This is a genomic window from Streptomyces sp. ATexAB-D23 (assembly GCF_000373645.1).
In the GTDB taxonomy this organism is placed as follows: Bacteria; Actinomycetota; Actinomycetes; order Streptomycetales; family Streptomycetaceae; genus Streptomyces; species Streptomyces castrisilvae.
In genome coordinates this window covers 56665-114335 of sequence record NZ_KB892014.1, presented here as the reverse complement: position 1 = coordinate 114335, position 57671 = coordinate 56665, and the positions used below count along the sequence as shown (strand labels likewise).

Here is a 57671-nt window from a genome sequence, read left to right as displayed (position 1 = left end):
GTACGCGGGCGACGACGCGAAGGCCCTGGACCGGGCGGCGGACCGGCTGCGGGACGCGTTCACCGTGATGCGCGAGGCCCCGGGCGAGCTGGCGGCGACGGCCGGCGGGCGGCTGGGCGAGGAAGTGCGGCCCTGGACCGCGCAGTTGTCCCGCTACGGCCGGGCCGGCGAGCTGGCCGTCGATCAGCTCCGGGCCCAGGCGCGCGGGGACGGCGCGGCCGCCTGGCAGGCTTCGCTGGCGCTGGAGCCGGTGCGGGGGGACATCGCGGCGGGCGGGGCGACGGTCGGTGAGGGCGTGCTCGGCCCGTTCCTGGACCGGACGCGGGAGGAGGCGGCCTCCTGGACCGGCACGGACCGGGCGGGCGGCAAGGTGACCGAGGCCCGGGGCGGCTACACGGTGCGCCTGGACCGGGCCAGGGAGCTGGAGGCCGTCACCGCGACGACCCTGCCGGGTGCCGGGACCTCGGGCGCCACGCTCCAGGCCCATGTGCCGGGCGAGGGCTGGCGCGCGCTCGGCCCGCTGTCGGAGAGCGGCTGGACCCAGGCGGCGGGCAAGGGGCTGCGGGCCGACGCGGTCCGGATCAGCTGGCCGGCCGCCACCCCCGTGGTCGCCGGGGAGCCGCCCCTGATCATCCCGCCCCTGGCGGTCGCGTCCGTCGGTGCGGGGACGGCCCCGGACGTGCGGTCGCTGGTTCCGTGGTTCGGTGACGAGCCCGCCGCCCGGCTCGACCTCGCACGCGGCGAGACGGACGCGGTGATCGGCGGCGGGCCGCAGGAGGTGCGGGCCCGGCTGTCCGGCCGCCGCCCGGCCGAGGTGCGGGGCAGGCTGACCGCGAAGGCCCCCGCGGGCATCGAGGTCCGGGTGCCGAAGCGGACGACCGTGCCGCGCGGGACCCGGACCGAGGTCCCGGTGGAGATCGAGGTGCCGGCGGACACCCCGGCGGGCGAGTACCAGGTGCCGTTCAGCTTCGGCGGTGAGCGGACCACCCTGACCGTCCGGGCCTACCCGCGCACCGCCGGACCCGACCTGCTGCGCGGGGCCGCCGCCTCCGCCTCGGGCGAGGAGACCGCGGACTTCCCGGCGTCCGCCGCCTCGGACGGCGACCCGGAGACCCGCTGGTCCTCACCGCCCGATGACGCGGCCTGGTGGCAGGCGGAACTGCCCGCCCCGGTCCGGCTCGGCCGGGTGGTGCTCGACTGGCAGGACGCGTACGCCGCGCGCTACCGCGTCCAGGTCTCGTCCGACGGCCGCACCTGGCGCACCGCGGCGACCGTCCGGGAGGGCGCGGGCGGGCAGGAGTCGGTGCGGATGGACGCGAAGGACACGCGCTTCATCCGTATCCAGGGCGACGCACGGGCCACCGAGTACGGCTACTCGTTCTGGTCCGTACGGGCGTACGCGGTGGCCGGGCACGGCTGACCGGGCCCTGTCGCCGGCCGGTGACAGGGCCAGAAGACGACGCGGGCCCGGGTTCTCAGGCTGAGATGCCGTCGATCCGGGCCATCGCGTCGTCCGCGCCGAAGGGTTGCAAGTAGGGCAGCCAGCGCGGGTCGCGATGCCCGGTGCCGATGATCCGCCAGGCGAGCCCGGTGGGCGGGGCGGGCTGCTGGTGCAGCCGCCAGCCGAGCTCGGGCAGATGGCGGTCGGCCTTGACGTGGTTGCAGCGGCGGCAGGCCGCCACCACGTTGTCCCAGGCGTGCTGTCCGCCGCGGCTGCGCGGAATGACGTGGTCGACGCTGGTCGCGGCGGCGCCGCAGTACATGCAGCGCCCTCCGTCCCTGGCGAACAGCGCCCGCCGGGTCAGCGGCACCGGCCCCCGGTAGGGGACGCGGACGAACCGTTTGAGACGGACGACGCTGGGGGCCGGGACGGCACGGGTGGCGCTGTGCATGAAGGCGCCGGATTCCTCCAGGCAGATGGCCTTGTTCTCCAGGACGAGAACGAGCGCGCGGCGGAGCGGTACGACGCCGAGCGGCTCGTACGACGCGTTGAGAACCAGGACATGCGGCACGGGTGATGCCTCCTTGTACGCCGGCGGCGCGTGGCTCGCGCCGGGACGATCCGATCTCAGTTTCCCCTCCTGCCTGGTCGAAGCGCCACCACGTACGGGCAACGGGCCGGAAGGTTTTCCGTCCGCACGGGGGTCCCCGGGCCGTGCGGACACCCCGGAACAGGCGCTTGTGACCCCGTCCGGCGCCCCTCCCGCGCCCGGTGTGCGCTTCGCCACACGCACCGCTTCCGACCGGTTTCCTTATGCGTTCCGTATCCCCGGGTGAGTCGTGTCTCTCCCCCCGGTCACGGCAACGGAGCACGGACGATGCCCCGTTAGTGTGGTTGTTCAGCGCTCCCCCGCCCAGCGCTCCCCCTGGAGGTCTCACCGTGTCCCTGTCCGCCCTGTTGGCCGCAGCCCCGTCACCGGAGCCCGGAGGCTCGCTGGGCGAAGCCGCCGAGCAGGCGGGCAACGCCGCGGGCTGGGTGGAGGAGAACTGGTCCACCTGGCTGAACACCGGACTGCGGATCATCCTCATCGCGGCCGTCGCGGTCGTGCTGCGCCATCTGGTCCGCCGCGCCCTGAGCAAGTTCATAGAACGGATGAACCGCAGCGCCCAGGCGGTCCAGGGCACCGCGCTCGGCAGCCTGCTGGTCAACGCGGAGCGCCGCCGCCAGCGCTCGGAGGCGATCGGCTCGGTACTCCGTTCGGTGGCCTCGTTCCTGATCCTGGGCACCGCGGCGCTGATGATCCTCGGCGCCTTCCAGATCAACCTGGCGCCGCTGCTCGCCTCCGCCGGGGTCGCCGGGGTCGCGCTCGGCTTCGGCGCCCGCAACCTGGTCACCGACTTCCTGTCCGGGGTCTTCATGATCCTGGAGGACCAGTACGGCGTCGGCGACACGATCGACGCGGGCGTGGCCTCCGGCGAGGTCGTCGAGGTCGGCCTGCGCGTCACCAAGCTGCGCGGCGAGAACGGCGCGATCTGGTACGTCCGCAACGGCGAGGTCAAGCGGATCGGCAACCTCAGCCAGGGCTGGTCCACGGCCAATGTCGACGTGCAGGTGCGGCCCACGGAGGACCTGGAGCGGATCCGTACGGTGATCACCGAGGCCGCCCAGGCGATGGCCAAGGAGGACCCGTGGACCGAGCGCCTGTGGGGCCCGGTGGAGATCCTCGGCCTGGACACCGTGCTGCTGGAGTCGATGACGGTCCGGGTGAGCGCCAAGACGATGCCGGGGCAGGCCGTGGGCGTGGAGCGCGAGCTGCGCTGGCGCATCAAGACGGCCCTGGACGAGGCGGGCATCACCATGGTGGCCGCCGCCCCGGACGAGGACGCGGCCGGCGACCCCACGGCCGGGATGGCCGCCCCTTCGGCGTACGCGTCGGCCACCTCGCCTCAGTCGCTCGCGGCCACCCCGATCCCGCCGCCGAACATCGCGAAGTGACACTCCCCGGCCGGGGCCCGCACAGGTCCCGGCCGGTTCCGTCGCCGCTCGGATAACGCTTTGGTTGCCACCGGGGTGCCGCCCATTGACGCCGCGGTGGCGGGCGCCCTACGGTCCTCTCACCGAATAGGAAACTTTCCTAACAGAGGGCAGGTGGCAGAGATCATGGCCGGAACCACGCCGGGCACCCCCCGCGTTCTGCGCGCCATGAACGACCGGGCCGCCCTCGATCTGCTGCTGGAGCACGGCCCCCTCTCGCGGACCAGGATCGGGAAGCTCACCGGCCTCTCCAAGCCCACCGCCTCCCAGCTCCTGGCCCGCCTCGAAGCCGCCGGGCTCGTCGTCGCCACCGGGACCGCCGCCGGGCGCCCCGGACCCAACGCCCAGCTGTACGCCGTCAACGCCTCGGCCGCCCATGTGGCCGGGCTCGATGTGAACGCCCACCGGATCGTCGCCGCCGTCGCCGATGTGACCGGCGAGACGGTGGGCAGGTTCGAGCTGCGCACCCCCGGGCGGCGCGCCGACAGTGTGGTGCGGCAGGTGACCGGGGCGCTGGACGGGGCGGTCAAGGACGCCGGACTGACCCGGTCCGACGTGCACCGGGTGGTCATCGGCACCCCCGGCGCCTTCGACCCGGGCACGGGCCGGCTGCGCTACGCCTCGCACCTGCCCGGCTGGCACTCCCCCACCCTGCTGGACGAGCTGGCGGCCGTGCTGCCGATGCCGGTGGAGTACGAGAACGACGTGAACCTCGTCGCGGTGGCCGAACAGCGGCTCGGCGCGGCCCGGGGCCACGACGACTTCGTCCTGCTGTGGAACGAGGAGGGGCTGGGCGCCGCACTCGTCATCAACGGCCGGCTGCACCGCGGCTTCACCGGCGGCGCCGGCGAGGTCGGCTTCCTGCCGGTGCCGGGGGCGCCGCTGGTCCGCCAGGTCACCAAGGCCAACGCGGGCGGCTTCCAGGAGCTGGCCGGCGCCCAGGTGCTCGCCAGGCTGGCCCGGGAACTCGGCATCGAGGACGAGGCGGTGCGCGGCAGCGGCACCCATCACGAGATCGCCGCCGCGCTGGTCGGCCGGGCCGCCGGGGCCGTGGCGGACGGCGAGGAGGAGGGCGGGCCGTACGGCCGGCTGCTCGACCAGTTCGCCACCGGCCTGGCGACCGGTCTCGCCTCCATGGTCGCCGTGCTCGACCCGGAGATCGTGGTCCTGTCCGGCGAGCTGTTCTCGGCCGGCGCCGAGCCGCTGCGCGCCCGGGTCGCCGCGGAGCTGGCCCAGCTCGCGGCGTCCAGGCCCCGGCTGATCGCCGGAGACGTCACCGACCGGCCCGTTCTGCGCGGCGCGCTGGAGAGCGCGCTCGCCACCACCCGCGACGAAGTGTTCGACACCTCGCGCTGACCCCTCACGCCCCCCGCTTCCCCGTACACGTTCCGTCCTTCCTGCCCACCCCTTCACCGGGAGACACCACCATGTCCGGAAACCGCCGGAAGCCGGCCGCCGCACTCGCCGCGACCGCCGCGATAGCCCTGTTCGCCTCCGCCTGTACCGGGCAGAGCAGCTCCGGTGCCAGCGATGACGCGTCCAAGGACACGACCATCACCTTCTGGCACGGCTGGAGCGCGCCGGGCGAGGTGAAGGGGATCGAGGCGACGATCGCCGCCTTCGAGAAGGCGCACCCCAACATCCATGTGAAGGTCGTCGGCAACATGACCGACGACAAGATCAACCAGGCGCTGCGCACCGGTGGTTCCAAGGCGCCGGACGTGGTGTCCTCGTTCACCACGAACAACGTGGGCAAGTTCTGCTCCTCGAAGGCGTTCGTGGACCTCAACCCGTTCCTGAAGAAGGACGGCATCGACCCGGACACCACCTTCCCGAAGGCGATGAACGAGTACACCCAGTTCGACGGGGTGCGCTGCACGGTGCCGCTGCTGGGTGACGCGTACGGGCTGTACTACAACAAGGACGCGTTCGAGGCGGCCGGCATCGCGAACCCGCCGAAGACCTGGTCGGAGTTCGCGGCCGACGCGAAGAAGCTGACGAAGACCAAGGGCGACTCGTACGAGCAGCTGGGCTTCATGCCGAACTACCACGGCTACGAGTCCACCACCGAGCACTACCTCGGCGGCTGGAACCCGGAGTACTTCGACGCGGACGGCAAGTCGAACATCGCCGAGGACCCGGCGTTCGCCTCGATGCTGACGAACCAGAAGAAGCTGGTCGACTCGCTCGGCGGCTACGAGAAGCTGGAGAAGTTCCGGACCGGCTTCGGTGACGAGTGGGGCGCCAAGCACCCCTTCCACACCGGCCAGGTTGCCATGCAGCTGGACGGCGAGTGGCGGCTCGGCATGGCCGAGGAGACCAAGCCGGAGTTCGAGATCGGCGTGGCCCCGATGCCCGTCGCCGACGACGAGGCCGACACCTACGGCAAGGGCTATCTGACCGGCACCATCGCCGGGATCGCGGCGACGTCCGGCAAGCAGAACGCCGCGTGGGAGCTGGTGAAGTTCATGACGACCGACACCGACGCGGTGGTGGACTTCGCCAACGCGATCAACAACGTGCCCTCCACGCTGGAGGCGCTGAAGTCGCCGAGGCTGAAGTACGACCCCCGCTTCAAGACCTTCCTGGACATCGCGGCGAACCCGAAGTCCACGACCACCCCGCCCTCGGTGAACGGTGGCGCCTACCTGGTCTCCCTCCAGAACCTCGGCTTCGACGTCGAGAAGGGCAAGCAGAAGGACATCGCGGCCGGCCTGGAGAAGACCGCGAAGGAAATCGACGCGGCGATCGCCCAGGCGAAGTAGAGCCGCCACGATGAGCACGTACACACTCCGTTCGAAGCGCCGCAGGTCGGCGCTTCGGACGGCGGCCTTCATGTCGCCGTGGCTGATCGGGTTCTGCGTCTTCTTCGCCTACCCGCTGGTCTCCACGCTCTACTTCTCCTTCACCAGCTACGACGGGTTCGCCGCCCCCGAGTTCAGCGGCCTGAAGAACTGGTCGTTCGTCTTCAACGAATACCCGCTGTTCTGGCCGGCACTGCGCAACACGCTGTGGCTGGTCGTGGTCATGGTCGCCTGCCGGGTGGTCTTCGGGCTCGGTGTCGGGCTGCTGATCACCAAGATCAAGACGGGTACGGGAGTTTTCCGGACGCTGTTCTACCTGCCGTACCTGGCGCCTCCGGTCGCCGCCACGCTGGGCTTCGTCTTCCTGCTCAACCCCGGCACCGGGCCGGTCAACTCGATCCTCGGTGACCTCGGGATGGGAACCCCGGGCTGGTTCACCGACGCGACCTGGTCCAAGCCGGCGCTGACCGCCCTCGCGGTGTGGGGGGTGGGCGACCTGATGGTGATCTTCATGGCCGCGCTGCTCGACGTACCCAAGGAGCAGTACGAGGCGGCGGAGCTGGACGGGGCGACCGCATACCACCGGTTCCGCTACGTCACGCTGCCGAACATCTCGCCGATCATCATGTTCGCCGTGGTCACCGGCATCATCCAGACGATGCAGTACTACACCCAGCCCCTGGTGGCCGGGAAGGTCGCGTCGGGGGTGATGGGCGGCTCGGGCCAGCAGTTCGAACCGGGCTATCCCGACAAGTCGACACTGACGCTTCCGCAGCTCGTCTACAACCTCGGTTTCCAGCGCTTCGACTACGGCTCCGCCTGTGTGGTCGCGCTCGTTCTCTTCGTCCTCGCCATGGCGTTCACCGCACTGCTGATGCGGCGCCGCAGCGGACTGATCCAGGCAGGTGAGTGACGTGGCGCAGGTTCTCGACATCCCGAAGACCGCGGGCCCGGCGAACGACCCCGACACCCCGGCCCGGCGCGTCGCACGCCGCAAGGCGCTGCTGCACTGGATCGCCGTGCACGCGCTGGGCGTGGCGGCCGCCCTCTTCTTCGTGCTGCCGTTCGTCTTCCTCCTGCTCACCTCGCTGATGAGCGACCAGCAGGCACTCACCCGTGACCTGTGGCCGCACCCCTTCGAGTGGGCCAACTACAAGAAGGTGTTCGACACCCCGGGCTTTCTGACCTGGTGGAAGAACACCCTGCTGTACGCGGGCGCGGGCACCGTCCTGACGGTGGTCTCCTCGCTGCCGGTGGCGTACGCGCTCGCCAAGTTCCGCTTCCGCGGGCGGCATCTGTCGCTGATGCTCGTCATCTCGATGATGATGCTGCCGCCGCAGGTGGTGGTCATCCCGATGTACCTGTTCTGGGCCAAGCAGCTGGACCTGTCCGGCACGCTGTGGCCGCTGATCATCCCGATGGCCTTCGGTGACGCGTTCTCCATCTTCCTGCTGCGGCAGTTCCTGCTGACCATCCCCGACGAGTACCTCGACGCGGCGAAGGTCGACGGCTGCGGCGAACTGCGCACCCTGCTGCGCGTCGTGGTGCCGATGGCCAAGCCGGGCATCGCCGCGGTCGCCCTCTTCCAGTTCTTCTACGCCTGGAACGACTACTTCGGCCCGCAGATCTACGCCTCCGAGAACCCGGCGGCCTGGACCCTGAGTTACGGACTGGAGTCCTTCAAGGGCGCACACCACACCGACTGGAACCTGACCATGGCCGCGACCGTTCTGGTCATGGCCCCTGTGATCGTCGTCTTCTTCTTCGCACAGAAGGCCTTTGTCGAGGGCGTCACACTGACCGGAGTAAAGGGCTGATTCATGAAGCTCGCAGTAGTGGGTGGCGGGTCCACCTACACCCCTGAACTGATCGACGGATTCGCCCGGCTGCGTGACACGCTGCCGGTCGAGGAGCTGGTCCTCGTCGACCCGGCCGCCGACCGGCTCGAACTCGTGGGCGGCCTCGCCCGGCGGATCTTCGCCAGGCAGGGCCACCCGGGGCGCATCGTCACCACATCGGACGTCGACGCGGGAGTCGCCGGCGCCGACGCCGTCCTGCTCCAGCTGCGCGTCGGCGGCCAGGCCGCCCGCAACCGGGACGAGACCTGGCCGCTGGAGTGCGGCTGCGTCGGCCAGGAGACCACCGGGGCCGGCGGCCTCGCCAAGGCCCTGCGCACCGTCCCGGTCGTCCTGGACATCGCCGAACGGGTCCGGCGCACCAACCCGGACGCCTGGATCATCGACTTCACCAACCCGGTGGGCATCGTCACCCGCGCGCTGCTCCAGGCCGGCCACAAGGCCGTCGGCCTGTGCAACGTGGCGATCGGCTTCCAGCGCAAGTTCGCCGCGCTCCTCGACGTGACCCCCGGCGAGGTGCACCTCGACCACGTCGGGCTCAACCACCTGACGTGGGAGCTGGGGGTGCGCCTCGGCGGCCCCGAGGGCGAGGACGTCCTGCCGCGGCTGATCGCCGAACACGGCGACGCCATCGCGGACGACCTGCACATGCCGCGCGCGATCGTGGACCGCCTCGGCGTCGTCCCCTCGTACTACCTGCGCTACTTCTACGCGCACGACCAGGTCGTGCGCGAGATGGGCACCAAGCCCTCGCGGGCGGCCGAGGTCGCCGCCATGGAGAAGGAACTCCTGGCGATGTACGGCGATCCGGAGCTGGCCGAGAAGCCCGCGCTGCTCGCCAAGCGCGGCGGCGCCTTCTACTCGGAGGCCGCCGTGGACCTCGCAGCCGGCCTGCTCGGCGGCAGCGGCTCCTCGCACCAGGTGGTGAACACGTACAACAACGGCACCCTGCCGTTCCTGCCGGACGACGCGGTGATCGAGGTGCAGGCGAAGGTCGACGCCTCGGGCGCGACGCCGCTCGCCGTGCCGGCCCTGGACCCGATGTACGCGGGGCTGATCGCCAACGTCACGGCGTACGAGCACCTGGCGCTCCAGGCCGCGCTGCACGGCGGCCGGGACCGGGTGTTCAAGGCGCTGCTCGCGCACCCCCTGATCGGCCAGTTCGAGTACGCCGAGGCGCTCACCGACAAGCTGATCGCGCACAACCGGGAGCACCTCCCGTGGGCGTGAACGGTTCGGTCCTCGCGATCGACGCGGGGAACAGCAAGACCGATGTGGCACTCATCGGTGCGGACGGCACGGTGCTGTCCACGGCCAGGGGCGGCGGCTTCCAGCCGCCCGTGGTCGGTATCGGTACGGCGGTGGATGTGCTCGGCGCGGCGGTGGAGCGGGTGCTGGCCTCGGCCGGCGTGGACACCGGGGAGGTCGCCCATGTGTCCGCCTGCCTCGCCAACGCCGATCTGCCGGTCGAGGAGGAGCAGCTGACCGAGGCGCTCGGCGCGCGCGGCTGGGGCCGCACGGTCGAGGTGCGCAACGACACCTTCGCGATCCTGCGGGCCGGGGTGGACGAGCCGCGCGGGGTGGCCGTGGTGTGCGGCGCGGGGATCAACTGCGTCGGCATGGTGCCGGACGGGCGGACCGCGCGCTTCCCCGCGATAGGCCGGATCTCCGGTGACTGGGGCGGCGGTTCGGGTCTGTCCGAGGAGGCGATGTGGTTCGCCTCGCGGGCCGAGGACGGGCGCGGCGAGCCGACCGAGCTGGCCCGCGCGCTCCCCGCGCACTTCGGGCTCGGTTCGATGTACGCGCTGATCGAGGCGCTGCACCTGGGCCGCATCGCGCCGGAGCGCCGGCACGAGCTGACGCCGGTGCTCTTCGCGACGAGCGCGGCCGGCGACCCGGTGGCGCGGGCCCTGGTGGACCGGCTGGCCGAGGAGGTCGTGGCGCTGGCCTCGGTCGCGCTGTCCCGCCTGGGGCTGCTCGGTGAGGAGGCCCCGGTGGTCCTGGGCGGCAGCGTACTGGCGGCCCGGCACCCGCGGTTGGACGCCCGGATCGCCGAACTCCTCGCGGAGCGGGCCCCGAAGGCGGTGGTGCGGGTGGTGCGGGAGTCCCCCGTGCTGGGCGCCGGTCTGCTGGGCCTGGACCACACGCGTGCGGAGCCCGAGGTGCACACCAGGCTGCGTGCGCAGTACGCCTGACGGATGGGCGGCAGGGGCGTCCCGTAGCCTTCGGGTTGTGGGGCGCCCTCGCGCGTACGGGAACCGATCGGTCGGCCCGGACGTGTTGAAGGGTGGGGAGGACGGCCCGGTGGGGGATCGTGCCGTTCGCCTTGATCAACGGCTCAGCTCTTGATCGAATTGCTGTTGACCGCGGCCGGCCACGGCCGGCCGCGCCACGGGCCCGGTGCTCGATCCAGGCGTTCTGGATGTGTGTACCGGTCCCTGCGGCCATACTTCTGGCCGGGTACCAGTCCCCCGATCGGCCGGGGGGCGGGCCGCCGTCAGTGACCGAGGGGGAGGTCGAGTGACACACCCGCCGAGTGTGCGCCGGGCGCCGCACAGCGCGCCGGAGCAGCCACCCGCGCCGGCGGCCGTACCCGTGCCGCCGCAGCACGGCGGCCGGGCGGTCGCGGTCGAGCGGCTGCGTGCCGCGGCGACCACCGAACCGGGCAGGCTCCGGATCATCGGGGCCGTACTGGCGCTCCTGGTCCTGGCGTTCGGGGCGGTGGCCGCGGTCGAGATCAACGACCGCGCGGCCTCGGCCAACGACGTGGTGGAGCGCAGCCAGCCCCTCAGCGCGGACGCGGCGGGCATCTACCGCTCGCTGGCGGACGCGGACGCGGCGGCGGCGAGCGGCTTCCTGGCCGGTCCGCGGGAGCCGCGCGCGGTGCACGACCAGTACGTGAAGGACATCGAGGAGGCGTCCCGGCTGCTGGTGAAGGCCGCGGCGCACACGGACACCTCCTCGGCGTCCGGCCGCGAGATCACCACGCTCAACGAGGGACTGCCGCGCTACACGGGTCTGATCGAGCGCGCCCGCGCCACCAACCGGCAGGGTCTGCCGCTGGGCGGCGCCTACCTGCGGTACGCGAACCAGCAGATGTCCGGCCAGCTGCTGCCGGCCGCCGAGCGGCTGTACGAGGCGGAGACCGGCCGGCTCGACCGGGACCAGCACTCCGCGCGGGCCTGGCCGTTCTTCTCGCTGGGCATCGGAATCGTCGCGCTGGCGGTGCTGTTCTGGGCGCAGCGGCGCAACTACCGCCGCACGAACCGGGTGTTCAACCACGGTCTGCTGGCCGCGACGGCCGCGGCGACGGTGCTGCTGCTGTGGCTGGCGGTGGGCCACACCGTGGCCCGCTCCGATCTGGCCCAGGCCGATTCGCACGGGCAGCGGTCCATGGACGTGCTGAACCGGGCGCGCATCGACTCGCTGAAGGCGCGCGCCGACGAGAACCTCACGGTGGTCGCCCGGGGCGCGGTGCTCACCGCCGACGGCAAGAGCGACAAGTACGAGACGGACTACAACGCGGGCATGAAGGCGCTCGGCGAGGAACTGGCCGAGGCGGCGAAGCTCGCCGAGGACACCGGTGACACCGAGGGCGGCAAGCCGGTGGCCGCGGCCGCCAAGGCGGTCACCGAGTGGCAGGGCCGCCACCGGACCGCCCGCAAGGCCGACGACAGCGGCGACTACGACACCGCCCTGGAGCAGATCATCGGGCAGAAGAACTCCACGGGCGAGTCCTTCACGAAGGTGGACGAGGCCCTGCGCACGGCGCTCGACCACGAACAGAGCGACTTCACCCGGGCCGCGGAGGACGGGCGCGGCGCCCTGGGCGGCCTGCCGGTCGGCGCGGCGGTCCTGGCCGTGCTGGGCGCGGTCGCGGCCATCGTCGGGGTCAACCGCAGGCTCTCGGAGTTCCGGTGACAGGGGAAGCGATGACAGCGAAGGACCCGAGGACGGGCCGCGGCCCGCTGCGCCGGCTGCGCGGCTGGGGCGGGGTGAGCGCCATGGCCGCCGCCTGTGCGGTGACGGCGTCGCTGACCCTGCTGCCGCTCTCCCACGACGGCGACGACGTGTTCGGCCCCCAGGCCACGGGGCCCGGCGCGCTGAACGCCCTTCAGACGCGGGCCGATTCCTGCAAGGACCCGCTGGCCAGCGTCCCGCCGTCCGAGGTGGACGGCGAGGCGGTCAGGCGGATCAAGGAGCGCGGCAAGCTCATCGCGGGCGTCGACCAGAACAGCTTCCAGTGGGGTTTCCGCGACCCGGAGACCGGGAAGCTGGAGGGCTTCGACATCGACCTGGTGCGGGCCATCGCCAAGGCCGTCCTCGGCGACGAGAACAAGGTGATCTTCCGGGCGATCCCGACCAACCAGCGCATCGAGGCGCTGGAGAACGACAAGGTCGACGTCGTCGTGCGGACGATGACGATCAACTGCGCCCGGCTGCGCGACGTCTCGTTCTCCACCCCCTACTTCCTGGCCGGTCAGCAGGTCCTCGCCGCCAAGGAGGACCACTCGATCACCGGCTACAACTCCACGCTGGCCGGCAAGCGGATCTGCACCGCCGAGGGCTCCACGGCGTATGACGAGCTGAAGAAGAAGTCGTACGGCGCCGTCTTCGAGGACGAGCACGACGGCACCCCGGCCGACGAGGACCAGCTGACCGTTCCCAACCAGCTGGACTGCCTGGTGCGGCTCCAGCTGGGCGAGGTGGACGCGATCGTCACGGACAACGCGCTGGCCGCCGGCCAGGCCGCCCAGGATCCGGCCGTGCAGCTCAAGGGCACCCCGTTCACCGAGGAGTACTACGGCGTGGCCACGAAGCTGGGCGCCGACGACCTGGTGGCCCGGGTCAACAAGGTGCTGCTCGACTACACCTCCGGCGGCGCGGACAGCCCCTGGATGACGTCGTACAAGAAGTGGCTGGCGAACGGCCTGCCGGGAATCGAAGGGCCGCCGAAACCGCAGTAGGCGGGACAGAGCCCGCGGGCCCGGCACGATCCAGAGACAAGGCCCTGGGCCGTCCGGCCGGCGGTGGCGGCACTGATCCTGCCGGGCCCCCCGCCCGGCAGGGAGAGCGAAGAGGTGATCGATGGGCGTCGCTGGTCCCTTCCCCGGCTACGCGGCCCGGCCCCCCGGTCCTGTCATGGACCGGGACGAGGCCGACCGCGCGCTGGCCCGGCTCGGCGCGGAGCACGAGGCGATCGAGACCTCTCTCCTGGCCCTCCAGGACCACGCCGGCCGCCGGCTCCTGGAGGGCGCCGAGCTGACCGGTGTCACCCGGGAGCGGTGGACCGTCACCGAGCAGTCGATCACGCTGCTGTGGAGCTACTTCGACGCGTACGCGGGTGTGCTGAACGAGGCGCGCGAGGTGCGGGCCAGGCGCCGCCACCCCAACCGGGAGGACCTGGCGACCCTGACCGAGCTGCTGCGCGGCCAGGGGGTCACGGTGGCGCACGCGGCGGCCGGGCACGACCCGTCGGTCAGCGGCCCGGCCCGGCTCTCCGAGCGGTTCACGCTGGAGGAGCTGGTCTCCCGGATGAACGGTCTGTACGCGCGCGCCCTCGACATGGTCGTCGCGTCCGACGCCGTGTGGTCGGCGATGCCCGCCCGCATAGATCTCCTCGCCGCCGAGCTGCGCCGTACCCACTCGCTGGCGCACTCGGTGGGCGTGCGGCCCGGGGAACACCCCGCGGGCGACGACCTGGAGTCGATCACCCAGGAGCTGACGACGCTGCGGGCGCAGGTGATCTCGGACCCGCTGGCGTTCTGGCTGCCGGGGCCCGGGAGCGCGGCGCCCGGCGGCGGGCGTCCGGACACCACGCGCTACGACCGGGCGGCGCGGGCGCTGGAGGAGGTGCGGCGCGAGGTCGAGGCGGTGCTCGCCGTCCGGCAGGACGCCGAACAGCGCCTCGTGCACCTGCGCGACGTGCTCTCCCGGGCCGACCGCACACTGGCCGAGGCCCGCACGGCGCGCGGCGAGGTGCTGGCCAAGATCGCCGCGTCCGAGGTGCCCGTGGTCAACGGCCCGCCGACCGTGCTCCAGGAGCGCCTGGCGGCCGCCTCGGAGTACCGCAGGCACGCCCGCTGGCACCGGCTCTCGCCGCTCCTGGAGACCCTGGAGCGGGAGGCCGAGGAGGAGTTGCTGCGGGCCCGGGAGCAGCTGACGGCGGTCACCGCGCCGCTGGCCGTCCGGGCGGAGCTGCGCGGCCGGCTCGACGCGTACAAGGCGAAGGTGGCCCGGCACGGCCTGGCGGAGGACCCGGTCCTCATCGAGCGCTACGACGCGGCGCGCCGGATGCTGTGGAGCGCCCCGTGCGACCTGCGGGTGGCCGCGCAGGCGGTGCAGCGCTATCAGGACGCGGCGCTGGACCAGCTGGGCGGCCGGGGCGGGTCCGGCCCGCAGGACCGGCGGGGGCACCCGTGAGACGGACCGGGCCCGGGGAGCGCGCAGCGGGCATGAGCAGGAGTGACGGACCGTCGAGGCCGCCGAGGCGGCGGGGCGAAGAGGGGGAACGAACATGAGTACGCAGTGCCAGCGCCCCGCGTGCGAGGGCAGTTACGAGGACATGGGCGGCGGTGAGCTGTACTGCGACACCTGCGGTCTGGCGCCCGTCGTCGCGCCGGCGGGGTCTCCCCCGTCCGGGCGAGGCCGAGAACCCGGGGACGGCTCGCTGAACTCGCCGGCCACGGGGATCACGGGCGGCGGGCGGGCGAGCAGCCGGAGCAGCGACAGCTCCTCCGCCCGCAGCAGTTCGCAGTCCTCGTCGCGGGCGTCGTCCCGGGCCTCGTCGCGTTCGTCGACCTCGCGGCGTTCGGTCTCGGGGCGGCTGTCGCGTTCGCTGTCCGGCCGGACCGGCTCGCACTCGGTCTCGGTGCGCTCGTCGGCCAAGTCGACCAACGCCTCGGGCCGCAACCGGCTGGGCGCGGGTCTGGTGCAGGTCCCGGACGTGCCGCGCCCCGATCCGCGTACCGCCGTGATGGAGAACCCGGAGGTGCCCGAGCGCAAACGGTTCTGTTCGCGTTCGGACTGCGGGGCTCCGGTGGGCCGGTCGCGGGGCGAGCGGACGGGCCGCACCGAGGGGTTCTGCACCAAGTGCGGCCACCCGTACTCCTTCGTGCCCAAGCTCCAGGGCGGCGATGTCGTCCACGGGCAGTACGAGGTGGCGGGCTGTCTGGCGCACGGCGGGCTCGGCTGGGTCTATCTCGCGGTGGACCGCGCGGTCTCCGACCGGTGGGTGGTCCTCAAGGGCCTGCTCGACACGGGCGACCAGGACGCCATGGCGGCGGCCATCTCGGAGCGCCGGTTCCTCGCCGAGATCGAGCACTCGAACATCGTGCGCATCTACAACTTCGTCGAGCACCTGGACCAGCGGACCGGTTCGCTGGACGGCTACATCGTCATGGAGTACGTCGGCGGCAAGTCGCTCAAGGAGATCGCCAACGAGCGCCGCACGCCGGCCGGGAAGCGGGACCCGCTGCCGGTCGAGCAGGCGTGCGCGTTCGGCATCGAGGCCCTGGAGGCGCTGGGCCACCTGCACAGCCGCAACCTGCTGTACTGCGACTTCAAGGTCGACAACGCGATCCAGACCGAGGACCAGCTGAAGCTCATCGACATGGGCGCGGTCCGCCGGATGGACGACGACGAGTCGGCGATCTACGGCACGGTCGGCTACCAGGCGCCGGAGGTCGCGGACCTGGGCCCGTCGGTCGCCTCCGACCTGTACACGGTGGCGCGCACGCTCGCGGTGCTCACCTTCGACTTCCAGGGGTACACGAACGTCTTCGTGGACTCGCTGCCGGACCCGGACAACATCGAGGTGTTCCGGACCTACGAGTCGTTCTACCGGCTCCTGGTGCGGGCCACCGACCCCGATCCGGCCCGCCGGTTCGCCTCGGCGGCGGAGATGGCCGAGCAGCTGACGGGTGTGCTGCGGGAGGTGGTGTCGCTCCAGACGGGGCGCCCGCGTCCGGCGCTGTCGACGCTGTTCGGCGCGGAGCTGCGGGTCACCGACACGGAGCTGTTCGCCGCCCCGACGGGCGAGGTGTCGCGGCTGGGTGTCCGCAGGGTCGAGCCCGGCGGCTCCGGGTTCCTGGGGCGCCGGCGGGGCGGGGCGGCGAGATCGGCACTGCCGCCCGCCGCGGTGACCCCGCCCGGGGGTGTTCCGGGGGCGCTGCCCGCCGGGCCGCCGCCCGCCTCCGCGACGGGCGCCGCCCCGGTGCCCTCCGTCGCCACCCATGTCCGTGCCCCCGGCGGGCCCGGCACCGGCTCCGGCCCCCTGCCGCACGCGCCGGCCACGGTGAGCGTGCCCGCCCCCCGCAGTCCGGTGCCCGCGCCGGCCGCCCCGCAGACGCCGCCCGGTGCTTCGGCGCCCCGGCTGGCCGGGCTGGACGTGCGCGGGACCTCGCTGGCGCTGCCGGTGCCCCGGGTCGACGCGAACGACCCCAACGCGGGTTTCCTGGCCGGGGTGATGGCGTCGGCGCCCGCCGAGCTGATCGCCGCGTTGCAGGCGGTTCCGGCGGCGTCGCTGGAGACCCGGCTGCGTGAGCTGCGGGCGTATCTGGAGATGGGCGACCTCGACGCGGCCGGGAAGACCCTGACGGAGCTGGAGAGCCGGCACCCGGACGACTGGCGGGTGGTCTGGTACCGGGGCCTCACCTCCCTGGTGACCGGCGACAGGGAGAACGCGGCGCTGGCGTTCGACGCGGTGTACGACGCGTTTCCCGGGGAGCCGGCGCCGAAGCTGGCCCTCGGTATCTGCGCGGAGGTGCTGGGTCAGCTGGACAACGCCGCCGAGTACTACCGGCTGGTGTGGCTGACCGATCCGAGCTTCGTGAGCGCCGCGTTCGGCCTGGCCCGGGTGCAGCTCGCCGCCGGGGACCGGAACGCCGCCGTCCGGTCGCTGGAGTCGGTGCCCGAGGCGTCGATCCACTTCACGGCGGCCCGGGTCGCCTCGGTCCGGGCGCGGCTGCGCGAACGGGCCCCGGGCGAACCGCTGATGACGGACCTGACGGCCGCTTCGGCGCAGGTGTCGGGGCTCGCCGGTCTCGGGCTCGACGCGGTGCGGCGGGAGCAGTTGTCGACCGAGGTGCTGGGCACCGCGCTCGACTGGGTACTCTCCGGTAGCCCTTCGGGCCCGCAGCAGTCCGTGCACGGCGGGCCGCAGGGCCCGGGGACGCTGCTCGGCAGCGAGCTGGACGAGCGCGGGCTGCGTTTCGGTCTTGAGCGCGCGTACCGGATGCTCGCCCGGCTCGCGGAGCCCGGCGCCGAGAGGATCGAACTGGTGGAGCGGGCCAACCGCTTCCGCCCCCGAACGTGGGTGTGAACATGTCGCAGAACCGCCAGGAGTCGGCGTTGCCGAGGTGCCCCGGCTGCGAGGAGCCGTTGGAGCAGGGCGACCTGTTCTGCGGTGCGTGCGGGTACGACCTGTCCGCCGTGCCGGAGCCGCCGCCGGACCGCCCGACGGTCGCCATCGTCACGCCGGACGCGGGTGCGGGCGCGCCGCCGTCCGGTGCGCCCGGCGCGGGTGCGCCGCGCGCTGCCGCGCCTTCCGGGGCGCGCCTCGACGGCCCGGCCCGCTCCGGGGACTTCGAGCTGGCCGCCCCGGGGGCGGCCGCGCCCGACCCCCGGCTGTCCCCGAAGCCGGCGCAGGCCGTCGCGGCGGCCCCCTCGGCCGGGGCCAAGCTGTGCGTGGCCTGCCGGGCCGGCCGGGTCGACGGCGACGGCTACTGCGAGAACTGCGGCCACGCGCAGCCGCGCGAGCGCGACCACATGGAGCAGGAGCTCGGTTCGGTCGCCGCGGTCAGTGACCGGGGGCTGCGCCACCACCGCAACGAGGACTCGTTCGCGGTGTCCACGACCGCCCTGCCGGACGGCTCGGCGGCCGTGGTGGCGATCGTGTGCGACGGGGTGTCGTCGGCCAGCCGGCCCGACGAGGCCTCGGCCGCGGCGGCGAGCACGGCCAACGAGTCCCTGCTGGAGGCGCTGCCGCGCGGCACGCATCCGCAGCAGGCGATGCACGAGGCGATCGTGGCGGCCTCGGAGTCGGTCAACCGGCTGGCCCAGGAGCCGGACCGGGAGCGCGAACCGCACCGCCATCAGAACGCCCCGGCGTGCACGCTGGTCGGCGCGGTGATGGCGAGCGGTCTGCTGGTCGTCGGCTGGGTCGGCGACAGCCGCGTGTACTGGGTGCCCGAGGACCGCTCCACGGCGCCCGCCCGGCTGACCGAGGACGACTCCTGGGCCGCGCAGATGGTCGCGACGGGCCTGATGAACGAGGCGGAGGCGTACGCGGACGAGCGTGCCCACGCCATCACGGGCTGGCTCGGCGCCGACGCCTACGAACTGGAGCCGCACACGGTCTCGTTCAAACCGGACCGGCCCGGCCTCGTGGTGGTCTGCACGGACGGCCTGTGGAACTACGCGGAGTCCGCGGCCGAGATGGCCGCCGCGGTCCCCGAGGACGCGTACGAACGACCGCTGCACGGCGCGCGGGTGCTGGTGGGTCACGCCCTCGACGGCGGGGGCCACGACAACGTAACAGTGGCCCTGCTGCCGTTCGCCGTGTCACCGCAGGGGGCAGGCTCCGCCTGAACCGGGCGGTTCACCCTGCCCACCTTTGATGCCTTTGTCCGTACATCTGTCTTCATCTGACACGTGGAGCCTCAAGGAGCCGATCAGATGGCCAACTTCTCCAAGTCGAACGTGCCGCAGTTCTCCGTCGAGGTGTATCAGAACGAATTCCTGCCCGAGGGCGGCCGTGAGGTCAACGGCATCATCACGGTCACCTCGACCGGGGGCGGCACCACCGGGGGCGTACCCCTGGCGGGCGCGTCCGGGCCGGGGCGGGCCACCGGCGCCGCCGTGGTGATCATGGTGGACTGTTCGGGTTCGATGGACTACCCGCCGACGAAGATGCGCAACGCCCGCGACGCGACGGCGGCGGCGATCGACACCCTGCGCGACGGCACCTCGTTCGCCGTGGTCGACGGCACGCACGTGGCCAGGGAGGTCTACCCGGGCAACGGCCGGCTCGCCGTCGCCGACGCCCGGACCCGGGCCCAGGCCAAGGAGGCCCTGCGCCGGCTGAGCGCGGGCGGCGGTACGGCGATCGGGACCTGGCTGCGGCTGGCGGACCGGCTGCTCGGCTCCGCCGACGTGGACATCCGGCACGGCATCCTGCTGACGGACGGGCGCAACGAGCACGAGTCGCCCGAGGACCTGCGCGCGGCGCTGGACGCCTGCGCGGGGCGGTTCACCTGTGACGCCCGCGGGGTCGGCACCGACTGGGAAGTGAAAGAAGTCACAGCCATCGCCTCGGCGCTGCTCGGCACGGCCGACATCGTCGCCGACCCGGCGGGGCTCGCGGCGGACTTCACGCAGATGATGGAGAACGCCATGGGCAAGGAGGTCGCGGACGTCGCGCTGCGCCTGTGGACCCCGGTCGGCGTGGAGATCCAGTACGTGAAGCAGGTCGCGCCGACGGTCGCCGACCTGACCGACCGCCGCACCGAGGCGGGCCCCAGGGCCGGGGACTACCCCACGGGTTCCTGGGGCGACGAGTCCCGCGACTACCACGTCTGCGTCCGGGTCCCGGAGGCCGGAATCGGTCAGGAGATGCTCGCGGCCCGGGTCTCCCTGATCCTTCCCGACCCGGCCGGCGGGGCGCCGCAGACGCTTTCGCAGGGTCTGGTGCGGGCGGTGTGGACGGACGACATGGTGGCGTCCACCTCGATCAATCCGCAGGTGGCGCACTACACGGGTCAGGCCGAACTGGCACAAGTCATCCAGCAGGGTCTTGATGCCCGCAAGTCGGGAGACTTCGACGGCGCCACGGCCAAACTGGGTCGTGCGGTGCAGCTGGCATCCGCGTCCGGGAACGAGGACACTGCGAAACTGCTTTCGAAGGTGGTAGACGTCGTCGACGCGGCGACGGGTACTGTGCGACTGAAGGCGAAGGTCGCGGAAGCGGACGAGATGACCCTCGAAACCCGCTCCACGAAGACGGTACGCGTCAAGAAATAGCCACATATCCACACCGATCAGCAGCCCGCCGGTTCAGGTCCGCCGGGCCGCGGAGCAAGACGAATAACGGCCTGTGGGCCGGACAAGGAGAGGGGGAAGCGCCGACATGCCGACCTGCCCGAACGGACACCAGTCGGGTTCCGAGGACTGGTGCGAGGTCTGCGGCCACCGCATGACCGGGCCGGGCGCGCCCGCGGGTGCGGTTCCCCCGCCGCCTCCTCCGCCGCCCGCGCGGGGTTACGGATATCCGCAGCCCCACGACCCGAACGCGACGGCCCAGGCCGAGCTGTGCCCGCAGTGCCGCACGCCGAGGGAGGCGATGGCGCCGTTCTGCGAGGAGTGCCGCTGGAACTTCCTCACGAGCACCGCGACCTCGTACACACCGCTGGCCCCGCAGCACGGCGGCCCCGGCCCCGGTCCCGGGCACAATCCGCCGCCGGGCTTCCCCTCCCAGCAGCAGCAACCGCCGCAGCAGCAGCAGCGCGACCCGTTCGACTACCAGGGCTCGCGGCCCTCGCAGATGAACCGCTCGGCCGAGCCGCTGTCCGCGGGGCCCGGCCAGTCCGGCCCTCCCGGACCGTTCGGGCAGGGCCCGCAGGGCACCCCGCCGCCGTACCAGCAGGGACCGCCCGGCCAGCCCGGACAGCAGGGCCGGCAGGGTCCGCCGCCTCCGCCCCCGTACCAGCAGGGACCTCAGGGCGGCCAGCAGGGCGGACCCCCGCCGTCGCCGTTCCAGCAGCAGGGCCAGCAGCAGGCGCCGCACGCCTTCCAGCAGACGGCTCCCCCGCAGGCCCCGTCGCGCTCCGACGGGGACGACTGGCTGCTCTCCCCACCGTCCCAGACCGCCCAGGGCCCGCAGACGCCGATGCAGCAGCCGCCCTTCCCGGGCCAGCAGCACGGCCCGGGGCAGCAGCACGGACCCGGCCAGGGACAGGGACAGGGACAGGGACAGGGACAGGCTCCGCTGTCCAACAACTGGACGGCGTTCATCGCCCCGGACCGTGACTACTTCCTGGCGATGATGCAGCGCAGCGGCCCCGAGGCCACCGGGCTCAACCTGCCCGCGTACTCCCCGGAGCAGCAGCTCGCGCTCACCGGCAGCCAGATCACGATCGGCCGCCGCCGGCACAGCACGGGCGAGTCCCCGGACATCGACCTGTCGGTGCCGCCGGAGGACCCGGGCGTCTCCCACCAGCACGCCGTGCTCGTCCAGCAGCCCGACAGCAGCTGGGCCGTGGTCGACCAGAACTCCACCAACGGCACCACGGTCAACGGCGCCGAGGATCCGATCCAGCCCTACGTCCCCGTTCCGCTCCAGGACGGCGACCGGGTGCACGTCGGGGCGTGGACGACGATCACGATCCGCCGGGACTGACGCCGCCAGACACAGAGCGGCCGGTGAGAGGCTTTGCGTCTCTCACCGGCCGCTTTGCCTTGCGGATAGTTCGCGCCACGAATGTCCGCCCCGGGCGGGGCCGTACCGTCACCACCTGCCGTATTCTGGGCGAATGCGAAAGGCCGAAGGCGAACAGATGGGGATCGCCACCGCATTGGTGCGCTCCGCATTTCTGGTGAACGCCGTGTACGCCGATTCCGGCCGCGAGCACGGCATCACCGCCCAGCAGGGCCAGCTGCTCTGCGTCCTGATGCTCAAGCCGTACGGCATGCGCGAGCTGGGCACCGTGCTGGGTCTGGCCAAGTCCAGCCTCACCGGACTGGTGGACCGGAGCGTGCAGCGCGGCCTGGTGTGCCGCGAGGCAGATCCGGAGGACGGGCGTGCCGTGCGGGTGGCGCTGACCGGGGCGGGAAGCGAGCTGGCCGAGGTGTTCCACGAGGAGACCAGCCGACGGGTGGAAGCACTGGCGGACGGCGTCGACGCCCCCGACCGCGAACTGCTGGCCGCCCTCCTCGGCCGCCTGGTGCTGGACAACAAGGTGCCGGTGGTCTTCCGCGGCCCCTGCGAGAACGCGCCCACGGCCACCCCCGGCTGTTAGGCCGTGCCCTCGTCGCGGGTGATTCCGAAGAGTTCGGCGAAGCGGCCGGTGAACAGGTCCTTTCCCTTGTACGCGCTGACCTGCGCGGCCGGCAGCACGGCCGGGCCGTCCGGGGTGGGCACCTGCCCCACCCCGCCGCCGGGGCCGAGCGGCAGCAGCGCCGAGGGCGGCGACGGCCGGTAGGTGCCCGCCGGAACCTCGCCGCGCACCTGGGCCAGGACGTTGCCCGCCACCACCTCGGCGTGCTTCATGGCGTACCCGGCCATCTTGGCCTCGGCCAGGCCGGTGAGGTCGCCGAGGGCGTAGATGTGGTCGTGCCCCACGACGTTGAGGCGTTCGGTGACCGGGACGCGGCCCTGCGCGTCGCGGTCGGCGACCCGGCCGTCGGCGAGGTAGCCGCCGTTGGAGCGCACGCCGTAGCAGCGGAACCAGAGGTCGGCCTCGATCGCGTCGCCGCCCGTCGTGGTCACCGTGAACGGCTTCAGGCGCCCCGGCTCGGCCGGCGGTTCCCCGGCGAGCGCGGTACCGAGCCGCAGCTCGACGCCGATCCCGGCCAGCTGGCGCAGCAGTTCCTCGCGGAACTCCGGCAGGAAGCCCGGCATCAGCTCATCGGCCGGGTCGGTGACGATCACGTGCTTGTCGGGCCAGACCGCCTTGATCTCGCCGGAGAGTTCGAGGCCGACCGGTCCGGCGCCGGCGATCAGCACCCGCCCGGCGGCGGCGAGTTCCGCGTGGGCTTCGCGTATCCGGGCCAGCGCGTCGCCGGAGAGGTCGGTGTCCGTCTTGGCCGGGAACGGGTAGTCGGAGCCGGACGCGAGCACCAGGTAGTCGGCGGCGATCCGCTCGCCGGAGGCCAGGGTGACGCCGCCCGGGTCGACGGCGACGGCCCGTTCGCGGCGGAAGGTGCCGCGCTTCAGGAGGGTGTCGTACGGGAAGAAGATGTTCTCCGCCCAGTCGGGCCTGACCAGGGCCCGAAGTGATCCCGCCGCGTGGACGAACGCGTCCTTGGGGTCGATGAGCACCACATCGGTTTCCTCGTCGAGCGCTTTGGCGACCGCCGATCCGCCGTATCCCCCACCGATGACCACAACCGTGCGACGGGCCGTTCCGTTTTCCATGCCGATCCCCATCCCTGAATGAGCACGCACACATACGCGCATCATGTAGTTCGTCACACGAACATAATGGTTCGTGTCACGAACTGTAAAGCGCTCATACCGCTGCCCCGGCGGAATCACCCGGGGCCCCTCCTCGCGGACGGCGCGTCTGCGACCATGGACGGGTGACTGAGAATCCGCGCGACACGGTGCAGGAGCTGACCTTCTACGAGCAGGTCGGCGGCGAGGAGACCTTCAGGCGCCTGGTCCACCGCTTCTACCAGGGCGTCGCCGACGACCCGCTGCTGCGGCCGATGTATCCGGAGGAGGATCTCGGGCCCGCCGAGGAGCGGTTCGCGCTCTTCCTCATGCAGTACTGGGGCGGCCCGCGCACCTACAGCGACCGGCGCGGGCACCCCCGGCTGCGGATGCGGCACGCGCCGTTCCGGGTGGACCGCGCGGCGCACGACGCCTGGCTGGGCCACATGCGCGTGGCCCTGGACGAACTGGGCCTGGCACCCGAGCACGAGCGGCAGCTGTGGGACTACCTCACCTATGCGGCCGCCTCGATGGTGAACACGGACGGCTGACAAGCGGTCACAGGGCGAACATGTACGTGCGGAATCCGGTGCTCCGCGGCCGGATACCGGTCACAATCCCATCAAGTTGTACCCGTAAGCGGTTTCCACACGCAGCGGCCGTCTGACAGCATCCAGGCAGCGCAGGGGGCGGGCGTTGCGTGAGTGGTGACTAGGGGGCCAGGTGTGACGGGGTTCGTCTTTCTGCGGGTGAGGGCGCACCGGCTCCTTCTCGCCGCGGCCGTGCTGGCCGTGCTCCTGACCACCTCGGTACTGGCCGCGCTCACCGCGTTCTCCGGTTCCATCGGGGACGCCGCGCTGCGCCACACCCTCACCCACCGCTCGGCCGTCCCCGCCGCGCTCCTGGTCTCCGCGCAACTGGAGCCCGGCGAGCGGGAGTCCGCCGACGCCGCGGCACGCGAGGCCGCCCGGGAGACCTTCGACGGCCTGCCGGTGACCGTACGGAAGCTGGAGGCCTCCGGTCCGTACGCGCTGCCGCGTGGCCTCCAGGCCCCGGCCGCCCGGCGCGGTGACCCGGACCTCACCCACTTCGCCTCGCTGGACCGCAGCCGCGTCCGCCTCACCGCCGGCCGCATGCCCGTCGCCGGGGCGGGGAAGAGCGGCGGCCCCGTCGAGGTCGCCCTCCCCTCGACCGCAGCCGACGCCCTGTCGCTGAAGCCCGGGGCGCGGCTGAAGGTCACCGACCGGCTGGGCGGCAAGCCGGTGCGCGTCGTGATCACCGGGCTCTACAAGGCCGCCGACCAGGCCGACCCGTACTGGCAGTTGGACGCGCTCGGCGGTCGCGGCGTCCGCAAGGTCGTCTTCACGACCTACGGCCCGCTGCTCACCGACCCGGCCGTGCTCGGCTCGGGGCGGATCAGCTCGGGCGAGGTGTCCTGGCTGGCCTCCGCCGACTTCCGGACCGTCACCACCGGCCGTATGGAGGCCCTGCACGACGCGGCGACCACAGGCCCGAAGAAGCTGCTGGCCCTGCCCGGGTTCAAGGACGGGGCGAGCGCGCAGACGTCCCTGCCCACCGTGCTCGACCAGGTCGACCGCGCGCTGTTGGTCTCCCGCTCGACGCTGACGATCGTGGCCGTGCAGCTGGTCCTGCTCGCCGGGTACGCCCTGCTGCTCGTGGCCCGGCTGCTCAGCAGCGAACGCGCCGGGGAGACCGAACTGCTGCGGGCACGCGGCGGATCGCGTGCCCGGATCACCTCGCTCGCGGCCGTCGAGGCGCTGCTGCTCGCGCTGCCCGCCGCCGTCGTCGCGCCGCTGCTCGCCGGCCCGCTGACCCGGCTCCTCGCCGACCGAGGCGAACTCTCCCGGATCGGTCTGCGCCTGGACACCGGGGCCACGGGGCAGGTGTGGCTGATCGCCGCCGTCACCGCGCTGGCCTGCGCGCTCGCCGTGGTGGCACCCGCGCTGGCCGCCAGCTCCGGGGGCAGGCGCTCGACGCGTTCGGCCGCGCTGCCCGCACCGGTCCGGGCGGGCGCGGACCTGGCGCTGCTGCTGATCGCGGCCGTCGCTTACTGGCAGCTGGACCGGCAGACCAAGGGCTCGGGCAGCGGCGCGCTCAGCGGCGACCGCTCGGGCGGGCTCGGAATCGACCCGCTGCTCGTGGCCGCGCCCGCGCTGGCCCTGCTCGCCGGGACCGTGCTGACCCTGCGGCTGCTGCCGCCCGCCGCACGCCTCGCGGAGCGCCGGGCGGCGGGCGGCCGGGGGCTCGCGACCGCCCTGGCCGGCTGGCAGTTCAGCCGCCGGCCCCTGCGGGGTGCCGGGCCGGTCCTGCTGCTGGTCCTCTCGGTGGCGATGGGCATGCTGGCGATCGGGCAGAGCGCCTCGTGGAACCGTTCGCAGAGCGACCAGGCCGACTTCAGGTCCGGCGCCTCGGTGCGCATGACCGGCGGCGTCAGCGCGGACCCGGCCAAGTCCGGTGCGTACGAGGGGCTGCCGGGCGTACGCGAGGTGGCGCCCGCCTTCCGGACGACGGTGGACCTCTCCGACGAGCGCACCGCCGACATCCTCGCGCTGGACACCGCGCACGCCGACGAGCGGATGCTGATGCGCGACGACCTCGCCGGCGGCTCCAGCGCCCGGCTGTTCGACTCGCTGGCTCCGGAGAAGACCGCGCGCACCGGGCTGCCGCTGCCCGACGGCAGCACCCGGCTCCGCTTCGACCTGGCGATCTCCGTACCGGCCGCCGCCCACCAGACCTCGCCCTCCGGCATGGCCCCGCAGCTCACCGTGTTGCTGGAGGACCGCTACGGCCTCCCGTACCAGGTGGCCGCCGGGGCCGTGCCGGCCGACGGGAAGGTCCGCCCGTTCGAGATCAAGGTGGCCGCCGCCGGCGGGCTGGCCGTCACCGGCTTCGAGCTGGACGACAAGCAGCCCGTCGCTCACGGCGAGTCGCACCGGCTCGCCGTCACCCAGCTGCGCACGGTCAGCGAGGACGGCGCCGAACGGCCGGTCCCGCTGCCTTCCGGTTTCCGCTGGCAGGCCGCCGTGAGCGCCGACTCGTTCGGCGACGTGCAGCCCGGCGCGGCCGCCTTCCCCACCGCGTCGGCCGCCACCCCGCTGGGCGTCGACTACCTCACCGGCTCGGTCACCGACGAGGACGCGGTGTACTCGGTGCCCGCCCTCAACGTGCGGATCACCGCGGAGCGGCCCAAGGCCCCGGCCATGATCCAGGCGGTCGCCACGGACGCCTATCTCAAGGCCACCGGGGCGACGACCGGGCAGGCCGTCGACGTCACGCTGGCCGGCGAACGGGTCCGGGTGAAGATCGCGCGGACCGTGCACCGGCTGCCGACGACCGGCCCCGGCGGCTCCGCCGAGGCGACCACGGAGTACCGGCGGGCCAGGGACGGCGGGGCGCTGCTGCTCGACCTCAGGTCCCTGGGCCAGGTCTTCGCCCAGCGGCCGAGCGCCCGGCTCACCGCCACCGAGTGGTGGCTGAGCACCGCCCCCGGCCGCACCGCCGAAGCAGCCGCCGCGCTGCGCGCCCTGCCCGACACCGACCCCGCGCAGGTGCTGGTCCGCGACGAGGTCGCCGACGAACTGGTCAGCGATCCGCTGGGGGCGGGCCCGCAGTCGGCGCTGCTCGCGGTGGCGGTCGTCGCGGCGGCCCTGGCCGCGGTCGGCTTCGCGGTGGCGGCGACCGGCTCGCAGCGGGAGCGTTCCGCCGAGTTCGCCGTGCTGCGCGCGCTGGGCACCCCGCGCCGCCAGCTGGCGCGGATGACCGCGGCCGAGCAGGGCGTGCTGATCGCCATCGCCCTGCTGGTCGGTGGCGCGCTGGGGGCGCTGCTCACCCGGGCGGTGGTGCCGCTGATCGTGCTGACCGGACAGGCGGCCCAGCCGGTGCCGTCGGTGCTGGTGCGGCTGCCGGCCGGACAGGTCGCGCTGCTGCTGGCCGGGGTCGCGGCCCTGCCGCTGCTCATCGTCGCGGCCCTCGCCCTGCGCCGCGCCGACCCCGCGATTTCGCTGCGCCACCAGGGGGACCACTGACATGAGCCCGCGTTCGAGAACCCCCCGCACGGCGGCCGCCTCCGCCCCCTGGGTACGGACCCGGCTGCGGACCGCGCCCGGCGCCGCCTGCGCGTTCTTCCTGCTGGTGCTGGTGACGGCGTTCCTCGCCGCCGCCTTCCCCCGCTCCGTCGACCGCTACGAGGGCCAGGGGCTGCGCCACGACCTCGACGTCGTCGAACCGAGGCGCAGCGTCCTGGAGGTGAGCGGCCCGCAGCCGGGACTGGAACTGCCGGCCGCCGCGCGCGAGGAGGCGGTGCGCGGGGCCACGATGGCCGCCGCGCAGCGCCGCATCCTGGACGCGCTGCCCGACCCGGTGCGGGCCGACGCCGCCCAGTCCGCCTACGGGGTCCGCACCTCGGACCCGGTCGCGGCGAAGGAGACCTGGCTCCCCCGCCCGTACGGCATCGACCCGGCCCTGACCTACGTCACGCAGTCCGCGCTGCCCGACCACGCCACCCTGCGCACGGGGTCGTGGCCGAAGGCGCGCGGCCAGGTGACGATGGAGACCCGCGAGGTCGAGGCGGCCGTGACCGAGGCGACCGCGAAGGCGCTGCGGATCGAGGCCGGCGCGACGGTCGCCGTCCCGACCAGGGGCGGCGGGAAGGTGACCGTACGCGTCACCGGCATCGTCGCCCCGAAGCACCCGAAGGCCTCCTACTGGTCGGCCGAGCAGCTGCTGCGCACCCCGTCGCTGGTCCCCATCCCCAGCAAGGACAGCCCGCGCTACTACTGGACGGCCGCGCTCCTGCTGCCCCCGGACGCCGGCCCGGCCCTGCTCGCCACGACGGGGCAGCCCGAGCTGTACTGGCGGCTCGCGCCGGACAGCTCCCGCCTGAACTCCCGCGACGTGGACCGGCTGCGTACGGCGGTCGCCTCGCTGGAGGGCGGCCCCGGACTGCTCACGATGCGCCAACTGGCCGGGGAAACGGTCACCGTCACCACCGACCTGGACGAGATCCTGGCCTCCTACGACGGCATGCGCGCGGCGATCGAGCCGGTCGTCACGGTGGCCGCCGTCGGCATCGGGGCCGTCGCCGCCGTCGTGCTGCTGATGACGGGCGGCCTGATCGCGGGCCGCCGGCACGCCGAACTGGCCCTGCTGCGGGCCCGCGGCGGGTCCCTGGCCGGCATCGGGGGCCGGCTGCTCGCCGAGACCGCGGTGACGGCCGTGCCGGCGGGTGCGCTGGGGCTGCTGCTCGCGGTCCTTGCCGTGGGCGAGGCCAGGATGCTGCCCGCCGTGGCCGGGGCCGGCGCGGTCGTCGTGCTGGTCTGCGCGGCCCTCCCGCTGCACACGGCCCTCCTGCACCGCAAGCACCAGCTGCACGGCGCCCGGGACGACCTGGCGACCGCCCGCCCGTCCCGGCGGCGTACGGTCGCCGAGCTGACCCTGCTGGTGCTGGCCGTCGGCGCCGTCGCGGCGCTGCGCCGGCGCGGCACGGACAGCGCGGGCGGCACCGACCTGCTGGTCAGCGCCGCGCCCGTGCTGGTCGCGCTGATCGCTGCCGTGGTCCTGGTCCGGCTCTACCCGCTGCCGCTGCGGCTCGCGCTGCGGTCCGTGGCCCGGATGCGCGGTGCGGTCGGCTTCCTGTCGCTGGCGCGGGCGGGCCGCTCCTCGGCCTCCGGCACCCTGCCGCTGCTCGCGCTGCTGGTCGCGCTGACGACGGCGGCGTTCGGCGGCTCGGTCCTCGCGGGGGTCGCGGACGCCCGTGACGACGCGGCCGTGCTCGCCACCGGGGCCGACGCCCGGATCAGCGGTCCGGGCGATTCCGCACCGCTGCCCGCCGCCCTGATCCGCGCGGCCGGCGCGGCGGACGGCGTACGCGAGGTGGTGCGGGTCCAGATCGAGTACGGGGTCTCGCTGCCGCCCGCGGCCGGCGGGTTCGAGGACGCGAAGGGCGCGACGCTGATCGGCGTAGACCCGGAGGCGTACGCCCGGCTGGCCCGCGACGTCGGCCTCGGCTCCTTCCCGGCCGGCCGGCTGAAGGCCACCGACGCGCGGCCGGAGAAGGGGCGGCCCGCGTCGAAGGACCGGGTCCTGCCGGTGATCGCCTCACCCTCGGTCGCCGAGCGGCTCGGGGACGGGGCGCGCGACCTCCAGTCGCTGGCCGGTGACTTCAAGGTACGGGTGGCCGGCACGGTCACCCGCACGCCCGCCGTCTCCGACACCTCCTTCATGATCGTCGACGCCTCCGCCCTCACCCACCGGCAGACCACCGCGCTCCTCCTCACCGGCGACCGCCCGGACGCCGCCGGGCTGCGCGAGGCCGCCGCCGACGCGGGCAAGGGATTCTCCGTACAGCTGCGCTCCGAGCAGCGCGCCTCGTACGTCGACACCCCGATGCAGAACGGCGCCGAGCGGATCTACCTGGCGGCCATCGCGGCCGGTGCCGGGTACGCCCTGCTCGCCGTGCTCCTCTCGCTGCTGCGGACCGCCCCGGAACGCACCACGCTGCTGGCCCGGCTGCGCACCATGGGTCTCACCTCCCGGCAGGGCGGGCGCCTCCTCGGCTTCGAGGCCATGCCGCAGGCCCTGCTCGCCGCCGTGGGCGGGCTGCTCGTCGGCCGGGCCACCATCGCACTGCTCGCACCGGGCATCGACCTGGTGCACCTCGCGCTCTCGACCGGTCCCGGCTCCAGCCTGCTGGACACCGCGCCGCTGCGCACCGACCCGTGGTCCCTGGTCCTGCCGGCGCTGGGCGTGATCGTCCTCGCCGCCGCGGTGGCCGGGGCGCAGGCCTGGTGGGCGGGCCGCCGCGGATCGATCACCGAACTCAGGGCAGGAGACTCCCGATGACGACGCCGTCGACCGATTCCACGCTGGCGGAGCTCGAACAGCGGGCCACCGCCCGGCGCGACCGGCCCTCCTACGGGCACGACGCGCTGATCGCCTGCGACCGCCTGGTGCGCATCTTCACCACGGACGGCGTGGAGGTGCAGGCGCTCCAGGGCCTCGACCTGCTGGTGGAAGAGGGCGAACTGCTCGCGCTGGTCGGGGCGTCCGGCAGCGGCAAGTCGACGCTGATGAACATCCTGGCGGGGCTGGACGAGCCCACGGCGGGGGCGGCGAAGGTGGCGGGCTGCGACCTGCTGTCCATGGGGCAGAAGGAACGGCTCCGCTACCGCCGGGACGTCGTCGGCTTCGTCTGGCAGCAGACCGCCCGCAACCTCCTGCCGTATCTGACGGCCATCCAGAACGTCACGCTGCCGATGCAGCTGCGCGGCCGTGTCCGTGGCCGCGAACGGGCCGCGCGCGCGGAGGCGTTGCTGCGGATGCTGGAGGTCGAGGACTGCCGCGACCGGCGCCCGCAGCAGATGTCCGGCGGCCAGCAGCAGCGGGTGGCGATCGCGGTCTCGCTCGCCAACTCCCCCTCGGTGCTGCTCGCCGACGAGCCGACCGGCGAACTCGACTCGGCCACCGGCGAGCAGGTCTTCGCCGCATTCCGCCGCGCCAACGAGGAGCTGGGCACGACGATCGTGATCGTCACCCACGACCAGGCGGTCGCGAACGAGGTACGCCGTACGGTCGCCATCCGGGACGGCCGTACCTCCTTCGAGGTGCTGCGCCGCACCGAGGTCGACGCGGCGACCGGCCAGGAGTCCCAGGTGGCCCGCGAGTACGCGATGCTGGACCGCGCCGGCCGGCTGCAACTGCCCGCCGACTACACCGAGGCGCTGGGCATGGAGCACCGGGTGATGCTGGAACTGGAGCAGGACCACATCGGCGTGTGGCCGGACGGCCCGAAGCAGGAGAGCGCGAAGCCGGAGAGCGCCGGCCCCGAGTAGCGGCCGCGGGGTGACCGCCGTCGAGGCAGGCCGGTGAACGGCCGTTAGGATCCGGCCATGACGACGTTCGAACGCGAGATCACCGAGCCGGTCGACCTGTGTCTGCCCGACGGCACGCTCAATCAGGCGGCGGTCGGCTGGTCGCGGGTGCCGCTGCACCGCGCCAATCTGCGCGGCTGGGGCCGGACGAAGCGCTGGGAGTACTGGTGCGTGACGACACCCACGCATCTGGTGGCGCTGACCGTCAGCGACCTGGACTTCCTCGCCCTGAACACCGTCTACCTGCTCGAATACGCGCCGGGCGGCCTGGAGTTGGAGCGGACCGCGATCATCCCGGCGGGCCGCGGAGTCCAGCTCCCCGACACCGTGGCCGGCGCCCCCGGCTCCCCGGACGTGGTGACCGGCCCGGCGCGCCCCACGGGCGGCAAGGTGCGCGTCGAGATCCGCGACGAGCCCGGCGGCACCCGGCTGCGGGCGCGCTGCCTGACCCAGGAGCGGCTGCCGCTCGAAGTGGACCTCCTGGTGGCCCGGCCGCCGGGCCACGAATCGCTCTCCGTGGTCGTGCCCTGGGACAGCCGGCGCTTCCAGTACACCTCGAAGCAGACCGCGCTGCCCGCGTCCGGCCGGGTCCGGATCGGCAGCGAGTTCCTGGAGTTCGACGGGGACGACACCTGGGCCGTCCTGGACCACGGCCGGGGCCGCTGGCCGCGTACGGTCGACTGGAACTGGGGCGCCGCCTCCGGGCGCACCGACGGGCACACCGTGGGCCTCCAGTTCGGCGGGCGCTGGACCCTGGGCAGCGGCTCCACGGAGAACGGGCTCTGTGTGGACGGCCGGCTCAGCAAGATCGGCGAGGAGCTGGCCTGGCGCTGGTCACCGGCCGATCCGCTCGCCCCGTGGACCATCCGCACCCCGCTGACCGGCCAGGTGGACCTGACGTTCACCCCGTTCCACAACCGCAGGGCCCGTACCGAGACCGGTCTGATCGCCAACCGCACCGACCAGTGCTTCGGCCACTACGACGGCCGCGTCCGCACCGACGACGGCGAGGAGATCGCGGTGGACCGCCTGCTGGGCTGGGCGGAGGACGTGCACATGCGCTGGTGACCGGGGCGGCGGGTCAGCCGCGTACGGAGACCGCGAGGTTCCCGAGGCCGCCGGCCGCGCCCGCCCGGCGCAGCGCGATGGAACCGTACGGGGTGCGCAGCCTCAGCCAGCCACCGGCCGCCAGCAGGGCGACGGGGAAGCCGGGGGCGGCGCGCAGGAAGCCGAGAGCCTGCGCGGCGTGCACGGCGCGCAGCGGGAGTTCCGTGGCGGCGACGGTGCGCGACCAGATGTCGTGCCCGATGCGGTCCCGCTCGGCCCGGGTGCGCCGCTCCTCGGGCAGGGCCTCGTCGCGGGTCCTGAACTCGGTGACCGCGGCGTTCAGCGCGGCGCGCAGGGAGGCGGGGTCGGGCAGCCCGGGACGCTCGGCCCAGCCGCCGCGCGGCGGGAGGACACCGGCCCAGGGCGGCCCGGTCACCGGGGCGGGCAGGACGCCGGTTCCGGCGTCCGGGCCTTCGGCGGAGAGGGACTCCAGGAGTTCCCCGGCCGAGACCGTGACGTCGAAGTCGCGCGCGTCCGCCAGCCGCGCCGCCCGGATCGCCAGCACGTCGAACGACGGCGGCCTGCCGAACACGGCGAGCGCGCCGCCGCCCGACTGGAGGCGTACGGCCGCGGCCCGGTCGTAGTGGAGCAGCCGGCCGAGGAAGGCCGCGAGATCCGCGGCCTCCCTCGCGTCGGCGAACCGCAGCGACTGCAGGGACACCGTCATACCGCGGCGGGCTCCTCGGCCAGGTACTCCTGGAGGAACAGCTTCTCCTCCGCGGAGATCCGCCGGGGGCGCTCCTCGGCCAGGTTGTACGGCACGACGACGGTCGAGGCCCGTACGTAGACCTGCTCCGGGTCCTTGACCTCGTAGGCGATCGTCAGCGACGCGGCGCCTATCTTCGTGACCCAGGACTCGACGGTCACCGGACGGTGCCGGTGGACCAGGGGCCGCAGGTAGTCGATCTCGTGCCGCGCCACGACGGAGCCGCCGGCGAAGGACGGCGAGCCGTCCCCCGGCGCCAGCCGGAACATGAAGTCGATGCGCGCCTCCTCCAGGTAGCGGAGGAAGACCACGTTGTTGACGTGGCCGAAGGCGTCCATGTCCGACCAGCGCAGCGGGCAGCTGTAGATGTGACGAGCCAAGACGATCAGCCTCGCGTGAGCTTCTTGTACGTGGCGCGGTGCGGGCGGGCCGCGTCCGCACCGAGCCGCTCGACCTTGTTCTTCTCGTACGACTCGAAGTTGCCCTCGAACCAGTACCACTTGGAGTCGCCCTCGTACGCCAGGATGTGCGTGGCGACGCGGTCCAGGAACCAGCGGTCGTGGGAGATGACCACGGCCGCGCCCGGGAACTCCAGGAGGGCGTTCTCCAGCGAGGACAGGGTCTCGACGTCGAGGTCGTTGGTGGGCTCGTCGAGGAGCAGCAGGTTGCCGCCCTCCTTGAGCGTCAGCGCCAGGTTCAGGCGGTTGCGCTCACCACCGGAGAGGACACCGGCCGGCTTCTGCTGGTCCGGGCCCTTGAAGCCGAACGCGGAGACGTACGCCCGCGAGGGCATCTCGACCTGGCCGACGTTGATGTAGTCCAGCTCGTCCGAGACGACGGCCCAGAGGGTCTTCTTCGGGTCGATGTTGGCGCGGGACTGGTCGACGTAGGAGATCTTGACCGTGTCGCCGACCTTGATGGAGCCGCTGTCGGGCGTCTCCAGGCCCTGGATCATCTTGAACAGCGTGGTCTTGCCCGCGCCGTTCGGACCGATGACGCCGACGATGCCGTTGCGCGGCAGCGTGAACGACAGGTCGTCGATGAGGACCTTGTCGCCGAAGGCCTTCGAGAGGTTCTCGACCTCGACGACGATGGAACCGAGCCGCGGCCCCGGCGGGATCTGGATCTCCTCGAAGTCCAGCTTCCGCATCTTGTCCGCCTCGGCCGCCATCTCCTCGTACCGGGCGAGACGGGCCTTGGACTTGGTCTGGCGCCCCTTGGCGTTCGACCGCACCCACTCCAGCTCTTCCTTGAGCCGCTTCTGCCGCTTCTCGTCCTTGCGGCCCTCGACCTTGAGGCGGGTGGCCTTCTTGTCGAGGTACGTGGAGTAGTTGCCCTCGTAGGGGAGCGCGCGGCCGCGGTCCAGTTCGAGGATCCACTCGGCGACGTTGTTCAGGAAGTAGCGGTCGTGGGTGACGGCGACCACGGCGCCCGCGTACTTCGAGAGGTGCTGCTCCAGCCAGTTCACCGACTCGGCGTCGAGGTGGTTGGTGGGCTCGTCGAGCAGCAGGAGGTCGGGGGCCTCGATGAGGAGCTTGCAGAGCGCGACGCGGCGCTTCTCGCCACCGGAGAGGTTGGTGACGGGCCAGTCGCCGGGCGGGCAGCCCAGGGCGTCCATGGCCTGCTCCAGCTGGGCGTCCAGGTCCCACGCGTTGGCGTGGTCCAGGTCCTCCTGGAGCTTGCCCATCTCGTCCATGAGCGCGTCGGAGTAGTCGGTCGCCATGAGCTCGGCGACCTCGTTGAAGCGCTTGAGCTTGCCCATGGTCTCGGCGGCGCCGTCCTGGACGTTCTCCAGGACCGTCTTCGCCTCGTCGAGCTTCGGCTCCTGCATGAGGATGCCGACGCTGAACCCGGGCGACAGGAACGCGTCACCGTTGGACGGCTGCTCCAAGCCCGCCATGATCTTCAGCACCGTGGACTTACCGGCACCGTTGGGCCCCACGACACCGATCTTCGCGCCGGGCAGGAAGTTCAGGTTGACGTCATCGAGAATCACCTTGTCGCCGTGCGCTTTGCGCGTCTTGCGCATGGTGTAGATGTACTCAGCCAAGAGAAACCGTCCGGCAATCGATGTGTGGGCAGATACACCCCATCTTGCCTGACGGCCGCCTCTTGACGGAAACCGGTCCGGTGCGCGATACGCGGAATCCCGGCCCGCGGTACGCCCGACACCGACCCGCGGCAGGCGCGAGACCGGCCCGCGGTACGCGCGAGACCGGCCCGCGGTACGCGCGAGACCGGCCCGCGGTACGCGCGAGACCGGCTCGCGGTATGCGAAGGCCCCGGTGGGCCGGAGCCTCGCCGGGGCCTTCATCAGCGGGTGTGACGGTGTGCTACCGCCGTTCACTCACCGGTGGACTGTCCCTTGCGCCGGCGGAGGAGGAAGACCGCGCCGCCGCCGATGACGACGAAGGCGATGGCGACGCCCGCGATGACCGGGGTGGCGTTGGAGCTGCCGGTCTCGGCGAGGTTGCCCCCGGGGCCCGCCGTGCCGCCGCCGGCCGTGGCGGTGGTCGTGGTGGGCTGGTCGAGGGTCTGGGTGTCGACGCCGCCCGTGGTGGTGCTGCCGCTGGTCCGGCAGTCCAGGACGCCCTTGAACGTCTTGGCGAACCCACCGGGTCCGGTGACCGTGACGTCGTACGCCTGGTCCTCGGAGACCGGCACGGTGACGGTCAGGGACTTGCCGGCCTCGACGAGGTGCTCGGTGCCGTCGAGTTCGAAGGTGTACGGCTCGTCGCCCTTGTTGCCGACGGTGATGTCGACGCCGCCGCTCTCGCAGTTCTTCCTGGCGGTGGCCGCAGGGACCGCGCCCTTCTCGGCCCAGGACGCGGTGGCGCTCGCGGAGACCGTGGACTCGCTGGAGCCGGCCAGGATCTGGGTCTGGCTCCGGGTGACCCCGGCGAAGGCCCGCCCGACCGGGACGGAGGTGGTGGCCTGGACGGTCAGCGCGGCGGAGCCGTCCGGGGAGTCGGCGGGCACGTCGAAGTAGAGCCGGTCGCCGTCGGCGGCCGTGGTGACGGGCTTGCCCTTCTTGTCGGTGATCCCGATGCCGCTGGCCGAGTCGGCGGGCGGGGCCACCGAGACCTGGCCGGCGTTGGTGCGGACGGTGACCGGGCCGATCCGCTCGCCGGAGCGCCCGGACACCGCGACCGGGTCGAGCGCGAGGGACGCCTTGGGCTCGGCGCTGTTGGCGGCGTTCTTCTCCAGCCAGTCGGCGAGCTTCTCCGCCTGCTTGTCGGAGGCGGTCACCTCCGCCTTGTCGGAGAAGCGCCAGATGGCTACCTGGGTGCCGGCCGCCGCGGTCTTCTCGGTGAGCGGCCCGGTGCCGGCCTTCTCGGCGAGGTCCGAGAGGTCGTCGATCTGCGGGTAGGAGTGCTCCAGGATCCAGCGGATCCGGCCGGCGTCCTTGTTGCTGCCCAGCGAGGTCTGGTCCCAGGGGGTCTCCAGGTACTTCGCCTGGTCCTGGGTGGGGTTGTGGATGTCGATGCAGTACGTCTTGAGCTTGCCGCCGCCGTCGACGGTCATCTCGAACAGCCCGGCGGGCAGCTTCTGCTTCCTGCCGTCCACGCGCAGGACTGCGGTGTCGTAGGTCTTCAGCCCGTCCAGCACGGCGGTCGCCCCGCCCTGGTGCGGGGGCGCCTCGTCGGCCGCCGCACCGCCCGCGCCGACGAGAACCCCGGCCACGGCGAGGCCGGACGCCACCACCGAAGCGGTCAGCCGGGCTATGCGCCGGCCCCGCCCGGAGCGGGCCGTCGCCGTGGATGACGAGGCGGTCGCTGAAGAAGCAGAAAACACAGATTTCCCCTCCGGGCGAGACCCTCGCGCCCGGTACGCGTGTGGGGAATGTCCCGCCTGCCTACTCAAGTGCCCTGTGAGTACGGGGAAATCCTATGGAGCGAGTCATGCCCGGTCCCCCGTCATACCGTCGGACAACCATTCCGACTCGGAATCGTTATCCCTGGTAACCCCAGGTCTCGGAGGGTCACCGTCCGTCCCGCACGCTTCGTCATGACGCGGTCACCAGATCGGACTCGGCCCGCCGAGGCGCGGCGTCCGTCTTCTGACGCGCCGTCCGCCGCCGCGCCGCCGGCCGCGCCACCGGGCGCTCGGGCCGCTCCTGCGGCGGCTCGTCGGACCCGCCCGGCTCCGCGCCCGCCACCGGCTCCTCCCGCTCCCCCGGCCCCTCCCGCACCGCCCACGGATCGGCCCCGGGGGCGGAAGCCGGACCGGACCGGGCGGCCGGTACCGGCTCACCCCTCACCACCCGGCGGAACGCCGCCGTGCCCCGCGTCAGGTCGTGCCCCACCGCCATCGCCTCGATGTCCACGAACGTCCGGCGCTGCCCGTCCTTTTCCTCCTCACGCACCTTCAGCCTGCCGTGCACCACCAGGGGCTCCCCCACCGCGACCGAACCCGACAGATTCATCGCCAGCGTGCGCCACGCCCACACGGTGTAGAAGCTGGTGTGTCCGTCGGCCCAGAGCTCCTTCACCCGGTCCCACCGTCGCGGCGTCACCGCGAACCTGAACCGGGCCATCCCCCCGGTCGCCGTGTCCCGGAACTCCACGGCCGTCGCCGCGTTGCCCACCAGCGTCACCAAGGTCTCGTTCATGACTCCGCCTCCCCTTCGCCCGGTCTCCTTGACCGCCGTGTGCGCGGTCACTGATCCCATGCTGGAGGGGAGGCGGAAATCCCGCTGGGGGCTGTGGACTAACGGCCCGTTGTGGAAAACTCCGTCACCGCCACGTACCTTTCGCGCACTTCGCGGTAGCGCACCAGCTCGGCCGACACCGGGTCGAGCACCCGGGCCCGCCCACAGGCCGCCGCCGCCTCGCGCAGCCGCCGTTCGGCCTCCTGGCCGTACCGCCGCGCGGGCCCCCTGGCCGCCGCCGCGCACGACCACTCCACCAGCGGGCCGCCGATGATCCCCGCCAGCATCACCAGCGCGGGCGTCAGCAGCCCCGGCTCCAACACCCCGATGATCTGACCGGCCAGCCACAGGCCGCCGAAGATCTGCAACAGCGTCATGGCCACCTGCGCCAGGACGGCCGCCGGCCACCAGGCGGGACGCGGCGGCCGCCCGGCCCCGCGCCCGCTTCCCGCCCCCGGCACCGCCCCGGCGCTGCCGCCCGGGTCCTCGGTTCCCGCCGCGCCCGCGTCCGCCTCCCGGCCCTCCACGGCCCCGGCCCGTCCGGCCAGTTCGTCCAGCGCGTCCGGCAGTCCCTGTGCTCCGTGCACCGCCGCCTCGCGCACTGCCTGCGCCCAGGGTCCCGGCAGTCCGGCCGCGGCGTCGTCGGCCACCGTGCGCACGGCCTGCTCGACCCGCTGACGTGCGGTGAGCCGTTCCTCGGGCGGGGCGGCCAGGGGCGCGCGGTCCCGGCTTCCGGGCTGCCGCGCGGCCTCGTACCAGCGCCACAGCCGCAGCCACGGCGTGCCGCAGGCCCGTCCGGCGTTGCGGCGCCACTCGCGCTCGGCCGCCTGTCCGGCCGCCGCCGCGCCCACGGCCTCCGCGAGGCGGTCGGCGAACTCCTCGCGGGCCTGCTCGCCGAGCCCCGGCCGTCCCTCGGCGACGTACACCGGGCGCAGCCTGGCCGCCGCCGCGTCCACGTCGGCGGAGAGCCGCCGGGTGGCCGCCGTGCGGTCCTGGACGAACCGGCCGAGCAGCTCTCGCAGCTCGCCCACGCCGTCGCCGGTCAGCGCGGACAGGGGAAGCACGGTCGCCCCGGGATCTCCGTGTTCGCCGAGGGCCATGCCGTCCTCGTCCAGCAGCCGGCGCAGGTCGTCCAGGACCTGGTCGGCGGCGTCCCCGGGAAGCCGGTCGATCTGGTTGAGGACGACGAAGGTGACCTCCGCGTGGCCGGCGAGCGGCCGCAGGTAGCGCTCGTGCAGGGCCGCGTCCGCGTACTTCTCCGGGTCCACCACCCAGATCACCGCGTCGACCAGCGCCAGCACCCGGTCCACCTGGTCGCGATGGCCCCGCGCCGCCGAGTCGTGGTCGGGCAGGTCGACCAGGACCAGGCCCTGGAGCGCCTCGTCCGCCGCCGCACCGCCCGGCTGCGGCCTGCGCCGGAGCCGTCCGGGCACGGCCAGCCTGTCGAGCAGACCGGCGGCCCCGTCCGTCCAGGAGCAGGCCAGGGGCTGGGAGGTGGTGGGCCTGCGCAGGCCGGTCTCGGAGAGCTGGGCGCCGGCGAGCGCGTTGAAAAGGGTCGACTTGCCGCTGCCGCTCGCCCCGGCGATGGCGACGACGGTGTGCCGGGAGGAGAGCCGCTGCCGGGCGGCCGCCTCGTCGAGCACCCGGCCCGCCTCCGCGAGGGCGGAACGGTCGAGGCGGGCCCTGGAGAGTCCGACGAGTTCGCGCAGGGCGTCCAGGCGGTGCCGGAGCGGGCTGCCGGACGACACGTACGCCTCGACCTGGGGCCGGCCGTCGTCCTCCGCCGCTGCCACGGCTTCGGGGGTGTCCTCGGGGGTGGCCTCCTCTCGGGCGGCCTGAGCCCGGCGGGCGATGAGCCCGTCGTCCCAGCCCGTCCCGGCGCCGTGGCCCGCCTCGGGTCCGGCCGCCTCGCGCGGGTGCCCCGTCGTCTCGGCGCGGCGGCCGCGGCTGCGGGTCCTGCCCCGGCCCTGTCCCGGATTTTCGTCAGTGACGGCAGTCATCGCTGCCACCTCTCCTTCTGCAGTAGGGACAGTGCGGCGATCAGTTCGGCCTGCGGTTCGGGGGCCACGTCGAGAGCGTCCAGGGGCGCGAGCCGCCGGTCGCGTTCACCGTTCAGCACATGGTCGAGATAGGTGGTGAGCAGCGCGCCGCCCTTGTCGCGCAGCCGCAGCGCGCCCTGCGCCCCGATCCGTTCGGCGAGCTGCTCACCCGCGGTTCGGGCCCGGCGTCCGCCGAGCAGGGCGGCGGCCAGCAGGGTGGCGACGGTCTCGGGGTCCGGGGCGGTGTTGCGCTCCATCAGGCGCAGCTCTTCCTCGGCCAGTTCCTCCAGAATCCGGCGCCAGCGCCGTACGGTCATGGCGATCCGGCCCCGGATGTCCTCGGCCGGCCCCCATCCGCCTTCCTCCCGGCCCGCCGCCTCGAACGCGAACGCCGCCGCGGCCGGTTCCCGCCGCCAGGTGGTGCGGATCTGCTCGTCGGCTGCGGCGACGGCGCACTCCAGGAGCGCGGCCAGGCTCTCCACCAGCGCGTCGAGCACTTCCTCCGAGGTGCTGTACAGCGGGTAGCCGCGCCACCGGGTGCGGGCGTCACCGGCGAGCGCGCCGCCGTTCTTCACCCTGCGCCGTACCCGGGCGCCCTCCTTCCCGTACGCGTCCTCCACCACCCCGGTCAGCCGCACGGCTGCCGCGTACTGGGCGGCGACGGCGCCGGCGAGTGCGGGCATCCGGACGTCCAGGGAGTCGATGACCCCGGCGGCGGTCCGGCCGACCGCCTGCTGACGGGCGGCCGGGTCCTGGGCCCGGTGGGCGAGCCAGGCGCGCAGCGGGGCGACGGCGGTGGTGGGCAGCAGTCCGCTGCCGCCGCCGGCCGATTCGGGCAGTTCGGGGATGGTGAAGCGCGGCACCTCGCCGAGGCCGGCCTTGGTGAGCAGGGCGCCGTACTGCCGGGAGACCTCGGCGATCACCTGGTGCGGGACCCGGTCCAGGACGGTGACGAGGGAGGCGTTGTACTCCTTGGCCGTGCGCAGCAGGTGCCAGGGGACGGCGTCGGCGTACCGGGACGCTGTGGTGACCATCACCCAGATGTCGGCCGCGCAGATCAGTTCGGCGGCCAGGACGCGGTTGCGTACGACGAGGGAGTCGATGTCGGGGGCGTCCAGCAGGGCGAGGCCGCGCGGCAGCCCCATGGCCGTCTCGACGCGCAGCGCGGTGCCCCTCTCGGCGGCGTGCCCGTCGGGTCCGTCGAGGTCGTCGCACTGGCCGGGGTCGGCGTACTCGTCGGGCGACAGCCAGACCCGGGTGAGCTGCGGCAGCACCCGTACGCCCGCGAACCAGTGCTGGTCGTCGGGGTGGCAGACGAGGACGGGGGTACGCGTGGTCGGGCGCAGCACTCCCGCCTCGCTGACCCGGCGCCCCACGAGGGAGTTGACGAGCGTCGACTTGCCGGCGCCGGTCGATCCGCCGATGACGGCGAGCAGGGGCGCCTCGGGATCCTTCAGTCTGGGCAGCAGGTAGTCGTCGAGCTGGGCGAGCAGCTCGGTCCTGGTCTGCCTGGCGCGGGGGGCCCCGGGGAGCGGAAGTGGGAGACGCACGGCAGCGACACGGTCGCGCAGGGCGGAGAGTGCGTCGATGAGCTGAGGCCGTACGTCCAAGGTCACCACATGCGAAGAATGCCCAATTTTGGCGCCTTTTTGAAGCGTATAGCCACCTCTGCGCGCCGGTTCCTCCGTCCGGACAGAGGGGATGAGTGGGGCGCAGGCATAACGAGTGCACAACACCCGGGGCGCGAGGCGTCAAAAGCGGTGCACGGCTCGCACCTACCTGCGATTATCGTCTCGCTTCACTGAACCTCCACATCGTGCCACGCAGGTGAAGCAACCGGGTCGAGCCATTCGGAGCCCTATCCTTGTCCCGGCAAGGTCACGGACCGCCCGGGTCCCGGGGCTCCAGACCACCGCAGCCACCACCGGCCCCCGTAGCTCAGTGGATAGAGCAGGTGCCTTCTAAGCACTTGGCCGCAGGTTCGAGTCCTGCCGGGGGCGCCTCTGCCCAGCCCGTGCCAGGCCCTCCCCCGGGAGGGCCTCCGTCTTGTGCGGCGGCGCGTCTGTGCGCGGCGGGTCCGAGCACGGTAGCGAGGACCGCGTAGTGACGGCGTAAACCTGCCTCCCCCGCCCGCCCGTTTCAGGCCGCGGCGACCGCCAGCAGGACGAACGCCAGGAGCGAGAGCGCGGTCCGGACGTGGTGCAGGGTGTTCCAGCGGGATTCGAACGCCGTGCGGGCCGCGGTGTCGTCGCCGCCCTCGGAGCCGGCGAGCGCGTTGTTCAGCGGGATGTTGCCGGCGATCGTGACCAGGTGGGAGGCGACGGCGCAGGCCGAAGCGCCGATCAGCGGCCACCGGGATTCCTCGCCGGCCTGTGTGAACACCGCGACCACCGGGAACGCGACCGCGCCGAGGAAGAGCAGGAGGAAGGCGGGTCCGGGGACCTTCTCGTTGATACGGCGCATCGCCGCGGTGAAACCCTCGTCCGGGAGTGCGCCCAGGCCGGGCATCACCGCGATGAGGAACGTGAGCAGAAAGCCCGCGTAGAGGCCGTTCGTGAGCACGGCGAGGGTCAGGAACAGAGAGGCCATGGCACCCATCATGGCCTGCGGGAAGCGGCCGCACAGCCGGATTTCGCTGATGCGTGCGAGCCGCTTCCCGGGGCCGCGCTCAGTCCATCTCGCCCTCCTGGACCGTGCTCCCGTCGTCACGGTCGCCGCTCTTGAGCCGGTCCGCCTGGGTGATCGCGGTGGCCAGCTTCGTCACCGAGGCGTCCTCCGTGGCCGTGGCCAGCTTCCGTGCGCGGGAGGCGAGTTCGGCGAGGGTGGGGGTGCCGGGCAGGCTGGTGCCGCGCAGGGTGTCCGCGAAGTAGGCGGCGACCGCCGTCACCTGGAGCCGGGTGCTCCTGCCGCCCCACAGCTTCCCGCCGATCGCGCCGGTCTCCACGGCGGCGGACTTCTCGTGCGGGGTGCGGGTCTTCGGGTCGAGCCAGCGCACGGTCGCGGTGGCCACATGCCCGGACGCGCCGTCCCGCAGGCGCACCGCGTACAGGGCGGTGACCGTGTGGCCGGGGCCGACCTCGCCGCCGTCCACGCTGTCGTCGCGGAAGTCCTCGTCGGCGACCTTGCGGTCTTCGTAGCCGACCAGCCTGAACTTCTCGACGGTCTTCGGGTCGAAGGCGACCTGTGCCTTGGCGTCGCGGGCCGTCAGTTCGAGGTGGGCGGGGAGCTGGTCGACGAAGACCTTGCGGGCCTGTTCCTCGTCGGCGATGTACGTGGTGTGGCCGTCGCCCTTGTTGGTCAGCCGCTCCATGAACGCGTCGCCGTAGTCGCTGCCGACGCCGACGCCGAACAGGGTGATGCCGTAGTCGCGGCGGGCCGAGTCGATCCGTTCGAGGATGGTGTCGGCGTCGGTCTCACCGGTGTTGGCCAGCGCGTCGGAGAGCAGGACGACCCGGTTGTTGGCGCCCTTGCGACGGCCCTCCACCGCTTCCTCGTAGCCGCGCTCGATGCCCGCCCCCACGTTGGTGGAGTTGGCGGATTCCAGCGAGTCGACGGCGTCGTGAATCTTGCCGCGCCGGCCGCTCAGCCGGGTCATGGGCAGGACGGTCGTCGCCTCGTCGCTGAAGGTGACCAGGGAGACCGAATCGTCGTCCCGCAGCTCGTCGGTGAGGATGCCCAGCGAGCTCTTCACCAGCCCGAGGCGGTCCGGGGAGTTCATCGAGCCGGAGATGTCGACGACGAAGGTGAGGGCGGCCGGGGCCCGTTCGGCGGTGGCGGGAGCCGCCTTGGTGGCCAGGCCGACCCGGACCAGCGACCAGTTGCCGTCATCGCCGCCGGCCCGCGCCCCGTCGACGGAGACCGAGAAGCCGTTGTCCGACGGGCGGTGGTAGCCCTGGCGGAAGCTGTTGACGAACTCCTCCGGCCGCACGGTCTCCGGGCCCGGCAGCCGGCCTTCGCCCAGGGTGCGGCGCGCGTAGCCGTACGAGGCGGTGTCCACGTCCAGGGCGAAGGTGGAGAGGTAGTCCGGCGGGGCGGTCTCCTTCAGCCCGTCCGCCTTGTCCGCCTTGCCCGCCTCCTCCTTGCCCTTCGCGCCGTCCTCGGCCGTCCCGCCGGTACGGGCGGGTGCGGGTGCGGGCGCTCCGCCGCGCCGCTGGGACGAAGCCGCGTCCCGTTGGCCCGTCTCCCCCGAGCAGCCGGTGAGCAGCACGCCGGCCGCGAGCAGCAGCCCCAGCGCACCTCGGTATGTGCGTGTGCGGCGTTCCATGCCGTACCCCCCTGTGTCGTCATGTCAGCACTGGTGAATGTGACGTGCGAACGGGGTCCGCGGACCGGTCGAAAGCGTTGCGGAACGGTTTCGATGCGGCAACGGCGGGCGGTCGGCGGGCGGAATGTCAACCTCAGGACACGATGTCCTTACGACTGAATCCCCGGAAGGCGAGAGCGAACAGGATCAGGGCATAGGTCACCGATACGGCCGCGCCCTTCAGCATGCCGCCCCACTCGATGCCGGGCTGGAGCGCGTCCGCCCAGGCGAACTGCCAGTGGGCGGGCAGGAACTCGCGCCAGGAGCCGAGCGCGGTGACCGCGTCCAGGACGTTGCCGACGATGGTCAGCCCGACCGCTCCGCCGACCGCGCCGAGCGGGGCGTCGGTCTTCGTCGACAGCCAGAACGCCAGACCCGCGGTCACCAGTTGGGACACGAAGACGAACGCGACGACGAGCGCGAGGCGCGGCACCGCGTCCCCGGCCGCCAGCGCGCCCCCGGTGGGCAGTTCCAGGGGCCCCCAGCCGTACGCGGCCGCCCCGGCGGCGAGGGCGACGAGCGGCAGCAGCACCATCGCGGCGAGGCTGAAGCCGAGCGCGACGACGAGCTTGCTCCACAGCAGCCTGGCCCGGGGCACAGGCGCGGCCAGCAGGTAGCGCAGCGAGGACCAGCTCGCCTCGGAGGCCACGGTGTCGCCGCAGAACAGCGCGACCGGGATCACGAGCAGGAAGCCCGCCGAGACGAAGAGGCAGGTCGCGGCGAAGTTCGCGGCGGACGCGGTCGCGGTGTCCATCAGCGTGATGCGCGCGCTGCCCCCGGGTCCGCCGTCGGGGGTGCCGCCGATGGCGAAGGCGGTGATCAGGATGAACGGCAGCGCGGCCAGCACCCCGCCCATGAGCAGGGTGCGTCGTCTGCGCAGCTGCCGGACGGCCTCGACGCGCAGCGGGAGCGTGCGGCGGGCGTGGTAGCCGGGGGCCTCGGGGGCCGCGGCGAGGTCGGCTGCGGTACTCATGCGGAGCCTCCGGAGATCAGGGTGAGGAAGGCGTCCTCCAGGCGGCGGTGCGGTCCGACCCCGGTGAGCGGCACGTCGAGGCGTACCAGTTCGGCGATCAGCTGCGGCGAGGTCGCCCCGTCGAGCCGGACCAGCAGCCCGTGCGCGTCGTCGGTGCGGACGGCGGAGGCGATGCCCGGCAGGGCGGCGATCTTCTCCACGAGGGGTTCGGTGAACGGGTCGGCCGCGGTCACCAGGAGCATGTCGCCGGAGCCGGTGATCTCGGCGACCGGTCCCGCCTGGACGAGCCGGCCGCGGTCCATGACGACCAGGTGGGTGCAGGACTGCTCGACCTCGGAGAGGAGGTGGCTGGAGACGATGACGGTGCGGCCGCCGGCCGCGTAACGGATCATCACGTCCCGCATCTCGCGGATCTGCGGCGGGTCGAGCCCGTTGGTCGGCTCGTCCAGGATGAGCAGGTCCGGCATGCCGAGCATGGCCTGGGCGATGGCCAGGCGCTGCCGCATGCCCTGGGAGTACGTGCGCACGGCACGGGCCAGGGCGTCGCCGAGGCCGGCGATCTCCAGGGCCTCGTCGATGCGCGCGTCCGCGTCGGGGCGTCCGGTGGCCTTCCAGTACAGCTCCAGGTTGGCGCGGCCCGACAGGTGCGGCAGGAATCCGGCGCCCTCCACGAAGCAGCCGACCCGGGACAGCACGGGCGCGCCGGGGCGGATGGCCCGCCCGAAGACGCGGATCTCGCCGTCGTCGGGGGTGATGAGCCCCATGAGCATGCGCAGCGTGGTGGTCTTGCCCGCGCCGTTGGGCCCGAGGAGGCCGAGCACCTGGCCCTTCTCTACTCGGAAGGAGAGGTCGCGGACGGCGAATGGGGTCTCCCCTGCTCGAACGAAGCTGAGAGCTTGGGGGAGGCCGGCGGACCTGACGTATTTCTTGGACAGGCCGGTGATCTGGAGCGGTACGTCGAAGAGCGCCGGGTCGGGTGCGGGGGGCGCGGTACGGCGGCGGGCGGTGAGCAGCAGGGCTGCGGCGATCAGGACGGCGGCGGCCGGGAGGCCCCAGGTCCACCAGGGCAGCGCGGCGGACGCGGTTTCCAGGCCGGGCGCGGTGGGAACGGTGAGGGGCCCGTCGAGGGAGACGCTGTACGTGGCGGACTCGGCCGGGGAGGCGTAGCCGAGGTCGGTCGCGGAGAGGACGAGGCGCAGCCGGTGGCCCTTGTCGAGTGCGTGGTCGACGGCGGGCAGGGTCAGCTCCAGGGGCTTGCCCTGCTCGGCGGGGGTGATCCGGTAGGGGGCGGCGAGCTGGGCGGGCAGCACCTGCTTCTTGCCGTCCGGGGACACGTCGTACACCTTGCCGAACAGCACCGCGTCGCCGTGGTCGGCCTTGACGGTCACCCGCACGGTGGGTGAGCCGGTGATACGGCGCGAGGTGGTCAGCGGGGCGGAGTCGAAGCGGGCGTACTGGCCGGGGAAGTCGAGGGAGAGTCCGCCGACTCCGAGGGTGGACAGCTGGGCGAGTGAGCCGCCGATGCCGGGGACGGCGGAGATGGCCGGCGGGTCGCCGCCCGGCGGGCTGGTCACCTTCTGGGTGCGGCCGCGCAGTTCGACGGTTTCCCCGCCGCTGTGCAGGCCGGGGTAGGTGTCGCTGCTCGCGCCCCGGGTAAGGGCCGCGCCGTCGGTGGAGTCGATGCCGCCGGTCCGGGTGACGCGGAAGGCGGGGCCGGTGTCGGCGCCCTCTTCCCCCTTCAGATAGCGGTCGAACCAGTTCCCGATCCTTTCGTGTACCCGGCCGGTCTCCATGTCACCCCCGTCGTGGCCGCCGGCGATCCAGTCGACGGAGACGGGGGCGCCGTTGGCCTTGATGGCCTTTGCCATGGCGTCGGCATGGCCGAGCGGGAAGAGGGAGTCGGTCTGGCCCTGGACGATGAGCGCGGGGACCTTGATGCGGTCGGCGACGGCGCTCGGGGACCGTTCGGTGAGCAGGGCGCGCGCGGCGGTGTCGGGCTTGCCGCTGACGGCGACCCGTTCGTACAGGTCGCACAGCTGCTTCTCGAAGTTCCCGCAGCCGCCGCCGCTGTTGACGAAGATCCCGGTCCAGAGTTTCTTGAACACCCCGTCGGGGAAGAGCGCGTCGGCCAGGTTCCAGTAGGTGATCTGCGGGGCGATGGCGTCGACGCGGTGGTCGTACCCGGCGGCGAGGAGCGAGACGGCGCCGCCGTAGGAGGCCCCGGTGATGCCGACGCGGGGGTCGCCGTCGGCGTCGAGCTCCACCTCGGGACGGGCGGCGAGCCAGTCGATCAGCCGGGAGACGTCCCTGACCTCGCGGTCGGGGGCGTTGAGCCCGATCGTGCCGCCGGACTTGCCGAAGCCGCGCGCGGACCACGTGAGCACGGCGTACCCGTCGGCGGCCAACTGCTCGGCCTGGGCCCGGGTCTCGGCCTTGCTGCCGCCGAATCCGTGGCCGATGAGCACGGCGGGGCGGCGCCCGGTGCCTCCACCGGTGAAGTACGAGGTGTCCAGGGACACCCCGTCGACGCGCAGCAACCGGTCCTCGCGGTGCACGGCCGGCGCGCTGTCGTCGGCCACCGCGGTCCAGGTGCCCGCACCGGCCAGCACGAGGAGCGCGGCCGCGGCCGCCGCCCACCGGCCTCGGGTACGGGGCAGCAGGCGCCGCCACCGGGACGTACGCGCAACAGGGGTCTCCATGGGTCGAGCCTATGCGGCCCGCCGCCCCGCCCCGCCTGCCGTCAGGCGGAGGTCCCGGGCCTCCTCAAGGCGTACGACACGCGCCCCGCGTACTCCGCACGCGGTATGCGGCGAGGGTTCCGTGCCCGCGCGATCGCGTCGCGTACCGCCCCGCCTCTCTGGAACGCTGCCGCCATGAACCGACCAGAGGTACTGCTGATAGGCGGGCGCGCGGGCGTGGGGAAGACGACGGTGGCCTGGGAGGTGTCGACGCTGCTGCGGGAGGCCGGGGCGGCGCACGCCGTCGTGGACGGCGACTTCATGAGCGCGGTGCACCCGGCGCCCGAGGACGATCCGCACCGCTCGCGGATCACCGAGCGCAATCTGACGGCGGTCTGGGCCAACTACGCGGACCTGGGCCACCACCGCCTCGTCTACACCAACACGGTGTGCGTGCTCGCCGAGTCGGCGCCCATGTTCGAGCGCGCGATGGGCGACGGCCTGCGGATCGTACGGGTCCTGCTCACCGCGACGGACGCGACGGCCGCCCAACGGCTCACCGGCCGTGAGATCGGTTCCGAGCTGGAGAGCGAGCTGCGCGGCAGCATGCGCAAGGCCCGGCTGCTCGACGCCCACTCACCGGCTGACACCGTGCGGGTGGCGACGGACGGGCGGACGGTGGCGGACATCGCGCGGGAGATCGTGACCGTGACGGGGTGGGCCCGTGCCCAGGCCCAAGGGTCTGTCCGGCGGATCTTCACGGGCCCGACAGGCCCTGGGCGGTAGCCGGGGCCACCGGCAGCGGGGTGCCCTTCGGGAGCGGGTACGGGGACTCCTCGGGCAGGAGTGCGGATGCCGCTTCCGTGCGGCCCGCCCGGACCAGCTCGTGGATCTCCCGGGCCAGCGGGGTGACATCGCGGATCGCGACCGTCCACTCGTCCGCGTACCGCCGCGACGCCTCGCCCGCCAGGCCGAGCTGGAGGGAGCGGAACGGAAGCCGGTCCAGGTGGAGGTCGCGCTCCGGGTCCCACTGGACGCGGGCGGGCGCCCGGCGCAGGTCGTGCTGCCAGGTGGCGCGGTCGGGGTGCACGCCTCTTTCGTAGTGCGAGAGTTCGGCGTGGCCGAGGGCCCAGTCGAAGCCCTCACGGGTGATCTCGACGGCGAGGACGGTCTCCTGGCCCTCCTTCGCACCCCAGCCGCAGCGGTACATCATCCACAGGAAACTCGGCTTGATCCACGTCATGCGGTCCCGTTTCCAGGCGGGCGGAAAACGCCCGTCGCGGGCCGCCGGCAGCCCGAGCGACGGGGTGTAGGCCTGGTAGACCGTCACGGTGGTGGCGGTGTGGAGCGCGCGGATCTCGTGCTGCGGCGGGGTCGATGCGGTCATTCGGACATCCCAGCACCGGGCGTCGGCGGAGGGCGAACGAATTTCCGCCGGGTTCTCTACCTCGCCGCGTGCATCACGCGGACGCCGGACCACACGATGACGTGGTCCCCGCTCGACGCCTTCGCGCCGGAGGTGGAGTTGCCGTAGTAATTCCACCGCCAGGTGCCCGACTCGGCGGCCTTCACCGTGGTCTTGAGCGCCCCCGTCGAGCTGGACGTCACCTTCTTGACCGTGGTGTACGAGGACGCGCCGTCCGCCTTGAACTGGAGACTGACCGTGCGGCCCCCGTACCCCTGGTAGGTGCGGGTCGCCCAGTTCGCCCGGGTGACCTTGCCCGTCACGGTGATCGTCCTGCCCTTCACGACGGGCTCGGGAGCGGCGTTGACGGTGACGCGGGTGGCGCGCTGGACCTGGAGGGGGAGGTTCAGGTCGTTGAGGACATGGTCGCCGCCGGGCAGTGGGAGGTCGGCGGCGGTCTTCCAGGTGCCGGCGTCCCCGTTCCCGTCGATGGCGTACTTCGGGTTGATGTACAGCTTCGCGTCGAAGTCGCAGCCCGTCTTCCCCACGGGCCGGCAGCCGTTGGTGGAGAAGTCGCTGTACAGCATGTCCGAACTCGCGAGGTCGAGCTTCCCCCGGTAGGGGTAGACCATCGGAGGCCAGTCCCACGTGCGCGTGGTCGTCATCCGGAAGGTCACGGGCACCGCGACCTCCTCCTGCGTCCCGATCACGATCGGCTTCCCGCCGTTGACCGAGACCTGGGAGTAGGAGACCCCGCCCTTCGCCGCTCCGGCCGGCGCCGCCGCCATCGCGGTGAACACGGCTGCCGCTCCCCCGGCCACCGCCGCGTTCCACATTCTCTTCGCCATGTGTGTGCAAGCTCCTCTCCTGGAAAACCGGACCGCCTGTGGGACCAGGAAGCCCCGCGCACGGTTGTACGCGGCACGGCAACGATCCGGTCACGCGCTCGGAGCCGTACAACTGCACGTCAGGACACTGACATTCGTCATACGGAGGTGAGTACACGCGGCTCTGCCGGGAAAGGGGGCCGGGCCGACAGTCTGTACGTGTCGAGAGCGGGAGCCGCGAGGGCGCCGCCGATACGGGAGGAACCGACATGAGCAGCCCGGCCGCCACACTCACCGCACCTGTCGCCGCCCCGGCCACCGTCGCTCCGATCGCTCCCCGCAAAGCCCTCCTGGACAGCCTGATGCCGCTGCTGATGGACGTCGGGGTGCCGCTCGCCTCCTACTACGCGCTGAAGGCGGCGGGGCTCTCCACGTTCGGGGCGCTGGCCTGGAGCAGCCTGGTGCCGGCGGTGCGGACCGTGTGGGGCGTGGTGCGCGAGCGGCGGCTCAACGCGCTTGCCGCGCTGATGGTGTCGGTCAACGTGGTCTCGCTGCTGCTGGGCCTGGTGGCCGGTGATCCGCGGCTGCTGCTCCTCAAGGACAGCGCGGTGAGCAGCACCATCGGCCTGGCGTTCCTGCTGACCGCGTTGCGGGGGCGGCCGATGATGACGGCAGCACTGCGCCCGTGGCTGACGCGTGGTGAGGCGTCCAAGACTGCGGCCTGGGAACGGCTTTCGGCCGGTTCGTCGGCGTTCCGGCGGGCCGAGACCCGGTTCTCGGCGGTGTGGGGCGGGGCGCTGCTCGCCGAGTGCGCGGTGCGGGCCGTGGGCGCGTACACCGTGCCGGTCGAGACGATGGTGTGGGCCGGGACCGTGATCCTGGTGGCCTCGATGGTGCTGGCGTTCGTCGTCTCGGGCCGGATCGCGGTCGCGCCGATGGAGCGGATGGTCGAGGACGAGGCGCGTACGGCCGGGAGCTGACCTCTCCCCCGAGTCCCGCAGGGCCGCTTCCGGGGGGAGCGGCCCTGCGGTCGCGGTGAACTGGAGCCGGGCCGGGGACATCACGGGCCGGGGCGTCGGCCCCGGCCCGGAGATGTGCGTCAGTGGTTCCTGGGGAAGCCCAGGTCCACGCCCGCCGGGGTGTCGGCCGGGTCGGGCCAGCGGGTCGTGGTGACCTTGCCGCGGGTGTAGAAGTGCACGCCGTCGTTGCCGTAGATGTGGTGGTCGCCGAAGAGGGAGTCCTTCCAGCCGCCGAAGGAGTGGTAGCCCACCGGGACCGGGATCGGCACGTTGACGCCGACCATGCCGGCCTCGATCTCCAGTTGGAAGCGGCGGGCGGCGCCGCCGTCGCGGGTGAAGATCGCGGTGCCGTTGCCGAACGGCGAGGCGTTCATGAGGGCGACGCCCTCCTCGTACGTGCCGACGCGCAGCACGCACAGGACCGGGCCGAAGATCTCGTCCTTGTACGCGTCGGAGTCGGTGGAGACGTGGTCGAGGAGCGAGAGGCCGATCCAGTGGCCGTCCTCGAAGCCGTCGACGGTGAATCCGGTGCCGTCCAGGACCACTTCGGCGCCCTGGGCGGCGGCGCCGGTCACGTAGGAGGCGACCTTGTCGCGGTGGGCGGCGGTGATCAGCGGGCCCATCTCGGAGGCCGGGTCGGTGCCGGGGCCGATTTTGATCTTCGCGGCCCGCTCCTTGATCCGGGCGACCAGCTCGTCGCCGATCGCGCCCACGGCGACGACCGCGGAGATCGCCATGCAGCGCTCCCCGGCCGAGCCGTACGCGGCGGAGACCGCGGCGTCGGCGGCGGCGTCGAGATCCGCGTCGGGCAGGACCAGCATGTGGTTCTTCGCGCCGCCGAGCGCCTGGACGCGCTTGCCGTTGGCGGAGGCGGTGGCGTGGATGTGGCGGGCGATGGGGGTCGAGCCGACGAAGGAGACGGCCGCGATGTCCGGGTGGTTCAGGAGGGCGTCGACGGCAACCCTGTCGCCGTGCAGGACGTTCAGCACGCCGTCCGGCAGACCGGCCTCGGCGGCCAGCTCGGCCAGCAGGTTGGCGGCGGAGGGGTCCTTCTCGCTGGGCTTGAGCACGAACGTGTTGCCGCAGGCGATGGCCAGCGGGAACATCCACATCGGCACCATGGCCGGGAAGTTGAACGGGGTGATGCCCGCGACGACGCCGATCGGCTGCCGGATCGATGAGACGTCGACCCGGTTGGAGACCTGGGTGGACAGCTCGCCCTTGAGCTGGGTGGTGATCCCGCAGGCAAGTTCGACGATCTCCAGGCCGCGCGCGACCTCGCCGAGCGCGTCCGAGTGCACCTTGCCGTGCTCGGCGGTGATGAGCGCGGCGATCTCGTCCCGGTGGGCGTCCAGCAGTGCGTGGTAGCGGAACAGGATCCCCGTGCGGGCGGACAGCGATGAGGAGCGCCACGTCGTGTACGCGTCCTTGGCGGCGGCCACCGCCGTGTCCACCTCGTCCGGGGAGGCGAACGCGACCCGGGTGGTGACGGCGCCGGTGGCCGGGTCGGTCACCGGGCCGTACGTGCCCGACGTGCCCTCGACGGTCTTGCCACCGATCCAGTGGTTCACGGTCTTCATGCTGCGGCTCCTTCAGAGGTGACGGCGTCGGTCGGCGCTGTGGCGTTCGTACTCTTTCCGTGCTGCGACCGCCGCGGGGCGGGTGGCCGTCTCGGCCACGGGGACATCCCACCACGCCTGTGCGTCCGGGGGCCCCTGTCCCGCACCAGGTGTTTCGGTCTCCACATGCACACAGACGGGCCGGTCCGCCGCGCGGGCCTCGGCCAGGGCCTCGCGCAGCTCGCCCACCGTCCCGGCGCGCAGCACCCGCATGCCGAGCGAGGCGGCGTTGGCGGCGAGGTCGACGGGGAGCGGGGGCCCGGTGAAGCGGGTGTCCGCGGCGCGGTGGCGGTAGGCCGTACCGAAGCGTTCCCCGCCGGTGGACTCGGAGAGGCCGCCGATCGACGCGTATCCGTGGTTCTGGAGGACGACGAGCTTGACGGGCAGGTCCTCCTGAACGGCGGTCACGATCTCGGTCGGGTTCATCAGGTAGGTGCCGTCGCCGACGAGCGCCCAGACGGGGCGGCCCGGGGCGGCGAGCTGGACACCGATCGCGGCCGGGATCTCGTAGCCCATGCAGGAGTAGCCGTACTCCACGTGGTACTGGCGCGGGGAGCGGGTCCGCCAGAGTTTGTGCAGGTCACCGGGGAGGGAACCGGCCGCGTTGATGAGGATGTCGTCGTCGGTGACCAGCTCGTCCAGAAGGCCGAGGACCTGGGTCTGGGTGGGGCGGGCCCGGGGGTCGGGGGTGGCGTAGGCGGTGTCGACGCGCCGCTCCCAGCGGTCCTTGGCCCCGGTGTACTCGGCCTCGTACGCGGGGTCCGTGCGGTGCCCGGCCAGGGCTGCGGTGAGGGCTTCCAGGGCGGTGCGGGCATCGGCGACGAGCGGGAGCGCGGCGAGCTTGTGGGCGTCAAAACCGGTGATGTTGACGCCGAGGAAACGGACGTCCGGGTTCTGGAAGAGGGTCGCGGAGGCGGTCGTGAAGTCGGTGAAGCGGGTGCCGGTCCCGATGACGAGGTCGGCGGTGCGGGCCAGGTCGTCGGCGGTGGCGGTGCCGGTGTGGCCGATGCCGCCGATGTCGGCGGGGTGGTCGTGGCGCAGGGAACCCTTGCCGGCCTGGGTGGAGGCGACGGGGATGCGGGTGGCGTCGGCGAACGCGGCGAGTGCCTCCTCGGCGGCGCTGTGGTGGACCCCGCCGCCCGCGACGATCAGCGGCCTGCGGGCGGCACGCACCGCCGAGGCAGCCCGGTCGAGTTCGTGCGGGTCGGGGGCGGGGCGGCGTACGTGCCAGACGCGCTCGGCGAAGAACTCCTCCGGCCAGTCGTGCGCCTCGGCCTGTACGTCCTGGGGCAGCGCGAGTGTGACCGCGCCGGTCTCCGCCGGGTCGGCGAGGACCCGCATGGCGTGCAGCGCGGCCGGGATCAGGGCCTCGGGGCGGGTGACGCGGTCGAAGTAGCGGGAGACGGGGCGCAGGCAGTCGTTGACGGAGACGTCGCCCGCGAACGGCACCTCCAGCTGCTGGAGCACGGGGTCGGCGGGGCGGGTCGCGAAGGTGTCACCGGGCAGCAGCAGGACCGGCAGGTGGTTGACGGTGGCGAGGGCGGCGCCGGTGACGAGGTTGGTGGCGCCGGGGCCGATGGAGGTGGTCACGGCCTGCGCGGACAGCCGGCCCGACTGGCGGGCGTATCCGACGGCCGCGTGCACCATGGACTGCTCGTTGCGGCCCTGGAGGTAGGGCATGGCGGGGCCGGTCTCCAGGAGCGCCTGGCCAATGCCCGCGACGTTGCCGTGGCCGAAGATGCCCCAGGTCGCGGCGATCAGCCGGTGGCGGTGGCCGTCGCGCTCGGTGTACTGGCGGGCCAGGAAGGCGATCAGTGCCTGGGCGGTGGTGAGCCGCCGCGTGGGCGCCCCGGTGGATCCGGTCCCGCCGGTGGATCCGGTAGCCCCGGTGGATCCGGTCCCGCCGGTGGTTCCGGTCGTTGCGCTGCGCTCTGTCATCCCCGGTCCTCCGGCCCGTAGAGCGGCAGCCGGGGGTCGGCCGGCTGGGACGGCCAGGTGTCGCGGATCCAGCGGTGGTCGGGGTGGTCGCGGATCAGCCACTCCCGCTTCTCGCCGGGGCCCGCCATGACGTTGAGGTAGTAGAGGGTGCGGCCGGGCGGGGCGATGGAGGGGCCGTGCCAGCCGTCGGGGATGAGGACGGTGTCGCCGCTGCGGACCTCGGCCAGGACGTCGGTGCCGCCGGGCCGGGACGGGGACACGCGGTGGTAGCCGAGGCCTCCGTCTGCCACCTCGAAGTAGTAGATCTCCTCCAGGACGGATTCCTCGCCGGGGTGGTGCTCGTCGTGTTTGTGCGGCGGGTAGGAGGACCAGTTGCCGCCGGGTGTGAGGACTTCCACGGCGATCAGCCGGTCGCAGTCGAAGGCGTCGGCCGCGGCGAAGTTGTTGACCTGTCGGGAGCAGTTGCCGGAGCCGCGAAGCTCCACGCGTACCTCCGGCGCGGGGCCGTAGCGAGCGGGGAGTCGTCGCTCGCACTTCGCTCCTGCCAGGGCGAAGCGGCCTCCTGCGCCGGAGGCGATCTGTGCGTGGGCGTCGCGCGGTACATAGGCGAAGTCGGATACGCCGCTGAACACGCTCTTACGGCCCAGCAGTTCAAAGATCTCATCTGAGATGTGCACCGTACAGCTGCCGGTCAACGGCAGTACGATCCACTCGCTCTCCCCGGTGACAAGTGTGTGAACTCCTCCCGGTTCCAGATCCACCACTCTTAGGCTCGACCGCTCCCAGCCGGCCTGTTCCGGGCCGATGTCGAGGGCGTAGGGGCCGTGGGCGGTTCGGCCCGCGGGCAGGTGGTACGTCGGTTGTCCTCGCATACTCATGTCCCTTCCCCGGCCGTGGTGTCCGGACCGAGCAGTGATACGGCCGTGTCGACGGCGGCGGTCACCTCTCCGTCTGCGGGATACAGCAGTGAGCGCCCCACCACCAGCCCCCGGACGGTCGGCAGGCGCAGCGCGGCCCGCCATTTCTCGTACGCCGCGTCCTGCTCGTCTCCGACCTCGCCGCCGAGGAGCACGGCGGGCAGCGTCGAACTCTCCATGACCCGGGCCATCTCGTCGGGCTTCTCCGTGACGGGGACCTTGAGCCAGGTGTACGCGGAGGTGCCGGCCAGTCCCGAGGCGATGGCGATGGCGGTACTGACGGCGGCGGCGCTCAGGTCGTTGTGGACCCGGCCCGCGGCGCGGCGGCAGAGGAAGGGTTCGACGAAGACGGGCAGCCGGTGGGCGGCCATGGCGTCGATGGCGCGGGCGGTCGTGTGCATCGTGTCGAGGGAGCCGGGGTCCTGGTGGTCGATGCGCAGCAGGAGCTTTCCGGCGTCGAATCCGAGGCGGGCCAGGTCCTCGGGGCGGTGTCCGGTGAAGCGGTCGTCCAGCTCGAAGGAGGCGCCGGCCAGTCCGCCCCGGTTCATCGAACCGATGACCACCTTGTTCTCCAGGGCGCCCAGGAGCAGCAGGTCGTCCAGGATGTCGGCGGTGGCGAGCACGCCGTCGACGCCGGGCCTGGAGAGGGCGAGACAGAGCCGTTCCAGCAGCTCGAAGCGGTTGGCCATGGCCAGTTCGCGGCCGCCGACCGCGAGCGAGCCTCGGGCGGGGTGGTCGGCGGCGACGATCATCAGCCGGCCGCGCCCGGTGACCAGCGGGCGCCTGGCGCGGCGGGCGGCGGCCTCGGCGACGGCCTCCGGATGGTGCATGCGCAGGTGGACCAGGTCGGAGACGCGGGAGGCGGCCGGGCTCATCGGGCCGCTCCGGGGGCCCTGGAGATGACGGCGCCTTCGGCGAGAGCGGCTTCGACCTCGTGCGGGAAGGGCATGGCGGAGGAGCAGGCGAGCCGGGAGGCGACGATGGCGCCGGCGGCGTTGGCGTAGCGCATGGTGCGGGCGGTCTCCCAGCCGGCGAGCAGCCCGTGGCAGAGCGAGCCGCCGAACGCGTCGCCCGCACCGAGGCCGTTGACCACGTCGACGGGCAGTGGTGGCACATCGGCGACGGTGCCGTCCCGGTGCACGGCGAGGACGCCCGCCGGGCCCCGCTTCACGACGGCCAGCTCGACGCCCGCGTCGATGAGGGCGCGGGCCGCCGCGTACGGTTCGCGCTCGCCGGTCGCGATCTCGCACTCGTCCAGGTTGCCCACGGCGACGGTGGCGTGCGCGAGGGCCTCGCGATAGCGGGCGGACGGGGAGACCGCACCGGCCGTCCCGGCGGGCGCCCCGGTCGTCCCGGCGGGCGCCCCGGTCGTCGGGCCAGTCGTTGCGCCGACCGTTACGCCGTCCGTCGCCGCGGTCGCCGCCCCGGCCGGCGCCCCGGTCGTGACCCCGGTGTTCGCCCCGGCGGGCGCCCCGGCCGTGATCCCGGTGGTCGGGTCGTCGGCCGGAGCGCCGGTCGGTGTGCCGGTCGGCCCGGCCGCGGGCCCGGCCCCTTCGCCGGACTGTTCCCAGAACATCGGGCGCCAGTCGAGGTCGAAGACGGTGATGCCGGACCGGTCGCGGGCGCGCAGCGCGGCGAGCGTCGCGGTCCGGCTCGGCTCGGCGCACAGCCCGGTACCGGTCATCCAGAACACCCGGGCGGCCCTGATCGCCGCCAGGTCGAGCTCCGAGGCGTGGATCTCCAGGTCCGGGGCCTTGGGCTGCCGGTAGAAGTAGAGCGGGAAGTCGTCGGGCGGGAAGACCTCGCAGAAGGTGACCGGGGTCGGGTATGCGGCGACGGGGGTCACCCATCGGTCGTCCACGCCGAATTCCCGCAGCTGGTCGTGCAGGTAGGTGCCGAAGGGGTCCTGCCCGGTCCGGGTCACCACGGCGGTGCGCCGGCCGAGGCGGGCCGCGGCGACGGCGACGTTGGCGGGAGAGCCGCCGAGGAACTTCCCGAAGGTGTCGACCCGGGCCAGCGGCACACCGGTCCTGAGCGGATAGAGGTCCACCCCGATCCGCCCCATGGTGATCACGTCGTACGGCTCAGGCATTCAGCGTCCCTTCGGCTGGGCGCCCTTCGGGCTACCGGTGGGGCGGCTGCCGCGACGGCGGCCGGTACCCGGTTCTAACCCTTCCCCCGATCACTGTCAATCATTTGTACGGACATACGGACGTATCCTTGACATGTGCGCCCCCGCGTGGTGAGGGTGGGCGCATGGCCTCCTCCTCCGCTTCCGCCCCGGCCGGTATCCGCATCGGATCAGCGCCCGACT

General features: G+C 73.0%; 45 protein-coding genes and 1 tRNA gene (2 of these 46 only partly in view). 25 read left to right on the top strand and 21 right to left on the bottom strand.

Annotated elements, in window-relative coordinates; translation table 11 throughout:
* Positions 1-1420 carry the 3' end of a beta-N-acetylglucosaminidase domain-containing protein gene (locus tag B082_RS0115930; protein WP_018552808.1) on the top strand. 1580 nt of this gene lie to the left of the window's left edge, so the window shows 1420 of its 3000 coding nt (coding positions 1581-3000); its start codon lies beyond the left edge, outside the window; the stop codon is at positions 1418-1420.
* A gap of 55 nt (positions 1421-1475) precedes the next feature.
* Here B082_RS0115930 and B082_RS0115925 read toward each other — a convergent pair whose 3' ends face one another.
* Positions 1476-2012: an HNH endonuclease gene (locus B082_RS0115925; protein ID WP_018552807.1), complete on the bottom strand. Its 537-nt coding sequence runs from the start codon at positions 2010-2012 to the stop codon at positions 1476-1478.
* Between the two features lie 368 nt (positions 2013-2380).
* Here B082_RS0115925 and B082_RS0115920 point away from each other — a divergent pair, with 368 nt between their 5' ends.
* The 10 genes from B082_RS0115920 to B082_RS0115875 all read left to right on the top strand — a co-directional run bounded on the left by B082_RS0115920 (position 2381) and on the right by B082_RS0115875 (position 14558).
* On the top strand, positions 2381-3436 hold the full coding sequence (locus B082_RS0115920) for a mechanosensitive ion channel family protein (RefSeq protein WP_018552806.1): 1056 nt from the start codon (positions 2381-2383) through the stop codon (positions 3434-3436).
* A gap of 165 nt (positions 3437-3601) precedes the next feature.
* Positions 3602-4831, top strand: a complete 1230-nt coding sequence (locus B082_RS0115915) for an ROK family transcriptional regulator (RefSeq protein ID WP_018552805.1) — start codon at positions 3602-3604, stop codon at positions 4829-4831.
* A 71-nt stretch (positions 4832-4902) separates the two neighbouring features.
* On the top strand, positions 4903-6240 hold the full coding sequence (locus B082_RS0115910; protein WP_018552804.1) for an ABC transporter substrate-binding protein: 1338 nt from the start codon (positions 4903-4905) through the stop codon (positions 6238-6240).
* 10 nt (positions 6241-6250) lie between these two features.
* Positions 6251-7192: a carbohydrate ABC transporter permease gene (locus B082_RS0115905; protein ID WP_026249849.1), complete on the top strand. Its 942-nt coding sequence runs from the start codon at positions 6251-6253 to the stop codon at positions 7190-7192.
* Between the two features lies 1 nt (position 7193).
* On the top strand, positions 7194-8096 hold the full coding sequence (locus B082_RS0115900; protein ID WP_018552802.1) for a carbohydrate ABC transporter permease: 903 nt from the start codon (positions 7194-7196) through the stop codon (positions 8094-8096).
* A gap of 3 nt (positions 8097-8099) precedes the next feature.
* The gene (locus tag B082_RS0115895; RefSeq protein WP_026249848.1) at positions 8100-9365 is read left to right on the top strand and encodes a 6-phospho-beta-glucosidase; all 1266 of its coding nucleotides are present in this window, start codon (positions 8100-8102) and stop codon (positions 9363-9365) included.
* Positions 9356-10330 carry an N-acetylglucosamine kinase gene (locus B082_RS0115890; protein WP_018552800.1) on the top strand — a complete coding sequence of 325 codons (975 nt, stop codon included), beginning with the start codon at positions 9356-9358 and terminating at the stop codon, positions 10328-10330. Before B082_RS0115895 ends, B082_RS0115890 begins: the two co-directional genes overlap by 10 nt.
* A 325-nt stretch (positions 10331-10655) precedes the next feature.
* The gene (locus tag B082_RS0115885) at positions 10656-12056 is read left to right on the top strand and encodes a hypothetical protein (protein WP_420707683.1); all 1401 of its coding nucleotides are present in this window, start codon (positions 10656-10658) and stop codon (positions 12054-12056) included.
* A gap of 11 nt (positions 12057-12067) precedes the next feature.
* Positions 12068-13102: a glutamate ABC transporter substrate-binding protein gene (locus tag B082_RS0115880; RefSeq protein ID WP_018552798.1), complete on the top strand. Its 1035-nt coding sequence runs from the start codon at positions 12068-12070 to the stop codon at positions 13100-13102.
* Between the two features lie 121 nt (positions 13103-13223).
* Entirely contained in the window at positions 13224-14558 is a 1335-nt protein-coding gene (locus tag B082_RS0115875) for a hypothetical protein (RefSeq protein WP_018552797.1), read from the top strand.
* A gap of 132 nt (positions 14559-14690) precedes the next feature.
* Here B082_RS0115875 and B082_RS40510 read toward each other — a convergent pair whose 3' ends face one another.
* The gene (locus tag B082_RS40510) at positions 14691-15023 is read right to left on the bottom strand and encodes a hypothetical protein (protein WP_018552796.1); all 333 of its coding nucleotides are present in this window, start codon (positions 15021-15023) and stop codon (positions 14691-14693) included.
* Here B082_RS40510 and B082_RS0115870 point away from each other — a divergent pair.
* The 5 genes from B082_RS0115870 to B082_RS0115850 all read left to right on the top strand — a co-directional run bounded on the left by B082_RS0115870 (position 15007) and on the right by B082_RS0115850 (position 22150).
* On the top strand, positions 15007-17457 hold the full coding sequence (locus tag B082_RS0115870) for a tetratricopeptide repeat protein (RefSeq protein WP_018552795.1): 2451 nt from the start codon (positions 15007-15009) through the stop codon (positions 17455-17457). The genes B082_RS40510 and B082_RS0115870 overlap by 17 nt on opposite strands.
* The gene (locus tag B082_RS0115865) at positions 17454-18725 is read left to right on the top strand and encodes a PP2C family protein-serine/threonine phosphatase (protein ID WP_026249846.1); all 1272 of its coding nucleotides are present in this window, start codon (positions 17454-17456) and stop codon (positions 18723-18725) included. Before B082_RS0115870 ends, B082_RS0115865 begins: the two co-directional genes overlap by 4 nt.
* 87 nt (positions 18726-18812) lie before the next feature.
* Positions 18813-20156, top strand: a complete 1344-nt coding sequence (locus B082_RS0115860) for a vWA domain-containing protein (protein ID WP_018552793.1) — start codon at positions 18813-18815, stop codon at positions 20154-20156.
* Between the two features lie 106 nt (positions 20157-20262).
* Positions 20263-21531, top strand: coding sequence for an FHA domain-containing protein (locus B082_RS0115855; protein WP_026249845.1), 1269 nt, complete (start codon positions 20263-20265; stop codon positions 21529-21531).
* Between the two features lie 157 nt (positions 21532-21688).
* A complete protein-coding gene (locus B082_RS0115850; protein ID WP_018552791.1) occupies positions 21689-22150 on the top strand; it encodes a MarR family winged helix-turn-helix transcriptional regulator in 462 nt (153 codons plus the stop codon).
* Here the strand turns inward: B082_RS0115850 and B082_RS0115845 are convergent.
* Positions 22147-23268: an NAD(P)/FAD-dependent oxidoreductase gene (locus tag B082_RS0115845; RefSeq protein ID WP_026249844.1), complete on the bottom strand. Its 1122-nt coding sequence runs from the start codon at positions 23266-23268 to the stop codon at positions 22147-22149. The genes B082_RS0115850 and B082_RS0115845 overlap by 4 nt on opposite strands.
* A 164-nt stretch (positions 23269-23432) precedes the next feature.
* On the opposite strand from B082_RS0115845, the gene B082_RS0115840 reads away from it, so the two are divergent.
* From B082_RS0115840 to B082_RS0115820, 5 genes are all read left to right on the top strand, one after another.
* The gene (locus B082_RS0115840; RefSeq protein ID WP_026249843.1) at positions 23433-23837 is read left to right on the top strand and encodes a globin; all 405 of its coding nucleotides are present in this window, start codon (positions 23433-23435) and stop codon (positions 23835-23837) included.
* A 174-nt stretch (positions 23838-24011) separates the two neighbouring features.
* Positions 24012-27332, top strand: coding sequence for an FtsX-like permease family protein (locus B082_RS0115835; protein ID WP_018552788.1), 3321 nt, complete (start codon positions 24012-24014; stop codon positions 27330-27332).
* 1 nt (position 27333) lies between these two features.
* The gene (locus B082_RS0115830) at positions 27334-30147 is read left to right on the top strand and encodes an FtsX-like permease family protein (protein ID WP_018552787.1); all 2814 of its coding nucleotides are present in this window, start codon (positions 27334-27336) and stop codon (positions 30145-30147) included.
* On the top strand, positions 30144-31136 hold the full coding sequence (locus tag B082_RS0115825) for an ABC transporter ATP-binding protein (protein ID WP_018552786.1): 993 nt from the start codon (positions 30144-30146) through the stop codon (positions 31134-31136). The genes B082_RS0115830 and B082_RS0115825 overlap by 4 nt, the downstream gene beginning before the upstream one ends.
* Before the next feature lie 57 nt (positions 31137-31193).
* Complete coding sequence (locus B082_RS0115820) at positions 31194-32243, top strand: DUF2804 domain-containing protein (protein WP_018552785.1); 1050 nt, start codon at positions 31194-31196, stop codon at positions 32241-32243.
* A 13-nt stretch (positions 32244-32256) separates the two neighbouring features.
* Here the strand turns inward: B082_RS0115820 and B082_RS0115815 are convergent, their stop codons facing one another.
* From B082_RS0115815 to B082_RS0115785, 7 genes are all read right to left on the bottom strand, one after another.
* On the bottom strand, positions 32257-32949 hold the full coding sequence (locus B082_RS0115815; RefSeq protein WP_018552784.1) for a hypothetical protein: 693 nt from the start codon (positions 32947-32949) through the stop codon (positions 32257-32259).
* The gene (locus tag B082_RS0115810) at positions 32946-33368 is read right to left on the bottom strand and encodes an acyl-CoA thioesterase (protein WP_026249842.1); all 423 of its coding nucleotides are present in this window, start codon (positions 33366-33368) and stop codon (positions 32946-32948) included. The genes B082_RS0115815 and B082_RS0115810 overlap by 4 nt, the downstream gene beginning before the upstream one ends.
* Positions 33369-33373: 5 nt before the next feature.
* Positions 33374-35038, bottom strand: a complete 1665-nt coding sequence (gene ettA / locus B082_RS0115805) for an energy-dependent translational throttle protein EttA (RefSeq protein WP_018552782.1) — start codon at positions 35036-35038, stop codon at positions 33374-33376.
* A gap of 293 nt (positions 35039-35331) precedes the next feature.
* Positions 35332-36783: a Cys-Gln thioester bond-forming surface protein gene (locus B082_RS0115800; RefSeq protein WP_026249840.1), complete on the bottom strand. Its 1452-nt coding sequence runs from the start codon at positions 36781-36783 to the stop codon at positions 35332-35334.
* Between the two features lie 211 nt (positions 36784-36994).
* Entirely contained in the window at positions 36995-37600 is a 606-nt protein-coding gene (locus B082_RS0115795; protein ID WP_018552780.1) for a single-stranded DNA-binding protein, read from the bottom strand.
* A gap of 98 nt (positions 37601-37698) precedes the next feature.
* Positions 37699-39639: a YfjP family GTPase gene (locus B082_RS0115790; RefSeq protein WP_018552779.1), complete on the bottom strand. Its 1941-nt coding sequence runs from the start codon at positions 39637-39639 to the stop codon at positions 37699-37701.
* Positions 39636-41288: a dynamin family protein gene (locus B082_RS0115785; protein WP_018552778.1), complete on the bottom strand. Its 1653-nt coding sequence runs from the start codon at positions 41286-41288 to the stop codon at positions 39636-39638. The genes B082_RS0115790 and B082_RS0115785 overlap by 4 nt, the downstream gene beginning before the upstream one ends.
* Before the next feature lie 317 nt (positions 41289-41605).
* Between B082_RS0115785 and B082_RS0115780 the strand changes: the two genes are divergently transcribed.
* Positions 41606-41678, top strand: a tRNA-Arg gene (locus B082_RS0115780).
* A gap of 139 nt (positions 41679-41817) precedes the next feature.
* Here B082_RS0115780 and B082_RS0115775 read toward each other — a convergent pair.
* The 4 genes from B082_RS0115775 to B082_RS0115760 all read right to left on the bottom strand — a co-directional run bounded on the left by B082_RS0115775 (position 41818) and on the right by B082_RS0115760 (position 47653).
* Positions 41818-42267, bottom strand: coding sequence for a DUF1772 domain-containing protein (locus B082_RS0115775; protein ID WP_018552777.1), 450 nt, complete (start codon positions 42265-42267; stop codon positions 41818-41820).
* A gap of 79 nt (positions 42268-42346) precedes the next feature.
* Positions 42347-43942, bottom strand: a complete 1596-nt coding sequence (locus B082_RS0115770) for a vWA domain-containing protein (protein ID WP_018552776.1) — start codon at positions 43940-43942, stop codon at positions 42347-42349.
* 133 nt (positions 43943-44075) lie between these two features.
* Entirely contained in the window at positions 44076-44954 is an 879-nt protein-coding gene (locus tag B082_RS0115765) for an ABC transporter permease (RefSeq protein WP_018552775.1), read from the bottom strand.
* Complete coding sequence (locus B082_RS0115760; RefSeq protein WP_199783804.1) at positions 44951-47653, bottom strand: alpha/beta fold hydrolase; 2703 nt, start codon at positions 47651-47653, stop codon at positions 44951-44953. Before B082_RS0115760 ends, B082_RS0115765 begins: the two co-directional genes overlap by 4 nt.
* A gap of 174 nt (positions 47654-47827) precedes the next feature.
* Between B082_RS0115760 and B082_RS36165 the strand changes: the two genes are divergently transcribed.
* Positions 47828-48418 (top strand): AAA family ATPase, encoded by a 591-nt coding sequence (locus B082_RS36165; protein ID WP_051094627.1) that lies wholly within the window; start codon positions 47828-47830, stop codon positions 48416-48418.
* Here the strand turns inward: B082_RS36165 and B082_RS0115750 are convergent.
* Positions 48390-49019, bottom strand: coding sequence for a DUF4291 domain-containing protein (locus B082_RS0115750; RefSeq protein WP_018552772.1), 630 nt, complete (start codon positions 49017-49019; stop codon positions 48390-48392). The genes B082_RS36165 and B082_RS0115750 overlap by 29 nt on opposite strands.
* 56 nt (positions 49020-49075) lie before the next feature.
* Positions 49076-49885, bottom strand: a complete 810-nt coding sequence (locus tag B082_RS0115745; protein WP_026249838.1) for a hypothetical protein — start codon at positions 49883-49885, stop codon at positions 49076-49078.
* A 248-nt stretch (positions 49886-50133) separates the two neighbouring features.
* On the opposite strand from B082_RS0115745, the gene B082_RS0115740 reads away from it, so the two are divergent.
* Positions 50134-50844, top strand: a complete 711-nt coding sequence (locus B082_RS0115740) for a VC0807 family protein (protein ID WP_018552770.1) — start codon at positions 50134-50136, stop codon at positions 50842-50844.
* Between the two features lie 119 nt (positions 50845-50963).
* On the opposite strand, the gene B082_RS0115735 is transcribed toward B082_RS0115740, so the two are convergent.
* Genes B082_RS0115735 through B082_RS36160 form a run of 5 tightly spaced genes read right to left on the bottom strand, consistent with a single transcriptional unit; the run spans position 50964 to position 57449 of the window.
* Complete coding sequence (locus B082_RS0115735; RefSeq protein WP_018552769.1) at positions 50964-52463, bottom strand: CoA-acylating methylmalonate-semialdehyde dehydrogenase; 1500 nt, start codon at positions 52461-52463, stop codon at positions 50964-50966.
* 12 nt (positions 52464-52475) lie between these two features.
* On the bottom strand, positions 52476-54440 hold the full coding sequence (iolD, locus tag B082_RS0115730; RefSeq protein WP_018552768.1) for a 3D-(3,5/4)-trihydroxycyclohexane-1,2-dione acylhydrolase (decyclizing): 1965 nt from the start codon (positions 54438-54440) through the stop codon (positions 52476-52478).
* The gene (gene iolB, locus B082_RS0115725; RefSeq protein ID WP_026249837.1) at positions 54437-55318 is read right to left on the bottom strand and encodes a 5-deoxy-glucuronate isomerase; all 882 of its coding nucleotides are present in this window, start codon (positions 55316-55318) and stop codon (positions 54437-54439) included. Before iolB ends, iolD begins: the two co-directional genes overlap by 4 nt.
* On the bottom strand, positions 55315-56232 hold the full coding sequence (locus B082_RS0115720; protein WP_018552766.1) for a Cgl0159 family (beta/alpha)8-fold protein: 918 nt from the start codon (positions 56230-56232) through the stop codon (positions 55315-55317). The genes iolB and B082_RS0115720 overlap by 4 nt, the downstream gene beginning before the upstream one ends.
* Positions 56229-57449, bottom strand: a complete 1221-nt coding sequence (locus B082_RS36160; protein ID WP_018552765.1) for a 5-dehydro-2-deoxygluconokinase — start codon at positions 57447-57449, stop codon at positions 56229-56231. Before B082_RS36160 ends, B082_RS0115720 begins: the two co-directional genes overlap by 4 nt.
* Before the next feature lie 164 nt (positions 57450-57613).
* Here B082_RS36160 and B082_RS0115710 point away from each other — a divergent pair, with 164 nt between their 5' ends.
* Positions 57614-57671: the beginning of a sugar phosphate isomerase/epimerase family protein gene (locus B082_RS0115710; protein ID WP_018552764.1), read on the top strand. The gene runs 872 nt beyond the window's last position; only the first 58 of its 930 coding nucleotides appear in the window; it begins with the start codon at positions 57614-57616; its stop codon lies off the right edge, out of view.

Bases quoted from the DNA above. Each gene is read 5' to 3' on its own strand.
- B082_RS0115915 (WP_018552805.1), top strand. From the start codon at position 3,602: ATGGCCGGAACCACGCCGGGCACCCCCCGCGTTCTGCGCGCCATGAAC.
- B082_RS0115910 (WP_018552804.1), top strand. From the start codon at position 4,903: ATGTCCGGAAACCGCCGGAAGCCGGCCGCCGCACTCGCCGCGACCGCC.
- B082_RS0115905 (WP_026249849.1), top strand. From the start codon at position 6,251: ATGAGCACGTACACACTCCGTTCGAAGCGCCGCAGGTCGGCGCTTCGG.
- B082_RS0115895 (WP_026249848.1), top strand. From the start codon at position 8,100: ATGAAGCTCGCAGTAGTGGGTGGCGGGTCCACCTACACCCCTGAACTG.
- B082_RS0115880 (WP_018552798.1), top strand. From the start codon at position 12,068: ATGACAGCGAAGGACCCGAGGACGGGCCGCGGCCCGCTGCGCCGGCTG.
- B082_RS0115875 (WP_018552797.1), top strand. From the start codon at position 13,224: ATGGGCGTCGCTGGTCCCTTCCCCGGCTACGCGGCCCGGCCCCCCGGT.
- B082_RS0115860 (WP_018552793.1), top strand. From the start codon at position 18,813: ATGGCCAACTTCTCCAAGTCGAACGTGCCGCAGTTCTCCGTCGAGGTG.
- B082_RS0115855 (WP_026249845.1), top strand. From the start codon at position 20,263: ATGCCGACCTGCCCGAACGGACACCAGTCGGGTTCCGAGGACTGGTGC.
- B082_RS0115850 (WP_018552791.1), top strand. From the start codon at position 21,689: ATGGGGATCGCCACCGCATTGGTGCGCTCCGCATTTCTGGTGAACGCC.
- B082_RS0115845 (WP_026249844.1), bottom strand. From the start codon at position 23,268: ATGGAAAACGGAACGGCCCGTCGCACGGTTGTGGTCATCGGTGGGGGA.
- B082_RS0115830 (WP_018552787.1), top strand. From the start codon at position 27,334: ATGAGCCCGCGTTCGAGAACCCCCCGCACGGCGGCCGCCTCCGCCCCC.
- B082_RS0115825 (WP_018552786.1), top strand. From the start codon at position 30,144: ATGACGACGCCGTCGACCGATTCCACGCTGGCGGAGCTCGAACAGCGG.
- B082_RS0115820 (WP_018552785.1), top strand. From the start codon at position 31,194: ATGACGACGTTCGAACGCGAGATCACCGAGCCGGTCGACCTGTGTCTG.
- B082_RS0115815 (WP_018552784.1), bottom strand. From the start codon at position 32,949: ATGACGGTGTCCCTGCAGTCGCTGCGGTTCGCCGACGCGAGGGAGGCC.
- B082_RS0115795 (WP_018552780.1), bottom strand. From the start codon at position 37,600: ATGAACGAGACCTTGGTGACGCTGGTGGGCAACGCGGCGACGGCCGTG.
- B082_RS0115790 (WP_018552779.1), bottom strand. From the start codon at position 39,639: ATGACTGCCGTCACTGACGAAAATCCGGGACAGGGCCGGGGCAGGACC.
- B082_RS0115775 (WP_018552777.1), bottom strand. From the start codon at position 42,267: ATGGCCTCTCTGTTCCTGACCCTCGCCGTGCTCACGAACGGCCTCTAC.
- B082_RS0115770 (WP_018552776.1), bottom strand. From the start codon at position 43,942: ATGGAACGCCGCACACGCACATACCGAGGTGCGCTGGGGCTGCTGCTC.
- B082_RS0115765 (WP_018552775.1), bottom strand. From the start codon at position 44,954: ATGAGTACCGCAGCCGACCTCGCCGCGGCCCCCGAGGCCCCCGGCTAC.
- B082_RS0115760 (WP_199783804.1), bottom strand. From the start codon at position 47,653: ATGGAGACCCCTGTTGCGCGTACGTCCCGGTGGCGGCGCCTGCTGCCC.
- B082_RS36165 (WP_051094627.1), top strand. From the start codon at position 47,828: ATGAACCGACCAGAGGTACTGCTGATAGGCGGGCGCGCGGGCGTGGGG.
- B082_RS0115750 (WP_018552772.1), bottom strand. From the start codon at position 49,019: ATGACCGCATCGACCCCGCCGCAGCACGAGATCCGCGCGCTCCACACC.
- B082_RS0115745 (WP_026249838.1), bottom strand. From the start codon at position 49,885: ATGGCGAAGAGAATGTGGAACGCGGCGGTGGCCGGGGGAGCGGCAGCC.
- B082_RS0115740 (WP_018552770.1), top strand. From the start codon at position 50,134: ATGAGCAGCCCGGCCGCCACACTCACCGCACCTGTCGCCGCCCCGGCC.
- B082_RS0115735 (WP_018552769.1), bottom strand. From the start codon at position 52,463: ATGAAGACCGTGAACCACTGGATCGGTGGCAAGACCGTCGAGGGCACG.
- iolD (WP_018552768.1), bottom strand. From the start codon at position 54,440: ATGACAGAGCGCAGCGCAACGACCGGAACCACCGGCGGGACCGGATCC.
- iolB (WP_026249837.1), bottom strand. From the start codon at position 55,318: ATGAGTATGCGAGGACAACCGACGTACCACCTGCCCGCGGGCCGAACC.
- B082_RS0115720 (WP_018552766.1), bottom strand. From the start codon at position 56,232: ATGAGCCCGGCCGCCTCCCGCGTCTCCGACCTGGTCCACCTGCGCATG.
- B082_RS36160 (WP_018552765.1), bottom strand. From the start codon at position 57,449: ATGCCTGAGCCGTACGACGTGATCACCATGGGGCGGATCGGGGTGGAC.